Origin of the sequence: Streptacidiphilus fuscans (genome assembly GCF_015690355.1) — a bacterium.
In the GTDB taxonomy this organism is placed as follows: domain Bacteria; phylum Actinomycetota; class Actinomycetes; order Streptomycetales; family Streptomycetaceae; genus Streptacidiphilus; species Streptacidiphilus fuscans.
Window position 1 is genome coordinate 1 of the sequence record NZ_JADPRT010000010.1, and the last position, 57,671, is coordinate 57,671.

The 57,671-nt window shown below is 70.6% G+C and carries 47 protein-coding genes, 1 tRNA gene and 1 pseudogene (1 of these 49 running past the window's edge); 32 read left to right on the forward strand and 17 right to left on the reverse strand.

All coding sequences use genetic code 11. The features are described 5' to 3' along the window. The first annotated feature begins 157 nt into the window (after positions 1-157). The 3 genes from I2501_RS22890 to I2501_RS22900 all read left to right on the forward strand — a co-directional run bounded on the left by I2501_RS22890 (position 158) and on the right by I2501_RS22900 (position 3,200). A complete protein-coding gene (locus tag I2501_RS22890) occupies positions 158-1,222 on the forward strand; it encodes an agmatine deiminase family protein (RefSeq protein WP_196196054.1) in 1,065 nt (354 codons plus the stop codon). Positions 1,223-1,225: 3 nt separating this feature from the next. Further along, the gene (locus tag I2501_RS22895) at positions 1,226-1,879 is read left to right on the forward strand and encodes a TetR/AcrR family transcriptional regulator (RefSeq protein ID WP_196196055.1); all 654 of its coding nucleotides are present in this window, start codon (positions 1,226-1,228) and stop codon (positions 1,877-1,879) included. Positions 1,880-2,006: 127 nt separating this feature from the next. After that, positions 2,007-3,200: a DUF4328 domain-containing protein gene (locus I2501_RS22900; RefSeq protein WP_196196056.1), complete on the forward strand. Its 1,194-nt coding sequence runs from the start codon at positions 2,007-2,009 to the stop codon at positions 3,198-3,200. Between the two features lie 67 nt (positions 3,201-3,267). Here I2501_RS22900 and I2501_RS22905 read toward each other — a convergent pair whose 3' ends face one another. Beyond that, positions 3,268-4,914 (reverse strand): hypothetical protein, encoded by a 1,647-nt coding sequence (locus tag I2501_RS22905; protein WP_196196057.1) that lies wholly within the window; start codon positions 4,912-4,914, stop codon positions 3,268-3,270. 273 nt (positions 4,915-5,187) lie between these two features. On the opposite strand from I2501_RS22905, the gene I2501_RS22910 reads away from it, so the two are divergent. Together I2501_RS22910 and I2501_RS22915 are read left to right on the forward strand one after the other, a co-directional pair. Next, on the forward strand, positions 5,188-6,180 hold the full coding sequence (locus I2501_RS22910) for a helix-turn-helix domain-containing protein (protein WP_196196058.1): 993 nt from the start codon (positions 5,188-5,190) through the stop codon (positions 6,178-6,180). Positions 6,181-6,274: 94 nt separating this feature from the next. Then, the gene (locus I2501_RS22915) at positions 6,275-6,772 is read left to right on the forward strand and encodes a MarR family winged helix-turn-helix transcriptional regulator (protein WP_196196059.1); all 498 of its coding nucleotides are present in this window, start codon (positions 6,275-6,277) and stop codon (positions 6,770-6,772) included. Here the strand turns inward: I2501_RS22915 and I2501_RS22920 are convergent, their stop codons facing one another. Together I2501_RS22920 and I2501_RS22925 are read right to left on the reverse strand one after the other, a co-directional pair. Further along, a complete protein-coding gene (locus I2501_RS22920) occupies positions 6,773-7,249 on the reverse strand; it encodes a methylated-DNA--[protein]-cysteine S-methyltransferase (protein WP_196196060.1) in 477 nt (158 codons plus the stop codon). Beyond that, positions 7,249-8,829, reverse strand: coding sequence for a DNA-3-methyladenine glycosylase 2 family protein (locus I2501_RS22925; RefSeq protein ID WP_408022774.1), 1,581 nt, complete (start codon positions 8,827-8,829; stop codon positions 7,249-7,251). Before I2501_RS22925 ends, I2501_RS22920 begins: the two co-directional genes overlap by 1 nt. Before the next feature lie 227 nt (positions 8,830-9,056). On the opposite strand from I2501_RS22925, the gene I2501_RS22930 reads away from it, so the two are divergent. Beyond that, entirely contained in the window at positions 9,057-9,557 is a 501-nt protein-coding gene (locus tag I2501_RS22930) for a rhodanese-like domain-containing protein (RefSeq protein WP_196196061.1), read from the forward strand. Here the strand turns inward: I2501_RS22930 and rsgA are convergent. Continuing rightward, the gene (gene rsgA / locus I2501_RS22935) at positions 9,520-10,671 is read right to left on the reverse strand and encodes a ribosome small subunit-dependent GTPase A (protein ID WP_196196062.1); all 1,152 of its coding nucleotides are present in this window, start codon (positions 10,669-10,671) and stop codon (positions 9,520-9,522) included. The two genes, I2501_RS22930 and rsgA, sit on opposite strands and share 38 nt — an antisense overlap. 156 nt (positions 10,672-10,827) lie before the next feature. Next, a complete protein-coding gene (locus I2501_RS22940; protein ID WP_196196063.1) occupies positions 10,828-12,018 on the reverse strand; it encodes a YihY/virulence factor BrkB family protein in 1,191 nt (396 codons plus the stop codon). Positions 12,019-12,288: 270 nt separating this feature from the next. On the opposite strand from I2501_RS22940, the pseudogene I2501_RS40685 reads away from it, so the two are divergent. The 12 genes and pseudogenes from I2501_RS40685 to I2501_RS22995 all read left to right on the forward strand — a co-directional run. Continuing rightward, positions 12,289-12,360: pseudogene (locus I2501_RS40685) on the forward strand (putative leader peptide); the annotation flags it as partial. A 178-nt stretch (positions 12,361-12,538) separates the two neighbouring features. Then, complete coding sequence (locus tag I2501_RS22945) at positions 12,539-14,230, forward strand: nitrite/sulfite reductase (protein ID WP_196196064.1); 1,692 nt, start codon at positions 12,539-12,541, stop codon at positions 14,228-14,230. Continuing rightward, complete coding sequence (locus I2501_RS22950) at positions 14,227-14,418, forward strand: hypothetical protein (RefSeq protein WP_196196065.1); 192 nt, start codon at positions 14,227-14,229, stop codon at positions 14,416-14,418. Before I2501_RS22945 ends, I2501_RS22950 begins: the two co-directional genes overlap by 4 nt. After that, complete coding sequence (locus I2501_RS22955; RefSeq protein ID WP_196196066.1) at positions 14,402-15,130, forward strand: phosphoadenylyl-sulfate reductase; 729 nt, start codon at positions 14,402-14,404, stop codon at positions 15,128-15,130. The genes I2501_RS22950 and I2501_RS22955 overlap by 17 nt, the downstream gene beginning before the upstream one ends. A gap of 53 nt (positions 15,131-15,183) precedes the next feature. Then, positions 15,184-15,768, forward strand: coding sequence for an adenylyl-sulfate kinase (cysC, locus tag I2501_RS22960; RefSeq protein WP_196196067.1), 585 nt, complete (start codon positions 15,184-15,186; stop codon positions 15,766-15,768). Continuing rightward, positions 15,765-16,706 (forward strand): sulfate adenylyltransferase subunit CysD, encoded by a 942-nt coding sequence (gene cysD / locus I2501_RS22965; protein ID WP_196196068.1) that lies wholly within the window; start codon positions 15,765-15,767, stop codon positions 16,704-16,706. Before cysC ends, cysD begins: the two co-directional genes overlap by 4 nt. Position 16,707: 1 nt before the next feature. Next, on the forward strand, positions 16,708-18,000 hold the full coding sequence (locus I2501_RS22970; protein WP_196196069.1) for a sulfate adenylyltransferase subunit 1: 1,293 nt from the start codon (positions 16,708-16,710) through the stop codon (positions 17,998-18,000). Positions 18,001-18,224: 224 nt separating this feature from the next. Then, positions 18,225-19,367, forward strand: coding sequence for an aliphatic sulfonate ABC transporter substrate-binding protein (locus tag I2501_RS22975; RefSeq protein WP_196196070.1), 1,143 nt, complete (start codon positions 18,225-18,227; stop codon positions 19,365-19,367). A gap of 148 nt (positions 19,368-19,515) precedes the next feature. Next, positions 19,516-20,316 (forward strand): ABC transporter ATP-binding protein, encoded by an 801-nt coding sequence (locus I2501_RS22980; RefSeq protein ID WP_196196071.1) that lies wholly within the window; start codon positions 19,516-19,518, stop codon positions 20,314-20,316. Next, entirely contained in the window at positions 20,303-21,238 is a 936-nt protein-coding gene (locus I2501_RS22985) for an ABC transporter permease (protein WP_196196072.1), read from the forward strand. Before I2501_RS22980 ends, I2501_RS22985 begins: the two co-directional genes overlap by 14 nt. A gap of 4 nt (positions 21,239-21,242) precedes the next feature. Continuing rightward, positions 21,243-22,019 (forward strand): sirohydrochlorin chelatase, encoded by a 777-nt coding sequence (locus I2501_RS22990; protein WP_196196073.1) that lies wholly within the window; start codon positions 21,243-21,245, stop codon positions 22,017-22,019. 43 nt (positions 22,020-22,062) lie between these two features. Next, positions 22,063-22,473: a hypothetical protein gene (locus tag I2501_RS22995; RefSeq protein ID WP_196196074.1), complete on the forward strand. Its 411-nt coding sequence runs from the start codon at positions 22,063-22,065 to the stop codon at positions 22,471-22,473. Between the two features lie 90 nt (positions 22,474-22,563). On the opposite strand, the gene I2501_RS23000 is transcribed toward I2501_RS22995, so the two are convergent. The 4 genes from I2501_RS23000 to I2501_RS23015 form a co-directional block, all read right to left on the reverse strand. Continuing rightward, on the reverse strand, positions 22,564-24,750 hold the full coding sequence (locus I2501_RS23000; protein WP_196196075.1) for an MMPL family transporter: 2,187 nt from the start codon (positions 24,748-24,750) through the stop codon (positions 22,564-22,566). Between the two features lie 355 nt (positions 24,751-25,105). Continuing rightward, entirely contained in the window at positions 25,106-26,197 is a 1,092-nt protein-coding gene (locus I2501_RS23005) for a vWA domain-containing protein (protein ID WP_196196076.1), read from the reverse strand. 134 nt (positions 26,198-26,331) lie between these two features. Then, on the reverse strand, positions 26,332-27,063 hold the full coding sequence (locus I2501_RS23010) for an exonuclease domain-containing protein (RefSeq protein WP_196196077.1): 732 nt from the start codon (positions 27,061-27,063) through the stop codon (positions 26,332-26,334). Positions 27,064-27,192: 129 nt separating this feature from the next. Then, positions 27,193-28,449 (reverse strand): SAV2148 family HEPN domain-containing protein, encoded by a 1,257-nt coding sequence (locus tag I2501_RS23015; protein WP_196196307.1) that lies wholly within the window; start codon positions 28,447-28,449, stop codon positions 27,193-27,195. A 510-nt stretch (positions 28,450-28,959) separates the two neighbouring features. On the opposite strand from I2501_RS23015, the gene glgX reads away from it, so the two are divergent. From glgX to I2501_RS23035, 4 genes are all read left to right on the forward strand, one after another. Next, on the forward strand, positions 28,960-31,083 hold the full coding sequence (gene glgX / locus I2501_RS23020; RefSeq protein ID WP_196196078.1) for a glycogen debranching protein GlgX: 2,124 nt from the start codon (positions 28,960-28,962) through the stop codon (positions 31,081-31,083). A 125-nt stretch (positions 31,084-31,208) separates the two neighbouring features. Next, positions 31,209-33,677 (forward strand): malto-oligosyltrehalose synthase, encoded by a 2,469-nt coding sequence (treY, locus tag I2501_RS23025; protein WP_196196079.1) that lies wholly within the window; start codon positions 31,209-31,211, stop codon positions 33,675-33,677. 93 nt (positions 33,678-33,770) lie between these two features. Further along, the gene (gene treZ / locus I2501_RS23030; RefSeq protein WP_196196080.1) at positions 33,771-35,576 is read left to right on the forward strand and encodes a malto-oligosyltrehalose trehalohydrolase; all 1,806 of its coding nucleotides are present in this window, start codon (positions 33,771-33,773) and stop codon (positions 35,574-35,576) included. 4 nt (positions 35,577-35,580) lie between these two features. Beyond that, entirely contained in the window at positions 35,581-36,312 is a 732-nt protein-coding gene (locus tag I2501_RS23035) for a GNAT family N-acetyltransferase (RefSeq protein ID WP_196196081.1), read from the forward strand. 78 nt (positions 36,313-36,390) lie between these two features. Here the strand turns inward: I2501_RS23035 and coaE are convergent, their stop codons facing one another. The 3 genes from coaE to rpsA form a co-directional block, all read right to left on the reverse strand. Further along, a complete protein-coding gene (coaE, locus tag I2501_RS23040) occupies positions 36,391-36,990 on the reverse strand; it encodes a dephospho-CoA kinase (protein WP_196196082.1) in 600 nt (199 codons plus the stop codon). 72 nt (positions 36,991-37,062) lie between these two features. Further along, complete coding sequence (locus I2501_RS23045; RefSeq protein ID WP_196196083.1) at positions 37,063-39,276, reverse strand: MMPL family transporter; 2,214 nt, start codon at positions 39,274-39,276, stop codon at positions 37,063-37,065. A 238-nt stretch (positions 39,277-39,514) separates the two neighbouring features. Continuing rightward, positions 39,515-41,011 carry a 30S ribosomal protein S1 gene (gene rpsA / locus I2501_RS23050; RefSeq protein WP_196196084.1) on the reverse strand — a complete coding sequence of 499 codons (1,497 nt, stop codon included), beginning with the start codon at positions 41,009-41,011 and terminating at the stop codon, positions 39,515-39,517. A gap of 337 nt (positions 41,012-41,348) precedes the next feature. Between rpsA and I2501_RS23055 the strand changes: the two genes are divergently transcribed. Next, entirely contained in the window at positions 41,349-42,233 is an 885-nt protein-coding gene (locus I2501_RS23055) for a class I SAM-dependent methyltransferase (protein WP_196196085.1), read from the forward strand. Here I2501_RS23055 and I2501_RS23060 read toward each other — a convergent pair. The 3 genes from I2501_RS23060 to polA form a co-directional block, all read right to left on the reverse strand. Then, the gene (locus tag I2501_RS23060) at positions 42,150-43,244 is read right to left on the reverse strand and encodes a DUF3068 domain-containing protein (RefSeq protein WP_196196086.1); all 1,095 of its coding nucleotides are present in this window, start codon (positions 43,242-43,244) and stop codon (positions 42,150-42,152) included. The genes I2501_RS23055 and I2501_RS23060 overlap by 84 nt on opposite strands. A 29-nt stretch (positions 43,245-43,273) precedes the next feature. Further along, entirely contained in the window at positions 43,274-43,408 is a 135-nt protein-coding gene (locus I2501_RS23065; protein ID WP_196196087.1) for an SPW_0924 family protein, read from the reverse strand. Positions 43,409-43,608: 200 nt separating this feature from the next. After that, the gene (polA, locus tag I2501_RS23070) at positions 43,609-46,356 is read right to left on the reverse strand and encodes a DNA polymerase I (RefSeq protein WP_196196088.1); all 2,748 of its coding nucleotides are present in this window, start codon (positions 46,354-46,356) and stop codon (positions 43,609-43,611) included. A 245-nt stretch (positions 46,357-46,601) separates the two neighbouring features. Here polA and I2501_RS23075 point away from each other — a divergent pair, with 245 nt between their 5' ends. The 6 genes from I2501_RS23075 to I2501_RS23100 all read left to right on the forward strand — a co-directional run bounded on the left by I2501_RS23075 (position 46,602) and on the right by I2501_RS23100 (position 53,373). Next, positions 46,602-47,102, forward strand: a complete 501-nt coding sequence (locus tag I2501_RS23075; RefSeq protein WP_236047028.1) for a PaaI family thioesterase — start codon at positions 46,602-46,604, stop codon at positions 47,100-47,102. Positions 47,103-47,463: 361 nt separating this feature from the next. Beyond that, on the forward strand, positions 47,464-48,702 hold the full coding sequence (locus I2501_RS23080) for a branched-chain amino acid ABC transporter substrate-binding protein (protein WP_196196089.1): 1,239 nt from the start codon (positions 47,464-47,466) through the stop codon (positions 48,700-48,702). A gap of 103 nt (positions 48,703-48,805) precedes the next feature. Then, positions 48,806-49,732 carry a branched-chain amino acid ABC transporter permease gene (locus tag I2501_RS23085; protein ID WP_196196090.1) on the forward strand — a complete coding sequence of 309 codons (927 nt, stop codon included), beginning with the start codon at positions 48,806-48,808 and terminating at the stop codon, positions 49,730-49,732. 7 nt (positions 49,733-49,739) lie between these two features. Next, the gene (locus I2501_RS23090; RefSeq protein WP_236047030.1) at positions 49,740-51,719 is read left to right on the forward strand and encodes a branched-chain amino acid ABC transporter permease; all 1,980 of its coding nucleotides are present in this window, start codon (positions 49,740-49,742) and stop codon (positions 51,717-51,719) included. A gap of 5 nt (positions 51,720-51,724) precedes the next feature. Continuing rightward, positions 51,725-52,660: an ABC transporter ATP-binding protein gene (locus tag I2501_RS23095; RefSeq protein ID WP_196196091.1), complete on the forward strand. Its 936-nt coding sequence runs from the start codon at positions 51,725-51,727 to the stop codon at positions 52,658-52,660. Next, on the forward strand, positions 52,657-53,373 hold the full coding sequence (locus I2501_RS23100; RefSeq protein WP_196196092.1) for an ABC transporter ATP-binding protein: 717 nt from the start codon (positions 52,657-52,659) through the stop codon (positions 53,371-53,373). The genes I2501_RS23095 and I2501_RS23100 overlap by 4 nt, the downstream gene beginning before the upstream one ends. 90 nt (positions 53,374-53,463) lie before the next feature. Here the strand turns inward: I2501_RS23100 and I2501_RS23105 are convergent, their stop codons facing one another. Continuing rightward, positions 53,464-54,126, reverse strand: coding sequence for an ANTAR domain-containing response regulator (locus I2501_RS23105; RefSeq protein WP_328806552.1), 663 nt, complete (start codon positions 54,124-54,126; stop codon positions 53,464-53,466). 91 nt (positions 54,127-54,217) lie between these two features. Between I2501_RS23105 and I2501_RS23110 the strand changes: the two genes are divergently transcribed. The 3 genes from I2501_RS23110 (at position 54,218) to I2501_RS23120 (ending at position 57,063) form a co-directional block, all read left to right on the forward strand. Next, a tRNA-Leu gene (locus I2501_RS23110) sits at positions 54,218-54,300 on the forward strand. A gap of 103 nt (positions 54,301-54,403) precedes the next feature. Next, positions 54,404-55,177, forward strand: a complete 774-nt coding sequence (locus tag I2501_RS23115; protein ID WP_196196093.1) for an RNA polymerase sigma factor sigma-70 region 4 domain-containing protein — start codon at positions 54,404-54,406, stop codon at positions 55,175-55,177. A gap of 320 nt (positions 55,178-55,497) precedes the next feature. Then, a complete protein-coding gene (locus I2501_RS23120) occupies positions 55,498-57,063 on the forward strand; it encodes an APC family permease (RefSeq protein WP_196196311.1) in 1,566 nt (521 codons plus the stop codon). 101 nt (positions 57,064-57,164) lie between these two features. Here I2501_RS23120 and pyk read toward each other — a convergent pair whose 3' ends face one another. Next, positions 57,165-57,671, reverse strand: the final stretch of a protein-coding gene (pyk, locus tag I2501_RS23125; protein ID WP_196196094.1) for a pyruvate kinase. The gene runs 942 nt beyond the window's last position; only the last 507 of its 1,449 coding nucleotides appear in the window; its start codon lies beyond the right edge, outside the window; it ends in the stop codon at positions 57,165-57,167.

Genomic DNA, 57,671 nt, shown 5'->3' on the forward strand with positions numbered 1-57,671 from the left:
CTCCGCAACCACCGCCTCGGCACCGTCGACGTCAACCCCACCACCGGCACCGTCACCCTCGACGGAGACCCCCTCCACAGCCACCCCGCCGACAGCGTCACCCTCAGCCGCCTCTACTTCCTGTAGACCCGAGCCAGCACTTCAGGAGCCCCACCTCATGACGTCCAACCCCGCTGCGGCCGACGCCGCGCAGACGCCCGCCGCCGCCGGTTTCGCCATGCCCGCCGAGTGGGCGCCGCACGACCGCACCTGGATGGCCTTCCCCACCTCCAACGAGACCTTCGTCGGCGACGAGCTGCACCTGGCCCGTCAGGCCTGGGCGAACGTGGCCAACACGATCGTCCGCTACGAGCCGGTCACCCTCATCGTCAACACCGGTGAGACCGAGGCCGCGCGCGGCTACGTCTCCCCCGAGGTCGAGATCGTCGAGCGTCCGCTGGACGACGCGTGGATGCGCGACATCGGCCCGACCTTCCTCACCGACGGCAAGGGCACCCTCGCCGCCGCCGACTGGATCTTCAACGGCTGGGGCGCGCAGGACTGGGCCAGTTGGGAGAACGACCAGCACATCGCCGAGCACATCGTCGAGTTGACTGGCGTGCAGCGGTTCGCGTCGCGCCTGATCAACGAGGGCGGCGGCATCCACGTCGACGGCGAGGGCACCGTGCTGCTCACCGACACCGTGCAGCTGGGCGAGGGCCGCAACAGCGACTGGACGCGCGAGCAGGTCGAGGCGGAGATCCACGCGTTCCTCGGCACCACCAAGGCGATTTGGGTGCCGCGCGGTCTGACCCGCGACTACCAGCGCTTCGGCACCCGCGGCCACATCGACATCGTCGCCGCGTTCCTGCGTCCGGGCACCGTGGTCGTGCACAGCCAGCCGGACCCGGCGCACCCGGACCACGAGGTCACCAAGGAGATCGCGGCCCTGCTGCGCGCCTCGACCGACGCCAAGGGCCGTCAGCTGGAGGTCATCGAGCTGCAGGCGCCGACCGTCCTGTTCGAGGAGGACGGCGAGCCGGTCGACTACTCCTACATCAACCACTACCTGTGCAACGGCGCCGTGGTGCTCTGCGCCTTCGACGACCCGCGCGACCAGGCGGCGGCCGAGGTCTTCGCCCGGATCTTCCCGGAGCGCAAGGTCGAGCTCGTCGACGCCCGCGAGATCTTCGCCAACGGCGGCGGCATCCACTGCATCACCCAGCAGCAGCCCAAGGCCTGACGGATGGCCACACGCAGGCCGGCCAGGCCCCGGGAGGAGGTGTTCGCCGCAGCGATGACGGCGATCGCCGCCCAGGGCCTGGCCGGGTTGACCATGGCCGGGCTCGGCAAGGAGCTCGGGATGAGCGGCGGCCACCTGCTCTACTACTTCGGCAGCAAGGACCAGTTGCTGCTGGAGACGCTGCGCTGGAGCGAGGCGCAGCTCGGAGAGCGACGGAGCGCCGTGCTCGCCGAGGACGGCAACGCCGCCGAGCGCCTGCGTGACTTCTGTGCGCTCTACCTGCCGACCGGTCCCGGCGATCCGCGCTGGACGCTGTGGATCGAGGTCTGGGGCCGGTCGCAGGCGAGCGAGGAGATCCGGTCCGGTCAGGCCGAGATCGAGGCGGCCTGGCGGGCGGACCTGGTCGCGCTGCTGCGGGCGGGCACGGACGCCGGTGAGTTCCGCCCGGTCGAGCCCGACCGGTTCGCCGCGCTGCTGAGCGCGCTGCTGGACGGCTTCGGCACCTCGGTGGTCGTCGGCCTGCCCGGTTCCGGCCGCACGGAGGCCCTCGGCCACGTCGAGGCCTTCCTCCGCGACTCGCTGCTGAAGGACTCACTGCTGAACGACGCGCCGCCGAAGGACTCGCTGCGGAAGCCCGGAACTGCGGTTTCCGGCTGAGCCGTCATGATTCGTCCACGTATGGGGGCTTGACCCAAACGCATGGACGAGGCTAGCCCGCGTCCAATACCATCAGCAGCCGCCAGCCGCGCGCGCCCGAGCGCGGATCGATCCAGGGGGATCTCCCGTGCTCTGCCCCACCTGTTCCGCCGCAACGCTCGACTTCGCGGGTCGCTGCCCCAACTGCGGCTACATCGCGGGCCACACGCCCCAGTCCTACGGCGGCCACTACGCGCAGCCCACGCTCATCGCGCCGACCGCCCCCGTCGGGATCGGCATCGCGGCACAGGTGTTGATCGTGGTCAACGGGCTGCTCGCGCTGCTGTCGTTCGGGCTCAACATCTGGTCGTTCACCGTGGCCAAGTCGGCCCTGGATACCGACGGGATCAACGTCTCCGCGATCAGCGCCACCCAAGCCGCCTCGTCCGTGCTGCTCTTCCTGGCCATGTTGGCGAACCTCGCGGCAGGCGTCGTCTTCATCATCTGGTTCTTCAAGTCGGCCAGGCTGGCGGAGATCCTCGCCCCCGGGCGACAGGCGCTCAGCACCGGCTGGGCGGTCGGCGGCTGGTTCATCCCGCTCGCCTTCCTGGTGCTGCCGCGCATCGTGGCCGGCGGCATCTGGCGCGCCGCCGTCCCGCTGGAGCAGGTCCCCTCGATGCGCCGTCCACGCACCTACCTGGTGACGTGGTGGTGGCTGTCGTTCTGCGTGGCACAGGTGTTCTGGATGGAGCGGGTCACCCCGGCCATCTCGTGGGCGACCGCCGACGGCTCGCTCGCCCGCCTGGTGGTCACCTACGGGCTCACCGGGACGATCGACCTGTTCGCGATCGCGGCGACCGTGCTGGCCGTGGTGATGATCCGCAAGGTGACCTCGATGCAGCAGGTCCGCATCCTCCAGGGCCCGGGCCTCGGCCACCCCTACGCCGCGCCGATGCAGGCGCCGTACGCCGCCTACGCGGAGTCGGGCATGCCGCAAGCGGGCGCGTACGCCGCTCCGCAGTACACGCCGGTCGTCCCGGCGCAGGCCGTGGCCCCGGCTGCGGTTCCGGTTCCGGCCGCGACTCCGGCGCAGGCGCAGGCGGAACCGGCCGTGGAGCTGAAGAAGGAGCCCGCGCAGGCGGAGCCGCTGACGCAGGCGGAGCCGGTGCGTGTGGACCGTCCGACGACGCCGCTCCTCGCCGTGCCCGAGGACGCCGTGCCCAAGGACGCAACGCCGCAAGACGCCGCACCGGAGGACACGGTGGCGCAGGAAGTCGAGCCCACGGTCGACGCACCCAAGCAGGACACCGCGACCGTGATGTTCCGCAAGCCCGAGGCCTGACAGACAGTCAGATCACGTCGGTTCGTCGAGTTCGTCGAGTTCGTCGAGTTCGTCGGGTTCGACGGGTTCAGTCCTGCCAGACCGCCACGGCCGTGCGGTCCGCCGTGTGTCCCTGCGCGCGGGCCTGGAGTTGGCGGAGGAAGTCGACGCCGCTCGGCGCGTGCGGTTGCGACCAGTGCTCGGCCAGCAGCCCGGCGACCGCCGCCTCCGTGCGCAGCGGAGCGGCCAGACCCTCCGAGCAGAGCAACAGCACGTCACCGGGCTCCGGCACCACCGCGCGGAACCTGAAGCCGTCCGACTGCCGCACAGACGCGTCCTCGGCCTCCGCCTCGCCCGCCTCAAGGCGACGCCCGGCGTAGGCGTCGTACCAGGCGTCGTCCCCGAGCAGCAGCAGCGCGCCGGGGCCGGTGCCGAAACCGGCGCGGAGTCGGTTCGTCGGGTCCAGCGGTGCGATCAGCGCGTGCACCGCGCCGCCCGGGCCGAGCTCACGCGCGGCACGGGCGGTCAGTCGCTGGAGGCCGTAGCGCAGTTGCTCCTGGGCGCCCTCGCGCAGGTCCGCCAGCAGTCCCGCGCGGCTGCGTCCGACGGCCGCCGCCAGCGCCTGCGCCGCCTGCTGCGCGTTCCCCGGGCCGCCGTCCCCTGAAGCGCCGCCGCCCGGGTCGCCGGCGACCACGGCCACCAGCAGTCCGCCGACCCCCTGGCCGAACCGCGCCACCAACAGCCGGTCCGTGCGCGGCAGCCCCAGCCCACGGGCCCGCTCACCGCGGGCGCTGGCCGCACGCAGCGTCATGCTGCCGTGATGGGCCAGCTCCAGGGCCGTGTCCGGGACCACCGCGCCGAGCGCGTCCGGGTCCGCCTCGGGCAGCGAGTCCGGCTCGGGCAGCGCGGTCGTGCCCGGTCGGCTCCTCCCCCAACGCGAGGCCATCCCGTCGGGCAGCGTCGGCGTCGGGACGGTGGCACGCTCGGGCTTCTTGGCCAGCCGGATCGGCGTCGACGCCGACTGCGCTGCCGGTCGTGCCGCCGAACCGGGCGCGGGCGACGGTGGGTTGACGGGTGCCTCGGGCTCGGGAGCGGCCAGCTGGGACGGGTCGGGCTCGGAGCGCGGCAGGGGTGGCCGGGGCGGCATCACCGGCACGCTGTCGGGCTCGGCGCGCGGCGCGATCACCCGTGGATCGGGGTTCCGCGGCGGGTGCGCGTCCTCCACGTCGTGGACGGTCCCCCAGTCACGCACGTCCCGTGCGTCGTGCGCGTCGTGCGCGTCCTGCCTGTCCCGCGCGTCGTGCGAGACGTCCGGGAGATCGGGTCCTTCGGGCAGATCCGGTTGCTCCGGCACATCCGGGATGTCCGGCACGTCCCCGACGTCGGGCAGGTCGGGGATCTGCGGCACATCGGGGATCGGGGGCAGGTCCGGCGGCGCCGGGACGTCCGGTACCGGCGCGTCCTCGCCCACCTCCGGCGCGTCGGCGGCGTCGCGCGCCCCGGCGTCGGCGTAGACACCGGGATCGGCGTAGACACCGGCATCGACTTCAGCATCCGTGTCCGCGTCCGCGTCGGCCGCACCCATCGCGCCGAGCGCCGAGGCGAACCAGTCGTCGACCGACCCGACGCGGGCCGGCTGCGGCGTGTCGGCGTCGCGTGCGTAGACGGCGGCCCACCAGGCGTCCTCCGCCTGAGCCGTGGGGCTCGGCGCGCCCTGGTCGCGTCGCTCGGTCATACTGCCGCTCCCTCCGGTGCCAGAAGTGCCTCCGGGATCGAGGCCATTGTCCATGCGGGCGACCGGATCCATGCGGGAACCGACGAATCAGCCCACGTCCGGAGCAACCGAACGGAAGTATCCGGACAATCACCCGACCCGACTGACATTCCGTACTGTCATTCCGTTCGACCGCTCTTCGACTACCCCTCGACTACCGCGCACACGCCCAAAACAGGCATGATGATCACGTAGTGGCACGGGGAGGAGAGGAAGGGAAGAGGCGACCCACGCATGCTGGAACTCTTCGGGCTGAACGAGCGCGCCGAGCACGTCTACCGAGCGCTGCTGGCGCTCGGTGCGGCCACGCCGGGCACGCTCGCCGAACGGCTCGCGCTTCCGTTGCCGCTCGTGCAGAACGCGCTGGCCGGGCTGGAGTCCAACGGACTGGCCGCCGTCTCCGCCGCCCTCGGTGACCACTACGTCGCCGCGCCCCCCACCATCGCGCTCGCTCCCGCGCTGTCCCAGCGCCGCCACGAACTGCACGAGGCCGAGCGGGCGGTGGAGTCCCTGGCGGACGAGTACCGGCGTACCGGCGGCGCGGCCAACGGCGTGGCCGACCTGGTCGAGGTGGTCTCCGGCGTCTCGGCGGTCCGGCACCGCTTCGAGCAGATCCAACTCGGGGCCGCGGAGGAGCTGATGGCCCTGGTCACCGACGCCCCCGTCGCGGTGCGGCCGGAGGAGAACGTGGTCGAGTCCGTGGTGGTCGCCCGCGGGGTGACGCACCGGACCGTGCTCTCCCGGGACACGCTGGCCGAGGGCCAGGTGATGGAGCAGATGGCGCTGGCGCTCGGCCGGGGCCAACAGGTGCGCATCGCCGAGACCGTGCCCACCAAGCTGATCGTCGCGGATCGCGCCCTGGCCATGGTGCCGCTGCGCACGCTCGGCTCGCCCGGCGAACCGGCGGCGCTGCTGGTCCGCGCCCCGGGACTGCTTGAGGCGCTGATCGGACTGTTCGAACTCTGCTGGCAGCAGGCGGTTCCGGTGCGCTTCTCCTCGGACGGCCAACTGCCCGTCGACGACGAGGGCGACCAGCCGGACCAGACGGACCTGCAGATCCTCTCGCTGCTGCTGGCCGGGCTGACCGACGCCAGCGTGGCCAAGCAACTGGACCTCGGCCTGCGCACGGTGCAACGCCGGGTGCAGCGACTGATGGTGCTGACCGGCGTGACCACGCGGATGCAGCTGGGCTGGCAGGCCTACGAGAAGGGCTGGGTCGCCCGCTAGGGCCTGTGTGAGAACGCGCGTCGGATCAGCCCGGCCCGCTTGCCGGGGCACCTGACTGGCCGCTCGGACCCGGACGGCCGGTTAGGATCTCGCCATGCCAGAACCCGCCGATCCGGACGTCGTCGATCCCGGCCAGGTCCAGCGCCTCACCGACGCGGTCACCCGGCTGCGTCGCGCCCTGCGCAGCAGCATCCGCACGGAGTACCCGTGGGAGTCCCTGCCGATGGCGCAGGTCGAACTCCTGCAGACGCTGGCCATGGGGCCGTTGCGGGTGGGCGAACTGGCCGCCCGTCAACGGCTGGCGCCCAACACGGTCAGCGGGCTGGTCGGCAAGATGCTGGAGGCCGGCTTCGTCGACCGGCAGGCCGACCCGGGCGACCGGCGCACCGCGCGGATCGCGCTCACGGAGGCCGGACACCGCCAACTCGCCGACTGGCAGCGCGCCCACGAACGACGCCTGGCCACGGCACTCGCCGCGCTCACCCCGGAGGACAGCGCGGCGGTACTGGGCGCGTTGGACGGGCTGGAACGGCTGGCGACAGCGCTCGGCGAAGGCCCGGAGGGTAGCCCCGAGGGTGGCCGCCCCGAGTAGCTACTGCTCCAGTGCGAGCAGTGCCTGCTTGGCTTCGAGCCCGGCCGCGAATCCGGTCAATGACCCGTCGCTGCCCACCACTCGGTGGCACGGGCGCAGGATCAGCAACGGGTTGGCGCCGACCGCGCCCGCAACCGCGCGTACTGACGTGGGCGGCAGCCCGGCGGCAGCGGTCAACTCCTTGTAGGTGACCGTCGCGCCGTAGGGGATGTCGTCGAGCGCCTGCCAGACGCGCTGCCGGAACTCGGTGCCGACGGGCGCCAGGGGAAGATCGAACTCCTTGCGGTCACCGGCGAAGTACTCGGCCAGCTGCGCGACGGCCGTCGCCAGGCTCTCGGGGTCGGGGGTCCATGCCGGGTCGGGACGGACGTCCTTGCCCTTCTGCGTCGGGGCGTAGAGGGAGGTCAGCCGCCCCTCGTCGTCGGCGGTCAGCTGCAGCACGCCGAGCGGGGAGTCCATGGTCGTGTAGCGGGTCATCACTTCGAGGTCCCTGTCTTCGTGTTGGTGCGATTCTCGTCGCTGCGGTGCGCGTTTGCGCGGTGCGCGTTGGTGCGGTTCGCGTCGCTGCGGGGAGTCTTCGTGCGGGTCCGGGCCTCGGACTGTGCCTCGCCCGCAGCCGCCCAGAGGTGGTGGACGGCGTAGGAGCGCCACGGACGCCAGGCGTCCGGATCGGCGTCGTCCGCGTCGTCGGTACCCCCACCGGCCGCGCGCAGGCCGTGACGCACGCCGATGTCGGTCGGCAGGTAGGCGTCGGGGTCGGCGAGTGCGCGCATCCGGATGTAGCTGACCGTCCACGGGCCGATGCCCGGGAGGGCGAGCAGTGCCGCTCCTGCCTCGTCGCGGTCCACGCCCGGGTCGAGCCGGACGCTGCCGTCCGCGAGGGCCGCGCACAGTCCGCGCAGCGCGCGTTGGCGGGCCGCGGGCATCGCCAGGTCGGCCGGGTCGGCGTCGGCCAGTGCGGCCACGCTCGGGAAGAGCCTGGTCAGGCCGCCGCTCGCGGTCGGCAGCGGCACGCCGTACCGCTCGGCCAGGCGGGCCGCGAGCGTACGCGCCGCCGCGACGGTGACCTGCTGCCCGAGGACCGCGCGCACCGCCAGCTCGTGCGGGTCGACGTGGCCCGGCGAACGCAGGCCGGGACGCTTCGCGACCAGCGGCGCGAGGTGCCGGTCCGCGCCGAGCACCTCGGCGACGGCGACCGGGTCGGCGTCCAGGTCGAACAGCGCGCGCAGGCGCTGCACGCCCATGGTCAGGTCGCGCAAACTGGTCAGCTGCAGGCGGGCGTCGAGCCAGCCCTGCGGCCGGTCGGGCTCGTCCACCTCGGCGACGGCGGGGCCGCCGGGAAGCGCGAGCGTGCGCCGGTAGCTGCGGCCGTGCGGTCCGTGGGTGATCTCCTCCACCCCGGGCACCGCACGCAGCGCGAGGAAGTCGAAGATCGCCTCCGCGTCGAAGGGCTGACGGTGTGCCAGCCGCAGCGGTATCACGCCGCGCTCCGTGGTCCGGCGGCCCTGGCGTGCGCGCAGCTCCGTCGGCGTCATCGCGTAGACCTCGCGGATGGTGTCGTTGAACTGCCGCACGCTGGCGAACCCGGCCGCGAAGGCGACCTCGGTGGCCCCCAGATCGGTCGTCTGCAGCAGCAGCCGCGCGGTCTGGGCGCGCTGCGTGCGGGCCAACGCCAGCGGGCCTGCACCGAGTTCGGCGTGCAGCTCCCGGGAGAGGTGCCGCTCGCTGTAGCCGAGGCGCGCAGCGAGTCCGGCGACGCCCTCGCGGTCGACGACGCCGTCGCCGATCAGCCGCATCGCCCGGCCGACCAGGTCGGCGCGGAGGTTCCACTCCGGCGAGCCGGGGGCAACGTCGGGGCGGCAGCGGCGGCAGGCGCGGTATCCCGCGCCTTGGGCGGCGGCTGCGGTCGGGTAGAAGGTGATGTTCTCGCGTTTCGGCGTCCGGGCCGGGCAGCTGGGGCGGCAGTAGATGCCGGTGGTCCATACGGCCGTGTAGAACACGCCGTCGTGTCGGGCGTCCTTGCTGCTCACCGCCCGGTAGCAGGCCTCTTCTTCCATCATCACGTCTTCCAGTCTGCGGCATCGGCGGCGCTCGGACTGGCGGGAATCGGACACGGCAGTGGCGGGCGAACGCCGGCGGGCGAAAGCAGGCCGGCGAGGCGGTGGCGGGATCTTGATGCTCATCGGCGTTCTTGCCACTCGTCCGCGGCTGACCAGCCCGAAAGGATCAGGTCGTCGCAGCGAACGCGGCCGACAGGCCGCTGGAACAGGAGATCGATCCGACGATGACCGACATTGCCGTCCCGAACGACAGTGCCGTCCTGCGTGTCCCCGCCGCCGAGCCGGACGTCGCCGCGGCCCACTACGCCGCCCGCCTCGCCTTCGAGGCGGACGTCTCCGACGTGCACGCCGACCTGGAGGCCGGCGTGCCGGGGCTCGTCGTGGTCGACTCCCGCAGCGACGAGGCCTGGGCGCAGGGCCACCTCCCGGGGGCCCTGCACCTGCCGACCGCCCGCATCGCCGAGCTGGCGCCGACCCTGGTGGACCGCTCGTCGACGGTCGTCACCTACTGCTGGGGCCCGGGCTGCAACGGGGCGACCCGGGCTGCGTTGGCCTTCGCCCGGCTCGGCTATGCGGTCAAGGAGATGATCGGCGGCTACGAGTACTGGGTCCGCGAGGGCTTCGACACGGAGTCCGGCGCGGGTGCGACGGGCTCCGGCGAGCTGGTGCGCAACCCGGTCGACCCGCTCACCGCTCCGCAGTCGGGGATTGCCTGCGCCTGCTGACCTTCTCGCGCCGGTCACGGGCCTCCCGCGCCTCCTTGGCGAGCTTGCCGCGCTCCCGCCAGATTCGGGACAGCTCGGCCCGCGCCCGGGCGTCGGTGCGGGAGGCCATCCACCGGTTCTCGCGCAGCAGCTTGCGGTAGCTCTCCAGTCGGCGGTGACTCAGTTCACCGTCGTCCAGAGCCTGTTGGACCGCGCAGCCGGGCTCGCCAAGATGACCGCAGTCGGCGAAGCGGCAGCCCCCGGCCAGCTCGTCGATGTCGGCGAAGACCTGCTGCAACCCCGCATCGGCGTCCATCACGCCGACGCCGCGCAGACCCGGGGTGTCGATCAGCACGCCACCGCCGGGCAGCGGCAGCAGCTCGCGGGTCGTGGTGGTGTGCCGACCCTTGCCGTCGACGCCGATCGCGCGGACGTCCATCGCGTCGACGCCGGTGAGGGCGTTGGCCAGCGTCGACTTGCCGACACCGGACTGACCGAGCAGCACCGTGGTGCCGCCCAGCCGGGCGGCCAACTCGGCCGTGCCCGCGCCCGTGAGGGCGCTGACGACCAGGACGTCCACACCGGGGGCGACGCGCGCGACGTCGTCCCTGATCTGTTCGGCGTCCGGCGCGGCGTCCGCCTTGGTGAGCACGACGAGCGGCACGGCGCCGCTCTCCCAGGCGAGAGTGAGGAAGCGCTCGATCCGGCCGAGGTCGGGCTCGACGGCGAGCGAGACGGCGATCACGACGGTGCCGACATTGGCGGCCAGCACCTGGCCCTCGGAGCGCTTGGACGCACCCGAGCGGATCACCGTGCTGCGACGCGGCAGCAGGCAACGCACCAGGTCGCCGACCGCGCTCTGGCCGCGGGCGACGACGGCCCAGTCGCCGGTGCAGACGATCCGGACCGGGTCGCGCGGGGTGACCAGCGCGGTGTCGGCGCGGAGCACGCCCTCGGCGGTGATCACGTCGCACATCCCGCGGTCGACCCGGGCGACGCGGCCGGGCAGCAGTCCGGTTTCGCCGCCCACGGCAGCGTCGAACTCCGCCTGCCAGGCGTCGTCCCAGCCGTAGCGGGCGAGGGGGTGAGCCTCAGCGTCGTGCGACGCGTATGAGGCCTGAAGAATGGAGGACAAGAGAAGAAGCCCTTCGAAGGGTGAGGTCGGTGGTGAGCTGCGAAGCGTCCGCGATGGTCATCAACGTCCTCACCTCCCTGGCTTCTTGAAGTCCTCTGTGGTCTCGTCCCGACGCTAGCGACGCGCTGGGCGCGGCGCCACCGATTTAGCCGCCGATCACTCGTTCGAGTTCTGCTGGTCGTCGAAGGGCGACGGGTAGCGGCGACGCGGCGGGCTCTTGCTCTGGAGGCGGCGCTTGAGCTCGCTCGGGGGCAGGAAGTCCGCCCACCGCTCCGGGTACTCGGCCGGCGCCTCGGGTTCGCCGCCCTCCTCCGGCGGAGCGGGCGGGTAGGCGGCGCGGTTTCGGGTGGCCGTGCGTCGCGCCTCGGCGCGCCGTATCACTTCGAGGGCCGCGTCCTCGCGAGCCTGCTCGGCGGCGGCGCGGGCCTGCTCGGTCTCGCGGGTCGGCCACATCTGGTCGATGGCGGCGTTCATGGCCGCGCCGATCAGCACCGCGAGGGCGGTCACGCCGATCCAGAGCAGCACCGCGATCGGTGCGGCCAGCGAGCTGTAGACGGTCGGGCCCTCGACCGAGTGGACCAGGTAGAGCCGCAGGAAGATGCTGCAGACGAAGAAGACGATCAGCGCCACTATCGCTCCGGGCACGTCCTCCTTCCACGCCGTCCGAACCGGCACCGCAACGTGGTAGAGCGTGGTCATGAAGCAGACCGAGAGCAGGATCGCGCCCGGCCAGTAGAGCGCGTGCACCACCCCCGCCGTCGCCGGGAACCAGCGCACCAGCTGGTCCGGACCGGCGATCACCACCGGCCCGATGACCGTCCCCGCGAGCAGCGCCACCACGTAGAGGCCGAGCGAGAGCAGTCGGGTGTGCACGATCCCGCGCTGGTCCTCCAGCCCGTACATGATCGTGACCGTGTCGACGAAGACGTAGAGCGCCCGCGACCCGGACCAGAGTGCCAGCAGGAAGCCGATCGAGATCAGGTCGGGCCGCCCGCCGCTGAAGACGCTGTGGAGCAGCGGCATCACCGTCTGGTGCACGGAGCTCGGGGCCAGGAAGGTCCCGGCGATGCGGAGGATGTCCGCCTCCAGCTTGGCGATCACGCTCTGGCTCAGGTAGCCGAGCGTTCCCGCGATGGAGAGCAGCAGCGGCGGCACCGACATCAGCGTGAAGAAGGCGACCTCGGCGGCGAGCCCGGTGACCCGGTACTCGATGCAGATGGAGGTGGTGTCCTTGATCAGCTTCCAGGCGATGGCACGATAGGAGGGGCCGGAGCGTCGCCGTCCGGCACGCCGGGTGTCACGGGCCCGATGCCGCGCCTTGGGTGAGGATTCGCCTGCCGGTTGCACGTGTCCAACCTATCGGCCCGGACGCTCATGATCAGAGCGGTGCCGACGCGTACTCCGCCCGGTCCGGTGTGACGGAGGCGGCGAAAAGTCCACATGCTGGAACGATCAGTCTCGCAGATCGTCGATTAGGCACCCTCGACGACAGATCGACACCCCGGGGCCACCACGCCCCGAGTCAAATCTCAGCTTTCAGGACACCAAAGTCCACATAATGGATAGTGGTGGACGCCAGAAAGATCGGCATGCGACGCTCTTGCCATGTCTGGTGCCGGAACTGCCTTGGTAGGTCGACTTCACGTCGATCTCTGCCGCATGTCCAGCGCCATCTGTCCGGTGACCTGAACACCCCGCCGCACACCGAGGACAGCCCCCGCCCGACGATCCGCCCGCCGCAGTGCGGAAGGCGTCGGCCCCGGCCTGGTCACCGCCGCCCCCGATGCGAACCCGCAGGTGGGAGCCGCAGTGCCACGGACCGGGAGACGCCCCCATCAGGCCCGAACCACTGCCGAAGGACGCTTCCATGGCCACCACCCCCACGTCTTCGACGCCACCCAAGCGCAAGGCGACCCGTCACCGCGGTGAGGGTCAGTGGGCCGCCGGCCACTTCACGCCACTCAACGCCAACGAGCAGTTCAAGAAGGACGACGACAGTCTCAATGTGCGGACACGGATCGAGACGATCTACGCACACCGCGGCTTCGACTCCATCGACCCCTCGGACCTGCGCGGGCGGATGCGCTGGTGGGGCCTGTACACCCAGCGTCGCCAGGGCATCGACGGCGGCAAGACCGCCATCCTCGAGCCGCACGAGCTCGACGACGAGTTCTTCATGCTGCGGGTGCGCATCGACGGCGGCCGGCTGACCGTGGCGCAGCTGCGCGCGATCGGCGAGGTGTCGCAGACCTACGCGCGCGGCACGGCCGACCTGACGGACCGCCAGAACATCCAGTTCCACTGGATCCGGATCGAGGACATGCCGGAGATCTGGCGGATCCTGGAGGGCGTCGGCCTGTCGACCACGGAGGCGTGCGGCGACTGCCCGCGCGTCATCCTGGGCTCGCCGGTGGCGGGCATCGCCGCGAACGAGATCATCGACGGCACGCCCGCGCTGGAGGAGATCCACCGCCGCGTCGTCGGCAACCCCGAGTTCTCCAACCTGCCGCGCAAGTTCAAGAGCGCGATCTCGGGCTCGCCGCTGCTGGACGTGGTCCACGAGATCAACGACGTGGCCTTCGTCGGCGTCGAGCACCCCGAGCACGGCCCCGGCTTCGACCTCTGGGTCGGCGGCGGCCTCTCCACCAACCCGCGGCTCGGCGAGCGCCTGGGCGCCTGGGTGCCGCTGGACGAGGTCCCGGACGTCTTCGTCGGCGTCCTGTCGATCTTCCGCGACTACGGCTACCGCCGGCTGCGCACCCGCGCCCGGCTCAAGTTCCTGATGGCCGACTGGGGCGCCGAGAAGTTCCGCCAGGTCCTGGAGGACGAGTACCTGCACCGCGCGCTGGTCGACGGTCCGGCCCCGGCCGAGCCGGTCGGGCGCTGGCGCGACCACGTCGGCGTGCACCGGCAGAAGGACGGCAAGTTCTACGTCGGCTTCGCACCCAGCGTCGGCCGCGTGGACGGCTCGCTGCTGACCAAGGTCGCCGACCTGGCCGCCGTCCACGGCTCGGACCGGCTCCGCACCACGACCGAGCAGAAGATGATCGTGCTGGACGTGGCCGAGGACCAGGTCGACTCGCTGGTCGCCGGGCTGGAGTCGCTGGGCCTGCAGGTCAAGCCGTCCAGCTTCCGCCGCGGCACGATGGCCTGCACCGGCATCGAGTTCTGCAAGCTCGCGATCGTGGAGACCAAGGAGCGCGGCCGGACCCTGATCGAGGAGTTGGAGGCGCGGCTGCCGGAGTTCGACGAGCCGCTCACCATCAACATCAACGGCTGCCCGAACGCGTGCGCGCGGATCCAGGTCGGCGACATCGGCCTCAAGGGTCAGCTGGTCGTCGACGAGAACGGCGAGCAGGTCGAGGGCTACCAGGTGCACCTGGGGGGCGCGTTGGGCCTGGACGCCGGCTTCGGCCGCAAGGTCCGCGGCCTGAAGGTCACCAAGGACGGCCTCGCCGACTACATCGAGCGCGTCCTGCGCGGCTACCTGGCCGACCGCCACGAGGGCGAGCGGTTCGCGCAGTGGACGACGCGTGCGAGCGAGGAGCAGCTGTCATGAGTGAGCGTGCCGCGCCCTTCTACTGCCCCTACTGCGGCGACGAGGACCTGCGCCCGAGCGAGACCGGCGGGCACGGGGCCTGGGAGTGCGCCTCCTGCCGACGCGCCTTCGCCCTGAAGTTCCTGGGGCTGCTGTCCACCTCTACCGCCACCGCGACCGGGGGACGTCCAGATGACCACCGAGACTGAGCACACGCACTCCGCTTACACGCCCGAGCAGTTGGAGGCCCTGGCCACCACCGCCGCCCGGGAGCTGGAGGAGGCCTCCGCACAGGAGATCATGCGCTGGGCCGCCGAGACCTTCGGCACGCGCCTCGCGGTGACCTCCTCGATGGAGGACGCGGTCGTCGCCCACCTGGGCGGGGCCGCGCTGCCGGGCATCGACGTGGTCTTCCTGGACACGGGCTACCACTTCGCGGAGACCATCGGCACCCGCGACGCGGTCGCGGCGACGATGCCGGTCAACGTGATCACGCTGACGCCGCGTCAGACCGTGGCCGAGCAGGACGCGGAGTACGGCCCCCGGCTGCACGACCGCGACCCGGACCTCTGCTGCAAGCTGCGCAAAGTCGAGCCGCTGAACCGCGGCCTGGCCGGCTACGACGCCTGGGCCACCGGGCTGCGCCGCGACGAGTCGCCGACGCGGGCGAACACCCCGGTGGTGGCCTACGACCCGAAGCGGCAGAAGGTCAAGATCGCCCCGATCGCCCGCTGGACGCAGGACGACGTGGACGCCTACGTGGCGGAGCACGGCATCCTGCTCAACCCGCTGCTCTTCGACGGCTACGCCTCGATCGGCTGCGCGCCGGAGTCCTGCACCCGCCGGGTGCTGGAAGGCGAGGACGCCCGCTCGGGCCGCTGGTCCGGCGCCGGCAAGACCGAGTGCGGCATCCACCTCTGACCGCTCGCCCGACATCTCCGTCCTTTCGACTGACCACTCTGGAGCAGAGCTTCATGACCACCACTGTTGACGCACCGGCGGCCGGCACGGCAGCCGCCGTGCAGGCCTGCGGCGCCACCGTGTGGCTGACCGGCCTGCCCAGCGCCGGGAAGACGACGATCGCGAACGAGCTGGCCGAGCGGCTGCGGGCCGAGGGCCACCGGGTCGAGATCCTGGACGGGGACGAGATCCGCGAGTTCCTCTCGCGCGGACTCGGGTTCAACCGCGAGGACCGGGACACCAACATCCAGCGGATCGGCTTCGTCGCCGAACTGCTCGCCTCCAACGGCGTCAAGGTGCTCGCCCCGGTGATCGCCCCCTACGCGGACTCCCGCGCCGCGGTCGCCGCCCGGCACGCCGCCCAGGGCACCTCGTACCTGGAGGTCCACGTGGCCACGCCGGTCGAGGTCTGCTCCGAGCGGGACGTCAAGGGCCTGTACGCCAAGCAGGCCGCCGGTGAGATCTCCGGACTGACCGGCGTGGACGACCCCTACGAGGCGCCCGCCGCCCCCGATCTGCGGATCGAGGCGCACACCCAGACGGTGGCCGCCTCCGCCGCCGCCCTGCACGCTCTGCTGACCGAGAGGGGACTGGCGTGACCACCGCTGTTTCGCCCACTGCCGCCGCCACCCACGACTCCCCCTACGCGCTGTCCCACCTGGACGTGCTGGAGGCCGAGGCCGTCCACATCTTCCGCGAGGTGGCGGGCGAGTTCGAGAACCCGGTGATCCTCTTCTCCGGCGGCAAGGACTCGATCGTCATGCTGCACCTGGCGCTAAAGGCGTTCGCGCCGGCGTCGGTGCCGTTCGCACTGCTGCACGTGGACACCGGCCACAACTTCCCCGAGGTGCTCGACTACCGCGACCGCACGGCCGCCGAGCACGGGCTGCGCCTGCACGTGGCCTCGGTGCAGGAGTTCATCGACAACGGCCGGCTGCGCGAGCGCCCGGACGGCACCCGCAACCCGCTGCAGACCGTGCCGCTGCTGGACGCCATCGAAACGGGCCGCTTCGACGCGGTCTTCGGCGGCGGCCGTCGCGACGAGGAGAAGGCCCGCGCCAAGGAGCGCGTCTTCTCCCTGCGCGACGAGTTCGGCGCCTGGGACCCGCGCCGTCAGCGCCCGGAACTGTGGTCGCTCTACAACGGCCGCCACGCGGTCGGCGAGCACGTGCGCGTCTTCCCGCTGTCCAACTGGACCGAACTGGACGTGTGGCAGTACATCGAGCGGGAGAAGATCGAGCTTCCCGCGATCTACTACGCCCACGAGCGCGAGGTGTTCCAGCGCAACGGCATGTGGCTCTCCCCCGGCGAGTGGGGCGGCCCGAAGGACGGCGAGACCGTGGAGCGGCGTCTGGTGCGCTACCGGACGGTCGGCGACATGTCCTGCACCGGCGCCGTCGACTCCGACGCCGCCGACGTCGCGGCGGTGATCGAGGAGATTGCCGTCAGCCGTCTGACCGAGCGTGGCGCGACCCGTGCGGACGACAAGATGTCCGAGGCCGCCATGGAAGACCGCAAGCGCGAGGGGTACTTCTAGGATGACCAGCACCACTGACACCCAGGCCACCCACGAGGTGGCGGCCACCTCGCTGCTGCGCTTCGCCACCGCCGGGTCCGTGGACGACGGCAAGTCGACCCTGGTCGGCCGCCTGCTCCACGACTCCAAGTCGGTGCTGGCCGACCAGTTGGAGGCCGTCGAGCACGCCTCGCGCAAGCGCGGCCAGGAGGCCCCCGACCTGGCGCTGCTGACGGACGGCCTGCGGGCCGAGCGCGAGCAGGGCATCACCATCGACGTGGCGTACCGCTACTTCGCGACCCCCAAGCGCCGGTTCATCCTCGCCGACACGCCCGGCCACGTGCAGTACACCCGCAACATGGTGACCGGCGCGTCCACGGCCGAGCTGGCCGTGGTGCTGGTCGACGCCCGCAACGGCGTGGTCGAGCAGACCCGCCGTCACGCGGCCGTCGCCGCGCTGCTGCGCGTGCCGCACCTGGTGCTGGCCGTCAACAAGATGGACCTGGTCGACTACGCCGAGCCCGTCTTCGCCGCCATCGCCGCCGAGTTCGGCGCCTACGCGGCCTCGCTGGGGATCGAGGACGTGACCGCGATCCCGATCAGCGCGCTGGCCGGGGACAACGTCGTCGAGCCGTCCGCCACCATGGACTGGTACGGCGGCCCGACGCTGCTGGAGCACCTGGAGACCGTGCCGGTCGGCACCGACCCCAGCGAGGAGCCGGCCCGGTTCCCGGTCCAGTACGTGATCCGGCCGCAGTCCGCCGAGCACCCCGACTACCGCGGCTACGCGGGCCAGCTCGCCTCGGGCGTGCTGCGCACCGGCGACACGGTCACCGTCCTGCCCGCCGGGCTGAGCGCGACCGTGGCCGGGATCGACGTGCTCGGTGCTCCGAGCGACGTCGCCTGGGCGCCGCAGTCGGTGACGGTGCGTCTGGCCGAGGACATCGACATCTCGCGCGGCGACGTGATCGCCGCGGGCCCGGCGCCGGAGCCGACCCAGGACGTGGTCGCCACGGTGGCCCACCTCAACGAGCGTCCACTGCGCGTCGGGGACCGGGTGCTGCTCAAGCACACCACCCGAACCGTCCGCGCGATCGTCAAGGACATCCCCTACGCGATCGCCGTCGACACCCTGGAGCAGGTCCCCAGCCCGGGCAGCCTGGACGTGAACGACCTGGGCCGCGTGGTGCTGCGCACCGCCGAGCCCATCGCCCTGGACGACTACCGCAGCAACCGCCGCACCGGCTCGTTCCTGCTGATCGACCAGGCCGACGGCACGACCCTCACCGCCGGTATGGCCGGAGAGGCGTTCTGACCCGATGAAGGGATTCCCCACGATGGGCGGCGAGGCGTTCTCCCGCATGGCGAAGGAAGGCGGCCGCGTCGGCAGCGGCGTGCTCGGGGCCGGCTGCGGCGCCCTCGGGCCGTGTCGACCGGCGGGTCGCTGACACGGGGCCCTCGCCCCGTCGTCGTAGCCCGCCGCACGTGCCCCGCGTTCCTTCCAGCCGAACCATCGTCACCCTCGTGAGGACCCCTCCCATGTCGAAGCTTCGCTCGCTCTCCCCCCGCACCGCCCGCATCAGACGTGCCGTCATAGCCGGCGTCGCCGTTGTCGCCGCATCCGGACTGCTGAGCGCGTGCGGCTACGGCTCCCAGGCCGCCTCGAACTCCAGCGGGGGCTCGGTCGTTCCCTCCTCCGGCAGTTCCGGTCCGGCGCTGTCGGCGTCGACCGTGCGGATCGGCTACTTCGCCAACCTGACCCACGCCACTCCCCTGATCGGGATCCAGGACGGGCAGTTCGCCAAGAACCTGGGCGGGACGAAGATCTCCACGCAGATCTTCAACGCCGGGCCGAGCGAGATCGAGGCGCTCAACTCCGGTGCCATCGACATCGCCTGGGTCGGGCCCGCACCCGCGATCAACGGCTACGTGAAGTCGAACGGCGCCGCGCTGAAGATCATCTCCGGTGCCACCTCCGGCGGTGCGGAGCTGGTCGTCAACCCGGCCACGATCAAGACCGTGGCCGACCTCAAGGGCAAGAAGATCGCCACCCCGCAGGCCGGCAACACCCAGGACGTCGCGCTGTTCAACTACCTGGCGAGCAAGGGCTACAAGGAGAACCCGAAGACCGGCGCGGGCGACGTCTCGGTCATCCGCACCGACAACTCGACCACCCCCTCCGCGTACACCTCCGGCCAGATCGACGGCGCGTGGGTTCCCGAGCCCACCGCATCCAAGCTGGTCGCCGAGGGCGCGAAGATCCTCATCGACGAGCGGACGCTGTGGCCCCAGGGCCAGTTCGTCTCCACCAACGTGGTGGTCTCGCAGACCTTCCTGAAGGCCCACCCGGACGTGGTCAAGGCCGTCCTCAAGGCCTCGGTGGACACCAACGCCTGGATCCTGGCCAACCCGGCCAAGGCTCAGCAGGAGGCCAACACCGCGCTGACCGCGCTCACCGGCAAGGGCTTGAGCGCCAAGGTACTGAAGGCCGCCTGGAGCGAGATGACCGTCACCGACGACCCGCTGGCCTCCTCGCTCACCACCGAGGCCCAGCACGCGGTCACCGCGGGCTTCATCACCCAGCCGAACCTGTCCGGCATCTACGACCTGACCCTGCTCAACCAGGTCCTCACCGCCGAGGGCAAGCCCGCCGTCTCCGCCGCCGGGCTCGGCGCCCAGTAGGGGCGCGCACCATGCTCCGGGAGTCGCCCCGCACCGCGTCGATGCCCAGTCAAGGCGGCGCGGGGCGGCTCTCGGCCCGACGGACCGCACAACCCCAGCTCCCCGAACCGCAGCTCCCGAACCGCAGCACGAACCAGGAGGTGACCGCATGACCGCCCTGCTGACCCCGTCCTCCACGGAGGGCCAGGCCACCCCCGTGGTCGACACCGCCGTCCGGCTCGACCACGTCACCAAGTCCTTCGGCCGCGCCGCCGCGGCCCATGTCGTCCTGGACGACATCAGCCTGAACGTCGCCCCCGGCGAGTTCGTCTGCCTCCTCGGAGCCTCCGGCTGCGGCAAGTCCACCCTCCTCAACCTCGTCGCCGACCTCGACCAGCCCACCAGCGGCACCATCGAGGTCCCCGCCGGGCGCGCCGCCCTGATGTTCCAGGAGCACGCGCTCTTCCCCTGGCTGACGGCCGGTCAGAACATCGAGCTCGCCCTGCGCCTGCGCGGCGTCCCCCGCGCGGAGCGTCGCCCCGAGGCCCAGCGGCTGCTGGAGCTGGTCCGCCTGGGCGGCGCCCACGCCAAGCGCATCCACGAACTCTCCGGCGGTATGCGCCAGCGCGTCGCCATGGCCCGTGCCCTGGCCCAGGACGCCAAGGTCCTGCTCATGGACGAGCCCTTCGCCGCACTCGACGCGATCACCCGCGACGTCCTGCACGAGGAACTCGTCCAGATCTGGGAGGCCACCGGGATCTCCGTCCTCTTCGTCACCCACAACGTGCGCGAGGCCGTCCGCCTCGCCCAGCGCGTCGTGCTCCTCTCCTCCCGTCCCGGACGCATCGCCCAGGAGTGGGCGATCGACCTGCCCCAGCCGCGCCGTATCGAGTCGTCCGGTGTGGCCGACCTCGCGGTGGAGATCACTGAGAAGCTCCGAGGGGAGATCCGCCGCCATGTCCAGCACTGACCTCAAGCCCGCCACCGAGCAGGACTCAACGGCCACCGCCACCGCCACCGCCGCCTCCGCCGCGACCGACGTCGCCGACCTGGGCGCCGGACTCGACGCCCTGGAGACCCAGACCGCGCAGCGCACCAGCGTCCGCGAGGTGCTGCTGGGCAAGGTGCTGCCCCCGGTCGTCGCCATCGTCCTCGTCCTGCTGCTGTGGCAGGGCGCCTACGCGGCCCACCTCAAGCGCCCCGACCTGCTGCCCAGCCCCCTGGACGTGTGGAACAGCCTCCACCAGCAGTGGCTGCAGGGCACCATCCTCTCGACGATCTGGACCTCGCTCTCGCGCGGGATCCTCGGCTTCCTCGTCTCCGTCGTCATCGGCACGCCCATCGGCCTGCTCGTCGCCCGGGTCAAGCCGGTCCGCGCCGCCATCGGCCCGATCCTCTCCGGCCTACAGTCGATCCCCTCGGTGGCCTGGGTGCCCGCCTCGGTCATCTGGTTCGGCCTCAGCAACGCCACCATCTACGCCGTCGTCCTGCTCGGCGCCGTCCCCTCGATCGCCAACGGCCTCGTCGCCGGCGTCGACCAGGTGCAGCCGCTGTACCTGCGCGCCGGGCGCACCCTCGGGGCCACCGGACTGCGCGGCATCTGGCACGTGCTGCTGCCCGCCGCCCTGCCCGGCTACGTCGCCGGGCTCAAGCAGGGCTGGGCCTTCTCCTGGCGCTCCCTCATGGCGGCCGAGCTGATCGCCAGCTCCCCCGCCCTCGGCCTGGGCCTCGGCGCCCAGCTCGAATTCGCCCGCGAGAACCTCGACATGCCCGGCGTTCTCGCCACCATCATTCTGATCCTTGTCGTCGGCATCGGCATCGAAATGCTCGTCTTCAACCCGATCGAGCGACGCGTCCTCCGCTCCCGCGGTCTGCTGACCGCCCGGAGGTGACCTGATGGACGCCCGCCTGCCCCGCCTGCTCCTGCTCGCCCACGGCAGCCGCGACCCGCGGCACGCGGCGACGATGACCGCCCTCGCCGACCGGGCGCGCGCACTGCGCCCGGACCTCACCGTGCGGGTCGGCTACCTCGACCACTGCGCGCCGCGAATCCCGCGCGCGTTGGAGCAGTTGGCGCAGGCGGACGAGGCACCGGTGGTCGCGGTGCCACTGCTGCTGGCCCGGGCGTACCACGCCAAGACCGACATCCCCGGAGTGCTGCGCGGGGCAGCCGCCAGGCTGCCCCGGCTGACCGTCCATCAGGCCGACGTCCTGGGACCGTCCCCACTGCTGCTGCGCGCCCTGGAACGCCGCCTGGCCGAGGCCGGCGTGCGTCCCGCCGCCGACACCGGCGTCATCCTCGCTGCGGCCGGCTCCTCCGACCCGGCCGCCAACGCCGCCACTCGCGCGCTGGCCGCCGCCTGGCAGCGCAGCGCGGGCTGGGGCGGCGTCGCCGTGGCCCACGCCTCCGCCGCTCCCCCGCACCTGGCCGACGCGGCCGAGGCGCTCCGCGCCCAAGGCCTGCGTCATCTCGCCGTGGCGCCCTACCTGCTGGCCCCCGGCCTGCTCCCCGACCGCATCACCGCCCAGGCCGCGACGGCGGGCATCACCGCCGTCGCAGCCCCGCTCGGCGCGTCCCCCGACCTTGCCGAGCTTGTGGTCCAACGCTACGACGAGGCACTGACAACGGCCGCGCTCGCCTCGGGCGACCGCGCTCTGCCGCTCGGAGCCTGACCGCCCCCCAGCGGCGTGCCCCAGCCCCTCTACAGTGGGCGGCATGCCATGGGGGGAACGCCCGCGCTGGGCGCGGTGGGTGTCGGTCATCTGGATTGTCGGCTTCGTCGAGGGCACGGGCGCGCATCTCCTCGACCTGATCAGCGGTGGGCTGCACGCCTACCACGCCTGGCCCCTGCCCAGTCAGGTGCTCTTCCACGCCCTGCTGGTCGTCGACCTGCTCGTCGCCGTTCTGGTGGCACGCGGCCTCCCGTCCGGGCCACCACTCGGCGCAGCGGTCATGGTCACGGACCTGACCGCCAACTATCAGGGCAACTGGTCCGGCCTGCTGCACGAACCGCTCGCCTATGTCGGAGTGACCGGCCTGCTCCCGATGACCCTGTTCGGCCTCTTCGTCGTCGGCACGGCCCTTCCGCTCGGCCGAGCCTTCCGCGGGATCGTGCGCCCGGTATGACGCAGGAGGGGCCGCAGCCCTGCCCGGCTGCGGCCCCTCCTGCTGCTCTGTGACTCGGCGTCGGCCGATGTCAGCCCATGGCGGGCGACATCAACGGCGACTCGGGTCCAGCTCGGTGACATTGTCGCTGTCACCGCTGGTGACAGTCGAGCCCGCCACGATCCGGCTCTCGCCCTTGGCCTTGCGGCGGTCGGCGTGACCGGGCCACCAGGCCGCGTGGCCGACGAGCGCGGTCAGCGACGGCGTGAAGAACATCGCCATCACGAACGCCGCGATCACGATACCGATGCTGATGGAGAATCCCATCTCCGCGAAGAGCGAGTTTCCGGCCAACATCATCGAGGCGAAGGTGCCGGCGAGGATCGCTCCGGCCGCGGCGACCGTCGGACCGGCGTGGCGGAGCGCCTGAGCGGCCGCCTCGCGCGGTTCGCGACCCTCGCGGGCCTCCTCACGGAGCCGGGAGATCATCAGGATGTTGTAGTCGGTACCGATCGCGACCACGAACAGATAGATGAAGACCGGCAGCATGAACATCAGGCCGCCCTGGTTGTCCAGGTGCTGGAAGACCAGCACCGTCGAACCGAGGGTCGCGGCGAAGCCGAGGCCGACCGAGGCCATCAGGTACCACGGCGCCACGACGCTGCGCAGCATCAGGCCCAGGATCAGCATGATCAGCACGGCCGCCGTCGGGAAGACCACCGAGTAGTCGCGGTCGATCGCCTTCTGGATGTCCGCGTAGATCGCGGTGGTGCCGCCGACCAGGACCTTGGTGCCCGGCGGGGTGTCCGCGTGGGCCGTGTCGCGGAGCTGGCCCACCGTGGAGATGGCCGTGCTGCTCTGCGGGTCGCTGCTCAGCACGACGCTGATGTCCGCGGTGGTGCCGTTCGGGTTGTACTTGGCCGGGGCGACCTGGCCGACGCCGGAGACCGAGGTGAGCTTCTCGCCCAGCCCGGCGACCGCGCCCTTGTCCAGCGGACTGCCGTTGGTGCTGGTGACGAAGACGTCGGTGGGCGTGGCCGCACCGGCGCTGTACGCCGTGGTGATGGTGTTCTGGACGACCATCGACTCCTCGGTCTTCGGCATGGAGCCGGAGCTGAAGTCGAAGCTCGCCGAGTAACCCGTGGAGATCACGGCCAGACCGATCATGATCACGCCGGAGACGGCGGCGACCAGCGCCGGGCGGCGCTTGACGGTGTTGCCGATCGCGGCGTAGCGCGAGCTGGTCGGCTCGACCTTCCACTTCTTGGACGGGCCGAGGAGCACCCGCGGCGGGATCCAGGAGAAGACCGCCGGGATCAGGGTCAGACCGGCGAGCAGCGTGACCGCGACGGAGATCGCCAGCGCCGGACCCATCTGCTTGAGGAAGGAGATGGAGGAGAGGCAGAGCGCGAGGAAGGCGATGATGACGGTGCCGGCGGCGGAGGCGATCGCCTCGCCGACGCGGGCCACCGCGGTGATCATGGCTTCCTTGTGGTCGTCACCGGCTCGCAGTCGTTCTCGGTACCGGAACATCAGGAACAGGATGTAGTCGGTACCGACACCGAAGAGCACGACGATGAGGATGCCTGTCACCGACGAGTTCGAGGTGAGGTTCAGCAGCTTGGTGATGTCCGCGATCAGACCGTTGGCCGCGGTCAGCACCACGCCGATCAGGACGATCGGCATGATCGCCATCAGCGGCGCTCGGAATATCAGCAGCATCGCGATGATGATGATGCCGAAGGTGCCGAAACTGATGATGGCCTGACCGGTCTTCGACGAGTTCGACTGGTCGAGGACCTGCGCCGCCGTACCGCCGACCTTGGCGTTCAGGTCGCTGCCCGCGGTCAGCTGCTTGACGTCTGCGCGCAGCGCCGTGGCCGCGTCGGACATCTTCGTCTGGTCGGAGGTGTTGGTGCCGAGGTTGACCATCGCGAGGCCGTACTTGCCGTCCTTGGAGAACGGCATGCCGATGACGCCCTGGTTGAGCGGGATGTCGGTCTTGGCGGACAGCTCCTTGTTGATCTCGACGACCTGGGCCTTGTCCGCAGCGGTCAGCTGACCGCCGTCGGTGCGCTGGTAGAGGATCTCCGCGCCCGGCGTGAACTGGTGCGGGAAGGCACTCTGCTGCAGCTCCATCGCCTGGATGGACTCGTAGCTCTTGGGCAGGAAGCTGCTCTCGTCACTGTTGGACTGAAGGGCCGGCGCGGAGGCCGCGATCGCGATCGCAGCCACCACCCAGGCGATCAGCGTCCAGAATGGGTGTCGGACGACCGTGCGTCCGATCCGGTGAAACATGTCGATTGCCCCTCCACGGCATGGATCACCGCCACCCCCGGGTGAGGACGCGGGCAGCGCGATCTGGCCGCCCCTACTTGTCGGGCGGCAGGTAAGTATCTGGGTGGCATCCTAAGAAACCTACTAGCCGGGCGGCAAGTCGGGACGGAAGTCCCCGGTCCCCCTCACAGCTCTCTTAGGTCTGCCGACCTCATCTTGCCTGGCCGGAACAGCCTTCTACCTCGTCCCCCGGGTGGATCCGCCTCCTGCTCAGGGTGGAGATGCAGCCGTGAACCGCCCCCGAGAAGACTCGGGGCCGGTTCACGCACCCGCACGTCGTGGGCCGCTCCCGGAGCGGCCCAACGGTGCCTCCCGCCTACAGCAGGACGAGAAGCTTGGTGCCGGACACCAGCTTTCGGTTGACCGAGGTCGACTGGACGAACACGGTGTACGCCGGGTTCTCGCCCGGCTTCACCGTGACCTCCGACACCGGCAGACCGAGAAGCCGCCGGGCCGCCGGGCCCGAGAACACCCTGCCGGTCATCCGACCGGTGGCCGGGTCCTTCTCCGCCACGGCGAGCTGCTTGTTGCCCTGGATCTTCTCGCGCTTGGACAGCTCGTAGAAGGCGCGACCGGTCGTGTACGTGTGCCCGGCACGCGTGACGAAGTCGCGGATCGGCATCTGCTCGTCGACCGGGATCAGGATGTACTTGCCGGTGTCCAGCGCGTCGAGATTGGCGTTCACCTCGGCGGTGCTCAGCTCCTTGCCCATGGCGAAGAGGTTCCTGGTACCGCGCACACCCTGCTCGCGACCCCGCAGGAAGCTCGTGGCAGCCGTCTTGACGGTGCCTATCGCCTCCTCGACGCCCTTGCTGGAGTCCGCGTCCCAGATCGCGATGTTGCCCGCCGGGAAGCCGTACCCCTGAGCGGTGCGCTTGGCCAGCGAGTTGGGGACCAGGATCGCCGAGGTCCAGTGGTCGGGCAGCTCGTCCATCGCACCCCGGATCCGGCCCAGCCAGGAACCGAGGACGGCGTTCCCCTCGCCGCCTGCCATGCGGATGTGCATCTGGCCCACCTCCGACCAGCCGGAGGCGTTCTCCTCGCCGTCGGTGACGACGACCTGGAGGAAGGAGTGCTCCCCGTAGCCCTCCCAGATGTTCTTCAGGTCGTCGACGGACTTCACGGCCGCCTCGATCAACGCCGTCGCGCCGTTGTCGACCTGGTAGAGGCCACGGAGGGACGGCAGGTGCTTGACGTCCATGTCCCAGACCAGGTTCTGCACCTCGTGGTCGAAGGCGTAGAGGCTGATCCGGGTCTCGTGGCCGAGCCGGTCGGACTCCTCGTGCAGCCCCTTGACGAACTCGTCCACCACGCGGACCAACTGTGCCTCGTGCTGACGCATCGAACCGGACTTGTCCACCACGAGGGAGACGTGGTTGACCTTGTGCTTGATCCTGTTCGTGGACATACCCCACCCCTTTGCCGGCATTGCCACCATTGCCCAACGCTCGGTCGACGCCTTCCGGCGTCCCCCTCCAACGTTGACTCCACCCTATGCGGGAGCACTGACAATTCGGCTCTGAGCTGGGGCTTTACGGTGGGTCAGACCGGCTGCCGCAGCGGCCAGACGCCGTCGACGACAGCCTCTGGGTCCTTGGACCGGCGCAGCCAGGACTGCAGGCCCTCCGCCCAGTCCGCGTGCCAGCGGATCTGTGCGAGGTGCAGCTCGGCCGGGTCGACCGCGCCGACCTGGTCCGGGTACCGCTCGGCCAGAGCCAGCGCCACGCGGACGGCCGCCAGCGCGTCGCTGCCCGCCTCGTGCGCCTCGGCCAGCTCGACGCCGTAGAGCGCGCAGGCGTTCTCCAGCGAACGCGAACCCTTGCGGTACTTGTCCACCGCCCGGTCCACCGTGAGCGGGTCGAGCACCGGCCCGACCCCGCCACCATCAGGGACACCACCAACGCCGAGCTGACGCTCCAGCGAGGGCAGGTCGTACCGGCGCAGCTCGGCGGCGAGCAGGCTCAGGTCGAACGGCGCGTTGTAGACAACGACAGGGACACCCTGCCGCCAGTACGTGACGAGTGCGGCCGCCACCTCGGCGACCACGTCTATCGCGGGACGTCCCTCGGCGACCGCGCGCTCGGTGGTGATGCCGTGCACGGCCGTGGCCTCGGCGGGGATGGCGATGCCCGGGTCGGCCAACCACGCACGCCGCCGGACAGGTTCGCCGGCCTTGGCCTCGATCAGCGCGGCGGAGACGATCCGGGACCGGCCGGGCTCGGTGCCGGTGGTCTCCAGATCGAAGCCGACCAGGGTGTCGTGCATCCAACTCATCAGGCGCGTCCTCTCGTCCCTTTGCCGGACCATCATCCCGTGCGGCACTGACAAGCCCGCCACCAGGTCGGGAGGTCGGTCAGGCCAGGGGCTGAGAAGCAGACATGGGACAAGGACGAGGGAGCGAAGTCAGGAGACGGGCCGCGAGTCCGCCCAGACTCCCTCGAACTCCTCCTGGTAGATCTGGAACAGGCCCGGCTCCGGGGGGCGACCCGGCATCAGCGGCGCGGACGTGCCGCCGCGCAGCACCAGCACCGGCGACTCCATCCCGCGCGAGCGCCGCAGGTACGGCTGCACCACGCCCAGCCCGTCCGGGCCGTCGCCGTCCACCAGGTACGCCGAGGCGCGCGGCATCTCGTCGTAGACGCGGATCTCGAACGCGCCCGCGTCCCGCAGTCGGGCCCGCACCCGGCGCACATGCATGATGTTCATCTCCACCGCCTTGCCCAACTCGCCACGCCCAAGGCCGAGTTCGCGCTCGCGACGACGCAGGGAGCTACTGGCGGGGTTGAGGAAGAGCAGCCGCACCCGGCAGCCGGAGTCGGCCAGGGCGACGAGTCGCCGACCGGTGAAGTTCTGGCAGAGCATGCTGAGGCCGATGCCGATGGCGTCCAGCCGCCGCGCGCCCGCCAGCAGGTCCTCGACCGGCAGGTCACGCTGGAGCCGGACCCGGTCCGCGTGGACGCCGATGACGTCGGCGTAGCGGTCGCCGACCAACTCCTCGACGGCGTCCACCGGGGCGCGCAGCGCCAGCGAGGCGGCGCCCTCGTGGACGCTGCCGTCGAGCAGGAGCAGCAGCCGGGCGGCGGCGCGCTCGGCCTGGGCCAGCACGTTCTCGGAGAGCGTGCGGTTGCGCGACACGACGTGCCGGGCCACCTCGAGCTCGTCCAGGGCGACCTCTATCTCGCGCCGGTCGTTCAGGAAGGGCTCGAAGCAGGGCCAGTGCTGGATCATCAGCTCACGCAACTGCGGCAGGGTGAGGAAGATCACGAGCGCGTCGTCGTCCGGGTCGAGCAGGTAGCCCTTGCGCCGGCTGACCTCGCGGACCGCGCCGGCCCGCTGGACCCACTCCTCGCCCGCCGGTCCGGCCGCGGCGATGACCCAGTCGTCGCCGTGCGCGGGTTCGTAGACCGGGCGCAGCACCTCGGAGACCACCGAACGCAGCCGCTGCTCGACCAGGTTGAGCCAGACATAGGCGCGACCGGCGCGACGGACCCGGACCCTGGCCTCCTCCCAGGCCGTCCCGGGCCAGGCCAACGACGGCTCCAGCGAGCCCGGTTGGTGCGGAACGGTGCGGCCGAGGCCGGTCCGGGCGACTCGTTCGACGCCGGTGGGGGCGTCGCCCCGCGCCGCGCTCCCCGGGGAACCCCCGTCGGGGACCACCATTCCGGAGCTCACCGTCCGTCCCTCATCCACGTCATCCCTCTTGGCCCGCTCGGCCGTTGGGGCGTGCGGTGCGGCGGCTCGCCCAGTCGGCCGCCCACACCGTACCGCGCCGGGCGGCCCGATGCGGACCGTCCGCGCGGGTCCGGACGATCAGCTGACGATCAAGGGTACTTCGCCTCCCCGGGCAGGTGCAGCAGTTCGACACGGGGCAGTTCGGCGCGTCGACGGAACGTTCCTCCGCCCGTGCCCTCCCCCGAGCGGTCACCGCTGGGCCACCCGGACGTAAGCATCCGAACAACCGACGGACAGTCTCAAGGCAACAGTGGGACACAGACACTCGTTCGGGCGAAGAACCGGCAAGTCGGTCATGGGAACCCGTGTGCTACGCCACGATGCACTGGGACATGACGACGAGTCGGGGCGGGCATCACCCCGGGAGGGCCTCGATTCCGGGGCGCTCCGGGGTGTGCGCCGAGCCCCGCTCCGAGCGGACAGGATTGGTTGAGGACCATGCAAGTCTGGCCGGGCCAGCCGTACCCCCTGGGCGCCACCTACGACGGCGCGGGGACCAACTTCGCTGTCTTCTCCGAGGCGGCGGAGCGGATCGAGTTGTGCCTGCTCGGCGACGACGGCTCCGAGACCTCGGTCGAGCTTCGCGAGACCGACGCGTTCGTGCGCCACGCCTTCCTGCCCGGCGTGCAGCCGGGCCAGCGCTACGGCTTCCGCGTGCACGGGCCGTACGACCCCTCGCGCGGGGTCCGCTGCAACAGCGCCAAGCTGCTGCTCGACCCCTACGCCAAGGCGATGAGCGGCCGGGTCGACTGGGACGAGTCCGTCTACGGCTACCACTTCGGCTCCCCGGACCGCCGCAACGACCTCGACTCCGCCCCGCACACCATGACCTCGGTGGTGGTGAATCCGTACTTCGACTGGGGCAACGACCGTCCGCCGCGCACGGACTACCACCGCACGGTCATCTACGAGGCCCACGTGAAGGGGCTCACCGAGCTGCATCCCGGCATCCCGGACGACATCCGGGGCACCTACGCGGGCATCGCACACCCCGCCGTGATCGAGCACCTGGTCAAGCTCGGCATCACCGCCATCGAGCTGATGCCGGTGCACCAGTACGTCGACGACCACCGGCTCAGCGACATGGGCCTGTCCAACTACTGGGGCTACAACACCATCGGCTTCTTCGCCCCGCACGGCTCCTACTCCTCGCTCGGCGACCGCGGCCAGCAGGTCCAGGAGTTCAAGTCGATGGTCAAGTCGCTGCACGCGGCGGGCATCGAGGTCATCCTCGACGTGGTCTACAACCACACCGCCGAGGGCAACCACCTCGGCCCCACCCTCTCCCTCCGCGGGCTGGACAACCCCTCCTACTACCGCCTGGCCGAGGACCGCCGGTACTACGAGGACACCACCGGCACGGGCAACAGCCTGCTGATGCGCAGTCCGCACGTGCTGCAGCTGATCATGGATTCGCTGCGCTACTGGGTCACCGAGATGCACGTCGACGGCTTCCGCTTCGACCTGGCGGCCACCCTGGCCCGCCAGTTCCACGAGGTGGACCGGCTCTCCTCCTTCTTCGACCTGGTCCAGCAGGACCCGATCGTCTCCCAGGCCAAGCTGATCGCCGAGCCGTGGGACCTCGGCGAGGGCGGCTACCAGGTGGGCGGCTTCCCGCCGTTGTGGACCGAGTGGAACGGTCAGTACCGGGACACCGTGCGCGACCTCTGGCGCGGCGAGAACGCCACGCTGGCCGAGTTCGGCTCCCGGCTGACCGGCTCCTCGGACCTCTACCAGGACGACGGCCGCCGTCCCATCGCCAGCATCAACTTCGTGACCTGCCACGACGGTTTCACCCTGCGCGACCTGGTCTCCTACAACCAGAAGCACAACGCGGCCAACGGCGAGGACAACCGCGACGGCGAGTCCTTCAACCGCTCCTGGAACTGCGGCGTCGAGGGCGAGACGGACGACCCGACGGTGCTCGGCCTGCGCTCCCGGCAGCAGCGCAACTTCATCGCCACACTGCTGCTCAGCCAGGGCGTCCCGATGCTGCTGCACGGCGACGAGTTCGGCCGCACCCAGGGCGGCAACAACAACGCCTACTGCCAGGACAACGAGATCTCCTGGGTGCGCTGGCCGCGGCTGGACGAGGAGAGCCCGGCCGGTCAACTGCTGGAGTTCACACGGCACATGGTCTGGCTCCGGCGCGACCACCCGGTCTTCCGACGACGACGGTTCTTCCACGGCCGCCCGGTCTCCGGCACCCACGACGAGCTCACCGACATCGCCTGGTTCACCAACGAGGGCGAGGAGATGACCGCCAGGGACTGGCGTGCCTCCTTCGCCAAGTCGCTGACGGTCTTCCTCAACGGCAACGCCATCTCGGAGCCCGACCGGCGCGGCGGCCGGATCACGGACGACTCATTCCTGCTGCTCTTCAACGCCAGCCCGCAGCCGCTGGAGTTCGTCGTGCCGCTCAACCACGGCCAGGAGTGGCAGCTGGTGGTGGACACCTCGCTGCCGTGGACGATCGCCCCGGGCACGGGCGCCAAGGTACGGGCGGGCGAGACACTCCGGCTGACCGACCGGTCGATGATGGTGCTCCAGCGTCCCGCCTGAACGGCCTGGCTGCCCCGGCGTGAGCGCCGGCGAGGATACGGCGGGGGCACGGCGGCCGCATGTCGGTTCGACCGATTGCCCCCTCCGGGTCGTGACCTCGGTCGGCGTGGGGTAGGCGTGTGGGTATGACTCCTGCCGCACGCCGGGTCCCGACGGCCAGCTACCGTCTGCAGCTCCAGCCCGGCTTCGGCTTCGCGCAGGCCGCGGCCGCGGTGCCGTACCTGGCGGACCTCGGCGTCTCGCACCTCCACCTGTCGCCGATCCTGCGGGCGGTACCGGGGTCGCGGCACGGCTACGACGTTGTCGACCACTCCGCCGTCAGCGCAGACCACGGCGGCGAGGCGGGGCTGCGGGCGCTGGCCGCGACGGCGCACGAGCACGGCCTCGGCCTGCTCGCCGACATCGTGCCCAACCACATGGCCGTGCCCACCCCACTCCACCTCAACCGGCCGCTCTGGCACACGCTGCGCGAGGGCCCGGAGTCGCCGTGGGCGCGCTGGTTCGACATCGACTGGGACGCCCAGCAGGACCGCGTACTGCTGCCCTTCCTCGGCGACCGACTGGGGGCCGTCCTGGCAGCAGGAGAACTCAAGGTCGAAGCGGCGGACGACGCAGGCGGCAGCGCGGGCGGCCCAGGCGACCCGGGCAGCGCAGGAAGCCCCGGCGGCGAGCCGGTGCTCCGGTACGGCGACCAGGTGTTCCCCCTCCGCCCCGGCACGGAGCACCTCCCGCTACCGGAACTGCTGCGCCGCCAGTGGTACCGGCCCGCGTGGTGGCGGCTGGGCCGGACCGAGCTCAACTACCGCCGGTTCTTCACGGTCAGCGAGCTGATAGCCGTCCGCGTCGAGCTGCCCGAGGTCTTCGACGCCACGCACGAGCTGCTGCTCCGGCTCCACGGCGAGGGCGTGCTGGACGGCTTCCGGGTGGACCACCCGGACGGGCTGGCCGACCCGCGTGGCTATCTGCGCCGCCTGCGGGACGCGTCCGGCGGGGCGCATGTCGTGGTCGAGAAGATCCTGACCGGCGACGAGACGCTGCCCGGTGACTGGCCGTGCGCCGGCACCACCGGCTACGACGCGCTGCGGCAGATCGACGGCGTGCTGACGGACGGCGCCGGTGTGGTCCGGGCGCTGCGGCCTCCGGCCGAGGTCGCCGCCGGAGCAGCGCAGCGCGGCAAGACCGAACTGGTCGCGCCGCAGGGTGAACTGGACGCGGAGGTGGCCCGGTTGGTCCGCGAGGTCGCCGCCGCCTGCGCCGACGAGCCGGATCTGCCCGACCAGCCGGGCCAGCCGGACCGGCCCGACGGGTCCGACCACCCGTCCTGGGCCGTCCGCCAGGCACTGGCGGGGCTGCTGACCGCCTTCCCCCGCTACCGGCCCTACCCGGTCCCGGGCGAACCACTGCCCGAGGCCGACGCGCAGGCGCTGCTGTCCCCGCCGGACGACGTGTTGCTCCCCGCCCCCTACGCCGCGACCGCCCGACTGATACGCGAGCTGCTGCTGGACCCCGACTCCCCCGCCTCGCTGCGTGCCCGGTTCGGCCAGACCTCGTCCGCCGTCGCAGCCAAGGGCGTCGAGGACACCGCCTACTACCGGCACCACCCGCTGCTCTCACTCAACGAGGTCGGCGGCGAACCCGCCCGACCCGGCGTCACCCCCGAGCAGTTCCACGCCTTCTGCGCGCGGATCGCCCGGGACTGGCCGCACACCATGACGGCGCTCTCCACCCACGACACCAAGCGCAGCGCCGACGCCCGCGCCCGGCTCGCGGTCCTCGCCGAGCTGCCGGAGGAGTGGGTGACGGAGCGCGCGGCCTGGTCCGCGCTGGCCCCCGACGGCGGTCTGCCCCACGACCGCGACGCCGAGGACCTGCTCTGGCAGACCGCCTTCGCCGCCTGGCCCATCGACGGCGACCGGCTCACCGAGGTGATGCTCAAGTCGGTCCGCGAGGCCAAGCTCCACACCACCTGGACCGACCCCGACCCGGCCTACGAGCGCGCCGTCGCCGCGCTCGCCGGCTCGGTTCCGGAGACTCCCGCGCTGGCGGCGCGGATCGAGGCCTTCGTCGCGCGTACCGCGCCCTACGCCCGGGTCAACACCCTGGGCGCGGCCCTGCTCCACCTCACCATGCCCGGCGCGCCCGACCTCTACCAGGGCAGCGAGTTCCCGCTGTACACCCTGGTCGATCCGGACAACCGCGACGTGGTCGACTTCCCCGCCACGCCGGACGCGCACCCGCACCGGCATCCGCACGGCCTGGCCGCCGAGAAGGCCGACCTCACCCGCACCGCCCTGCATGCGCACAAGCACCTGGACCTTCATTCCGCCCCGGGAGCCCCGTACACGCCGTGGCAGACGCCGAGCCCGCACGCCCTCGCGTTCCTGCGCGGCGACGCGACGTTGACCGTGGTGACCCGCCTCCCGCACGGGCTGGAACGGTCCGGCGGTTGGGGCCGCCAGACACTCCCCCTGCCGCCCGGGACCTGGACCGAGGCGCTCACCGCCCGGACGGGCTTCTGGGGTGCGGTGGCCCTGGCGGACCTGCTGGCCGAACTCCCGGTGGCGCTGCTGGTCCGGACGGACCCCCCGGCCTGAAGCGGCACCCGGCGCCGGTCCGCGCTGGCCGTATGGCGGAAGGCGCGCGGGTGCAGGCATGCGCCCTGGACAGGCGCGGGTAGGAGATCACGTATGCCGTCCGAACCTGAAGCTGTCGCGGTCCCGCAGCCCCTCGTCACCCGCCCGCACCGCTTCGCCGTCTGGGCGCCCGAGGCACAGCGGGTCGAGGTCGTCGTCGATGACGCGTCGCACGGGATGCGCCCGGATCCGGGGCGGACCGGGTGGTGGCGGGCGGATGTGCCCACCGATCCCACGGCTGGACGCTACGGCTTCCGTCTCGACGGCGGGCCGGTCCTGCCCGACCCGCGCTCGCCGCGTCAGCCCGACGGACCGGACGGGCTGTCACAACTCGTCGACCACGCGGCGTTCCGGTGGCAGCATCCGTGGACCGGACGCGGTCTGCCCGGTGCGGTCCTCTACGAGCTGCACGTCGGCACATTCACCCCGGAGCGGACCTTCGACGCCGCCGCCGAGCGGCTCGGCCATCTTGCCGACCTCGGGGTGACCCATGTCGAGCTGATGCCGGTCTGCCCCTTTCCCGGACGGAACGGCTGGGGCTACGACGGCGTCGCGCCCTGGGCCGTCCACGAGCCCTACGGCGGGCCGGAGGGAATGAAGCGTTTTGTCGACACCGCTCATTCCCATGGTCTCGGCGTGGTGCTGGACGTGGTGCACAACCACCTGGGACCGTCCGGCAACCATCTGCCCGCCTACGGCCCCTACTTCACCGACCGTCACCAGACGCCGTGGGGCTCGGCGGTCAACCTGGACGCGCCCGGCTCGGACGAGGTGCGGGCGTATCTCATCGGCAGCGCCCTGAGCTGGCTGCGCGAGTACCGGCTCGACGGCCTCCGGCTGGACGCCGTGCACGCCCTGGTCGACACCCGGGCGCTGCCGTTCCTGGAGGAACTGGCGGCAGCCGTCGACGAGCTGTCGCAACAGGTGGGCCGACCGCTCTTCCTGGTCGGCGAGTCCGACCTCAACGATCCCCGGTTGGTCACCGCGCGAGCCGCCGGCGGCACCGGACTCGACGCCCAGTGGAGCGACGACTTCCACCACGCCCTGCACGCCGCGCTGACCGGCGAGAGCCAGGGCTACTACGCGGACTTCGCCGCGCGTCCGCTGGCTGCCCTCGCCAAGACCCTGACCGGCGGCTTCTTCCACGACGGCAGCTGGTCGAACTTCCGGGGCCGCTCCCACGGCCGCCCGCTCGACCCGGCCCGGACGCCGCTGCACCGCCTGCTCGGCTACACCCAGACCCACGACCAGGTCGGCAACCGCGCCCAGGGCGACCGGCTCGCCGCCTCCCTCCCGCCCGAGCGGCTGGCGGCCGGTGCGGCGCTGGCACTGCTGTCGCCGTTCACCCCGATGCTCTTCATGGGCGAGGAGTGGGGTGCGCGCACCCCCTGGCAGTACTTCACCGACCATCAGGACCGCGCTCTGGCGCAGGCGGTGCGCGAGGGGCGCCGGCGTGAGTTCGCCGGGCACGGCTGGAGGCCGGAGCAGATCCCGGACCCGCAGGCCGCGTCGACGGTCCGCGCCTCCACCCTCGACTGGGACGAGCCGCAGCGCGGACACCACGCCGAGTTGCTGGACTGGTACCGCCTGCTGCTGCGACTGCGCCCGCTGGCCTCCGGCGAGGCTCCGCAGGTGCGGTTCGACGAGGACGAGGGGTGGCTGACGATGTGTCGGGGGCCTCTCACTCTCGGCGTCAACCTGTCCGACCAGGCGCGCGAGCTGCCGCTGACGGACGGCACGCCGCTGGCTGCCTTCCCGGCCGGAACACGGCCCTCACCTGCGGTTCCGGCCGGCGCGACGGTGGTTTTCCACAGGCGGGCGAAAGGTGTTGGACTCGCCTCCCGGCCTTCGCAAGGATGAGCGCATGACGACCGACGGCAGCAGCACTCCAGAGGTGACGCATGGTCAGCAGGCGTATCCGGCACGCCCGGGAGCGGACGACGTCGCCGCCCATGCCGACGCCCACGACGCGCCGCGCACCGACCGCCCGGCGGAGGTGATCGCGCTCGGCAACGGCCTGGAGCTGCGCCGACGACGCCCCGCCCAGGCCGCCGCGCTCAACGTGGCCATCCTGGCCAACCTCGACCATCTGCGTCCGTGGGTACCCTGGGCCGATCCGGCGCCCACCCCTGCGGACACGATGGCCAACTGCGAGCACGCCGTCGCCCAGTGGGAGACCGACACCGGCTACTCCTACGTCATCCAGCCGAGCGGGGATCCGGACACGGTCGTCGGCGGCTGCGGGCTGCACGCCCGGGTCGGTGCGGGAGCGCTGGAGATCGGCTACTGGGTCGCCCGGGCGTTCACCGGCCAGGGCGTGGCGACGACGCTGACCCGGAGGCTCACTGAGGAGGCGCTGACGCTGCCCGGCATCTCCCGGGTCGAGATACACGTGGACGAGGCCAACGCCGCGAGCTCGGCCGTGCCGCGCAAGCTGGGCTACCGGCTGGAGCGTGTCCGTGAGCGTACGCCCCAGTCCGCGGCCCAGTCGGGCCGGGTCGAGGTGTGGGCCCTGGGCGCTCCCGCTCCGACCGGGCTCGCCGACGGCGCCTTCCCGGCCACAACGGCGCAGTCGCTCGGGCTGCTCGGCCTCTGAGTCTCAGCCGACCGGTCGCAGGCAGTCCCGGTCAGCCCCGGTCAGTCCCGGGCGGTCACGGGCGGTCACGGGCGGTCCCTACGCGGCGGTATGCCCCTGGAGCTTCTGCCAGACGTCCGCGACCTGGGCGTCCAGCCGCTCCATCGGGCCGTCGTTGTCGATGACCAGGTCGGCGACGGCGAGCCGGGCCTCGCGGGTGGCCTGGGCAGCCATCCGGGCGCGGGCGTCCGTCTCGGTCATGCCGCGCACCTCGACCAGGCGGTGCAGCCGCGTCTCGTCGGCGGCGTCCACGACCACGACCACGTCGTAGAAAGGAGCCAGCCCGTTCTCCGCGAGCAGCGGCACGTCGTGGACGACGACGGCGTCCGGCCCGGCGGCGGCCTCCAGCTCGGCGGAGCGACGGCCGACCAGGGGGTGGACGACGGCGTTGAGCGCGGCGAGCCGGTCGGGGTCGGCGAAGACGATCGCCCCTAGCTTGGGGCGGTCCAGGGTGCCCTCGGCGGTGAGGATCTCGGGCCCGAACTCGGCGACGACGGCGGCCAGTCCGGGCGTGCCCGGTTCCACAACCTCGCGCGCGATCAGATCCGCGTCCACCACGACCGCGCCCAGCGCGGCCAGCCGGCGGGACACCTCGCTCTTGCCGGCGCCGATACCGCCGGTCAGCCCAACCTTCACCATGGACAGCAACCTATCGGCACGTGTCCGCGCCGCACCATCCCGCTGGTCAGCCCCGCCTGTCGTCGGTGGGGCTCACGCCGCAGGGCGCGGGGGCCGTCCCACCAGGGCCGGTGGGACCACGGCCTCGGCCACCGCTGCGGCCACCGCGCCCGCTCCGACGCCGCCCCGCTGCACCGGCAGCGCGCCCGAGGCGACCGGCAGCGGCGGGAGCGTGGCGTGCTCCTTGAAGCCGAACCGGGCGTACAGGCGGCGCAGCAGCGGTGGGGCCCACCAGTTGCCCTTGCCGAAGAGCGACATGGTGGCGGGCACCAGCAGCATCCGGACCAGGGTCGCGTCCACCAGCACGGCCACGGCCAGGGCCAGGCCGATCTCCTTGATGTCGAGCATCCGCCCGCTGGAGAAGCCGAGGAAGACGATCACCATCAGCGCCGCCGCCGAGGTGATGATCCGCCCGCTGCGCTGGACGCCGAGTTCGACCGCGCTGGAGCAGCTCTTTCCCTCGTCGTGCAGTTCCTTGATCCGGGAGAGGAGGAAGACCTCGTAGTCCATCGACAGACCGAAGGAGAAGACGAAGACAAGGACCGGGATCCACGCCTCCAGCCCGCCGGTCGGCGTGAAGCCGAGCAGACCGCTGAACCAGCCGTCCTGGAAGACCAGCGTCATCACGCCGAGCGCCGCGCCGAGCGAGAGGAGGTTCATCACCAGCGCCTTGATCGGCACCACCACGGACCCGGTCATCAGGAAGAGCAGCAGGAAGGTGGCCGCCACGATCAGACCGAGCGCCCACGGGCCGCGGGTGTCGATCTCGTGGTGGAAGTCGACCACGTCGGCCGCGTTGCCGGTCACCCAGGTCTGCATGCCGCCCCGGTCGGCGCGCAGCTCCTGGACCACGTGCTGCGCGGTCGCGCCCTGCGACGAGCCGTCGACGTGGACGCCGACCGCCGCCCAGCCGGGGCCGGACTCGTCGACCTGCGCCGAGCGCACGTCGGGCAGGGTGGCGACCTTGGCCGCGTAGTCCTTGGCGAGGGCCGGGTCGGCCTTCATGAAGACCGTGACGTCCGGGTCGGCCAACTGGGGGTACTGGGCGGTGACGGCGTCGGCCACGGCCCGGCTGGAGAAGCTGGTGGGGAGCGCCTGGGTGCTGAGGCTCTGGGCGTGGGCGCTGAAGAACGGCGCGGCGCAGGCGATCAGCACCGCTGAGGTGGCCAGCGCCACCGGCAGCGCCTTGCGCTGCACCAGGCGGACGATCATGGCGAACCGGCCGTCGTCACTGACACCGCGCTTGGGCGGCTTGATCTTCTTGCCCGCGAAGCCGAGCAGCGCGGGGACCAGGGTCAGCCCGGACAGGACGGTGATCACGACCACGCTGACGCCGGCCGCCGCCACCGCCCGGAAGATCGGGCTGGTCAGCACGAAGAGGCCCGAGAGCGCGACGGTCACCGTCAGCGCGGAGAAGGCGATCGTGCGCCCGGCCGTCGCGCTGGTGCGCTCGACGGCCGCCTCGATGGTCGCGCCCTTGCTGCGCTCCTCCCGGAACCGGTTGACCATCAGCAGCGCGTAGTCGATGGAGAGGCCCAGGCCCAGCACCGTGGTGATCGGCAGCACGCTGGTGTCCATCGGCATGATCTGGCTGAAGCCCAGCAAGGCCAGCAGCGCTCCGGCGACGGAGCCGATCGCGCCCAGCAGCGGCAGGCCGGCGGCGATGAAGCCACCGAAGATCAACACCATCACCGCCAGGGTGACCGGCAGCGCGATGATCTCGCCGCTCTCGGTGTCCGACTTGGTCTGCTGCTGCACCTGCTGCTGGAGCACCTGGTTGCCGCCGAGCTTGACCGTGGTCCCCGACTCGGTCCCGATGGCCTGCAGCCGCTCCGAGGCCTTGGTGACCGCGTTCGGGTTGCTCAGCTGGACGCTCAGGATCTGCGAGGAGCCGTCCTGCGCCCGGACGTCGCTGACCTGGGCGACCCCGGGCAGCGCACGCAGATCGTGCTCGGCGGAGGCGACGGCGGCATGCACGCCCGCGTCGGCGGGCGATTTGCCGGAGATGAGCGCCTGGAGCGCGTCGCTGCTGGTGCCTCCCGCCTGGGACAGCATCGCGGCACCGGTCGCGGACTCGGAGCCCGCCGCCTTGGCGGACGGCGCGGCGGCGTTGAAGACCTTCGTACCGAAGACCAGACCCAGAACCACCAACACGGCCCAGGCGAGCGCCACCCAACGACGGTGACGGAAGCTGAACCGGCCCACTGCGGCGAAGGGGCCGCCGCAGCGCTTGGAGGTCTGGTGCATAAGGAGGCCTTGCTTCCGGTCCGGGGCAACTCTGTCCACGGTGACCGAGTTGCCCCATGATCGGTAGGGGCTTCCGGTATGGGCTCCGCCATAGTCATCAGCTCCGGATAAGCCGAAGACTAAGAACGACCATGAAACGCCGGGAAACACAGAAAAGAACCCCCGCCCGAGTGATCGGGCGGGGGTTCTTCAGGCCTCTAGAGACCCTATGACCTCATCGGTCCTCAGTGGCAGAGCCTCAGCTCTGGCCACCCGCGAGCTTCTCGCGGAGGGCGGCGAGGGCCTCGTCGGTCGCCAGGGCGCCCGAGGTCTCGTCGCTGCTGGAGGAGTACGAGCCACCGGAGACGGCACCGCCGGTCTCGACAGCCGCACCCTCGCCCGCGGCCGCAGCCTCGGCGTCGGCCTCGCGGCTCTTGATGACCTGCGCCTGGTGCTGCTCGAAGCGCTGCTGCGCCTCGGCGTACTGGCGCTCCCACTCCTCGCGCTGCTTCTCGTAGCCGGGCAGCCAGTCGTTGGCCTCCGGGTCGAAGCCCTCGGGGTAGATGTAGTTGCCCTGGTCGTCGTAGGACGCGGCCATGCCGTACAGGGTCGGGTCGAACTCGACCGACGCCGGGTCGGCACCGAAGGACTCGTTGGCCTGCTTCAGCGAGAGGCTGATGCGACGACGCTCGAGGTCGATGTCGATGACCTTGACGAAGATCTCGTCGCCGACCTGGACGACCTGCTCCGGGATCTCGACGTGGCGCTCGGCCAGCTCGGAGATGTGGACCAGGCCCTCGATGCCCTCGTCCACGCGGACGAACGCACCGAACGGAACCAGCTTGGTGACCTTACCCGGGACGACCTGACCGATCTGGTGGGTCCGGGCGAACTGCTGCCATGGGTCCTCCTGGGTCGCCTTCAGCGACAGGGAGACACGCTCGCGGTCCATGTCGACGTCGAGGACCTCGACGGTGACCTCCTGGCCGACCTCGACAACCTCGGACGGGTGGTCGATGTGCTTCCAGGACAGCTCGGAGACGTGAACCAGGCCGTCGACGCCACCCAGGTCCACGAAGGCACCGAAGTTGACGATCGAGGAGACGACGCCGGAGCGCACCTGACCCTTCTGCAGGGTGGTGAGGAAGGTCTGGCGGACCTCGCTCTGGGTCTGCTCCAGCCAGGCACGGCGGGACAGGACCACGTTGTTGCGGTTCTTGTCCAGCTCGATGATCTTGGCCTCGAGCTCCTTGCCGACGTACGGCTGGAGGTCGCGGACACGACGCATCTCGACGAGCGAGGCGGGGAGGAAGCCACGGAGGCCGATGTCGAGGATGAGACCACCCTTGACGACCTCGATGACGGTACCGGTGACGATGCCGTCCTCGTCCTTGATCTTCTCGATCGTGCCCCAGGCGCGCTCGTACTGGGCGCGCTTCTTGGACAGGATCAGACGACCCTCCTTGTCCTCCTTCTGGAGGACCAGGGCCTCGATGCTGTCACCGACGGCGACGACCTCGTGCGGGTCGACGTCGTGCTTGATGGACAGCTCGCGGGACGGGATGACGCCCTCGGTCTTGTAACCGATGTCGAGGAGCACCTCGTCACGGTCAACCTTCACGATGGTGCCTTCGACGATGTCACCATCGTTGAAGTACTTGATGGTCTCATCGATCGCGGCGAGGAAGGCCTCGGCGTCGCCGATGTCGTTGACCGCAACCTGGGGAGTGGTGGGGGCCTCGGTGCTGCTCGTCATTAGGAAAGGGGCTCCGGTACGGACATGAAGTCGTAGGTACTACCACGCCGGGACCCGTGTCGCTCTACCAAGGACACCCAACTGAACTCTCGTCACGTACTTGCGTACGCAAAGACATGTGGGGTCTTCAACAGATGCGAGCGCGACCTGCTCCGTCCGAGGCGCGCAGGCCCGCAGCGCAACTTGTAGCATACGGGGACAGCCGTGGACGGTCAATGCGGATACCGCACCGTGGGAAAGGGCCCGGACGGAGTGATGTCTATCGCTCGAACGGGACCATTCGCAAGACCCACGGCGGCCTCGCTTGCTACGGCACACAGATTACGCTATCGCCGACATGATCGATGACACTTTCGCCGACGACGCCCACCACACCGCCCATCACGCCGCCGCAGGCAGCGGCGCCGACGACGATGCCGAGGCGGTCCGCCGCGACTCGGACGGCGTCGAGAGCAGCCGGGCCAACCGCGGCTGGTGGGACCGCAACGCCGACGAGTACCAGGTCGAGCACGGCGGGTTCCTCGGCGACGCGCGCTTCACCTGGTGCCCCGAGGGCCTGGACGAAGCCGACGCGCACCTGCTCGGCGACCCGGCACAACTGAGCGGACGGCGGGTGCTGGAGATCGGCGCCGGCGCCGCCCAGTGCTCTCGCTGGCTGGCCGCCCGGGGCGCGTTGCCGGTCGCGCTCGACCTCTCCTTCCGGCAGCTGCAGCACTCGCTGCGGATCGACGAGCAGCTCGGCCTGCCCCCGGTGCCGCTGGTCCAGGCGGACGCGAGCGTGCTCCCCTTCGCGGACGGCTCCTTCGACCTGGCCTGCTCGGCCTACGGGGCGGTGCCCTTCGCCGCCGACACCGCACAGCTCATGCGCGAGGTGCACCGGGTGGTGCGGCCCGGCGGACGCTGGGTGTTCTCGGTGACCCATCCGATCCGCTGGGCTTTCCCGGACGAGCCCGGCCCGGAGGGGCTGACGGCGGTGTCCTCGTACTTCGACCGGACCCCCTACGTCGAGCAGGACGAGGACGGGAACGCCGTCTACGTCGAGCACCACCGGACCCTCGGCGACCGGGTGCGCGAGCTGACGGCGGCCGGTTTCCGCCTGGTCGACCTGGTCGAGCCGGAGTGGCCGGAGGGGCTGACCTCAGAGTGGGGCGGGTGGAGCCCCCTGCGCGGACGGCACATCCCGGGGACCGCGATCTTCGTCTGCGTCCGCGACGACGCCTGAGGACGCACCCGCGCCCCCACCCCCGCCCGCACCTGTTCCCGCTCCCGTTCCCACTCCGCCCGAAGCGCGTCGGCGTCGGTCGCGGCCCTCGACCACGAAGGCGAGGGCCAGCAGCACGAGGCCGAGCAGCGGCAGGCCCCAGGGCAGGTAGGTGCTGAGCATGAGCACCAGCGTCCGCTCGTTCTTCACCAACGTCAGCGTGGCGGCCTGGTAGTCGGGGCGGATCTTCACGTCGCCCTGGAAGATCGTCACCGGCGCGTGGTGGGCCGAGGCGGGGAAGCGCAGCTGCTCGTCGTGGATCTCCTCGCCGTTGACCGGCGCCCCGGTGACCGGGTCGACCCAGAACTTGCGGACCGTGGTGTACCAGCGCTGGTAGCCGAGGGCGGCGATCTGCGCGGGCGTGATCGCCACGTTGGCCGGCATGGTCTTGGGGAAAGGGACCTGCGTCCACGGAATCGTCTGTTCGAAGTAGTAGACGGTCAGCCCGCCGACGTTCTCGGTCCCCTTGTAGTGGATCGGCGCGGAGGTCCGGGTCTGCTCGTCGAAGTACTGGTAGTCGTGCGGCTGGGTGTTGAACGGGAACTTGTACTCGACGCCGACCCTGCTGACGGCGTTGCCGTCGACGCTCTCGCCGCAGCAGTGCACCGGGTCCTGGGTGTGCGCGTCGAAGGTGTAGACCTCGGGGATGACGGAGAGGCGTTTGCCGTCATTGCCGAGGATGTAGGACAGGGTGTCCCAGACCACCACGCTCTTACCCGTGCGCTGCTTCTCGGCCTGGGCCGCGGCGGCGTCGCCCTTGAGGGTCTGGATGATGGTCACGGTCTGGTGCGGCACCGAGGTCAGCGTCGCGTAGTCGATCAGCGTCGCGTCCTTCGCCTGCAGCACCACGACCTGGTACTGGTTGTCGGGTACGGCGACGACGCGCGGATAGACCCAGACTTTCATCATCACGCCGAGGACCGAGACGAAGGCCGCCAGCGCGACGAGCAGCAGGCCGATACGGTGCCGCATCCTGGAACCACTCCTTCGCCGTCGGGCCGTCAGGGGTGCGCCGGAGCGCTGGACATCAGCGGCTTGGCCGTGGTCGGGCCGTTCTGGTCGGCCAACGGCACGGCGAGGAAGGCCACCACCAACGCGAGCACGGCTCCCACCACCGCCGCGATCAGCGCACGCATGCCCCGCTCCCTCCGCCGCTGTCCCGGGGTACTCCGGACAGGAGCGCACCGTAGCGCCGCACGCGGGAAATGAGAACAGGTTCTACCGGACCGACGCAGCACAGCGCGGCAGGACCGGCCTCACATTGGTTGCCTGCCGCACTGTTTGACGTGGCGTCAGCTGTGCGTGTTCAGATGCGCATGTCTCAGCTGTCCGCGCCTCAGTGGCCCGCGTCCTCCCAGTTCGCGCCCGCGCCGACGGAGACGTCCAGCGGAGCGCGGAGCGGGTACGCGCCGGCCATCTCGCGGCGGACCAGCTCCTCGACGCGCTGCCGCTCGCCGGGGGCGACCTCGAGCACGATTTCGTCGTGGACCTGAAGCAGCATCCGCGAGGCCAGCTCCGCCTCGCGCATCGCGGCGTCGACCTTGAGCATGGCGATCTTGACGATGTCCGCCGCCGAGCCCTGGATCGGGGCGTTGAGCGCCATCCGCTCGGCCATCTCGCGGCGCTGGCGGTTGTCGCTGGTGAGGTCCGGCAGGTAGCGGCGGCGGCCGAGCAGGGTCTCGGTGTAGCCGGTGCCGCGGGCCTCCTCGACGACGCGCTGCAGGTAGTCGCGGACGCCGCCGAAGCGCTCGAAGTAGGTGTCCATCAGGCGGCGCGCCTCAGCGGTCTCGATGTCGAGCTGCTGGGAGAGGCCGAAGGCCGAGAGACCGTACGCCAGGCCGTAGGACATCGCCTTGACCTTGCGGCGCATCTCCGCGTCGACCGAGCCGGGCTCGACGTCGAAGACGTAGGAGCCGACCGTGGTGTGCAGGTCCTCGCCGGAGGCGAAGGCGGCCAACAGGCCCTCGTCCTCGGAGAGATGGGCCATCACCCGGAGCTCGATCTGGCTGTAGTCGGCCGTCAGCAGCGTCTCGTAGCCCTCGCCGACCACGAAGGCGCGGCGAATCATCCGGCCCTCCTCGGTGCGGACTGGGATGTTCTGCAGGTTCGGGTCCGTCGACGACAGTCTGCCCGTCGCGGCGACCATCTGGTTGAAGGTGGTGTGGATCCGGCCGTCCGCAGCGACGGTCTTGATGAGGCCCTCGACGGTGCTGCGCAGCCGCGTCTGGTCGCGGTGGCGCAGCAGGATGACGGGCAGCTCGTGCTCGGTCTGGCCGGCCAGCCAGGTGAGCGCGTCGGCGTCAGTGGTCCAACCCGTCTTGATCTTCTTGGTCTTGGGCAGACCCAACTCGTTGAAGAGGATCTCCTGGAGCTGCTTGGGCGAGCCGAGGTTGAACTCGTGGCCCACCGCGTGGTGGGCCTCCTTGACCGCCTGCTGGACGGCCGCGCCGAACTGGATCTCCAGCTGGCCCAGCCACTCGCGGTCGGCGGCGATGCCGACGCGCTCCATCCGGGCCAGCAGCTCGGCGACGGGCAGTTCGAGGTCGCGCATCAGGGCCAGGGCGTTGTCCTTGGCCAGGCGGGTCTCGAAGAGCTCGGCGAGGTCGAGCACCGTGCGGGCCTGGACCATCAGCAACTCCGCTGCGGCGGCGGCCTGGTCGTCCTCGGAGGCCTCGTCGCCGAAGGCCAGCTGGCCGCTGTCGGCCGCGGCGCTGGAGCCGAGCGTGCGGCCCAGGTACTCCTCGGCGAGGACGTCGAGGCCGAAAGTGCGCCGGCCGGGCTTCTCCAGGTAGGCGGCCAGGGCGCTGTCCCCCTCGATGCCCTCGATGTGCCAGCCGTGTTCGGCGAAGGCGCGCTGGACCTGCTTGGCGACGTGCAGCGCCTTGGGCCGGGTGGCGTCGGCGAGCCAGGCGGCGAAGGCCTGCTCGTCGGCCTCGGCGAGCGAGGTCGGGTCCAGCCAGGCGGCCGGGCCGTCGGGGACGGCGAGGCCGACGGCGGTGACGTGGCCCTCTCCCAACGACCAGGTGTAGTCGGCGGCGAGGCCGACCCGGCCCTCGGCGGCGTGCTCGGCCAGCCAGGCGGCGACCGAGCCGGGCTCGGTGAGCAGCGTGCCGTGGATGTCGACGCCGGGACCGGAGACCGAGGCGGCCTCGGCCGCGTCCGTGCCCGCGCCCGGGTCGGCGGCGAAGAGCCGGTCGCGCAGCTGCTGGTTGCGGAACTCCAGGGTGTCGAGCAGCAGCGTCGTGGCCGGGACGTCGTAGGGCTGCCGGGCCAGGTCGCCGACGGCAAGCGGCAGCTCGACGTCGCGGATCAGCTCGGTGAGCTCGCGGTTGAGCTTGACGTCGTCGAGACCGGCGCGCAGCTTCTCGCCGATCTTGCCCTTGACCTCCTCGGCGTGGGCGACCAGTTCGGCGAAGGAGCCGTACAGGTTGATCCACTTGGCGGCGGTCTTCTCGCCGACGCCGGGGATGCCCGGGAGGTTGTCCGACGGGTCGCCGCGCAGCGCGGCGAGGTCCGGGTACTGGGCGGGGGTGACGCCGTACTTCTCGAAGACCTTCTCGGGGGTGTACCGGGTGAACTCGGAGACGCCCTTTGTCGGGTAGAGGACGGTGACGTTGTCGTTGACGAGCTGGAGCGAATCGCGGTCGCCGGTGAGGATCAGCACCTCGTAGCCCTCGGCCCCGGCGGCGGTGGCCAGGGTGGCGATGATGTCGTCGGCCTCGTACTCGGGCGAGCGCAGATGCGGCACCTTCATCGCGTCGAGCAGCTCGGAGACCAGCTCGACCTGGCCGCGGAAGCCCTCCGGCGAGGCGGAGCGGTTGGCCTTGTACTCGGGGTAGATGCCGGCCCGGAAGGTCTTGCGGGAGACGTCGAAGGCCACCGCGAAGTGGGTGGGCGCCTCGTCGCGCAGGATGTTGGCCAGCATCGACGTGAAGCCGTAGACCGCGTTGGTCGACTGGCCCGTAACGGTCGAGAAGTTCTCCTCGGGCAGGGCGTAGAAGGCGCGGTACGCCATGGAGTGGCCGTCCATGAGCAGCAGCCGGCCCTTGCTGCCGCTGCCCGTGCCCGTCGTACTGCCTGCCATTGACTGCCACCCGCCACTCTGCCGACTGCTGTGCTTACGGGACGAAATCCTATGGCCCGCCACCGACAGTCGGCACGGAGCGACAGGCCCGCGCGGCCACGCGGCCCGCACCGCCGCAGGCCCACGCCGCCATGGCCGCCCCGGCGTCGTACGATCGCACCGGATCACCCGGACCGCACAGCAACCCCGAGCGTCCGGGCACGGCATCCGCACGACAGCGGCACGACGACGGCGTCAGGAGCAACATGTCCGACCAGACCCCCGCGAGCACCGGCACCCACGCCACCCCCGAGAGCGGCGAGCCCGGCATCAAGCTCAACGTGCCGCAGGACGTGCTCGACCACTTCGCCAAGCTGGGCGTCACCGCCGACACCTTCTCCGGTGGGCACCTCGGCGAGAAGATGGGGATCCGGATCGTCGAGGCGTCGCCGGAGCGCGTCGTCGGCACCATGCCCGTCGAGGGCAACCAGCAGCCGTACGGCCTGCTGCACGGCGGCGCGTCCGCCGCGCTCGCCGAGACCATCGGCTCGGTCGGCGCGATGCTGCACGCGGGCCCGGGACGCTACGCCGTCGGCGTCGACCTCAACGCCACCCACCACCGCTCGGCCACCTCCGGACTGGTCACCGGCGTGGCGACAGCGGTCTTCCGCGGCCGGACCGCGGCCACCTACGAGATCGCCATCACGGACGACCAGGGCCGCCGGATCACCAGCTGCCGTCTCACCTGCATGCTGCGCGACATCTGACCACATCCGGCCATCTGACTACACGTCAGACCAGGACGCTCCTCTCGACCGAGAGGGGCGTCCTTGTTTTTGACGGTCACTCAACTCACACTCGACCCGCACCCGCCCGCCCCTCTCATACGGGCCCCAAAATCCTTACGGGATATGACTTTTCGCAATCCAGGGGCAATAAGGGACCCCACAGCACGAACCGCGGAGTCTCAAATCTTGCTCAGGTGATAACAACAGGATCACATCGCTTTCGTACTGCTCCCTGCCGGGTAGGACGGCGTCCTAAAGTCGCCGCCAGTCACCGCGCCGTCGGTACGTCAGGTCGGGGCCTTCGCGCGGTTCGACCCTCGCAACAGAGGAAAGGACTCACGTGCGTAACCGTTCTCTGCTCGCCCTCACCGCCATCGCGGCCACCGGCGCGCTCACCCTCACCGCCTGCGGATCCCGCGCCGGCTCCGGTTCCACCAGCGGCTCCAGCAGCTCCTCGGGGACCACCGTCACCATCGGGGTCGACGCCCCGCTGACCGGTCCCCTGTCCGCACTGGGTCTCGGCATCAAGGACTCGGTGGACCTCGCCGTCAACACGGCCAACAAGAACAACGAGGTCCCGGGCGTCACCTTCAAGATCGAGGCGGAGGACGACAAGGCCTCGCCGCAGCAGGGGCAGCAGAACGCCACCACCCTGGTCGCCGACAACACCGTCGCCGGCGTCGTCGGCCCGCTCAACTCCGGTGTGGCCGTGTCGATGCAGAAGATCTTCGACGAGGCCAACCTGGTCGAGGTCTCCCCGGCCAACACCAACCCGTCGCTGACCCAGGGTCCGAACTGGCAGAGCGGCCAGAAGGCGCGCCAGTTCAAGTCCTACTTCCGGACCGCCACCACCGACGCGATCCAGGGCCCGTTCGCCGCCGAGTTCGCCTACAGCACCCTGGCCAAGAAGAAGGTCTTCCTGGTCGACAACAAGCTGACCTACGGCGTCGGCCTGGCCGGCACCTTCAAGGACGAGTTCACCAAGCTCGGCGGCACCGTCGTCGGGCAGGACCACGTCACCAGCGGCGCGAGCGACTACTCCTCCACCGTGACCGCGATCAAGTCCTCCGGCGCCGACTTCGTCTACTTCGGCGGCGAGTACCCCGACGGCGCCCCGCTGAGCAAGCAGCTCAAGGCGGCCGGCGACAACATCCCGGTCATCGGCGGCGACGGCCTGTACGACCCGACCTACATCAAGCTGGCCGGCGCCGCGGCCAACGGCGACTACGCCACCTCCGTCGGCGCGCCGGTGGAGTCGCTGCCGTCCGCCACCCAGTTCGTCGCCAACTACAAGGCCGCGGGCTACGCCGACCCGTACGCCGCGTACGGCGGCTACTCGTACGACTCCGCCTGGGCGATCATCGAGGCCGTCAAGGCCGTGGTGAACAACAACAGCGGCAAGCTGCCGTCCAACCCGCGCCAGGCGATCGAGGCGGCCATGTCCTCGGTCAGCTTCGCCGGTGTCACCGGCCAGGTCTCCTTCGACCAGTACGGCGACGCCACCAACAAGCAGCTGACCGTCTACGGCGTCAAGAACGGCCAGTGGACCACCGTCAAGACCGGCACCTTCGCCGGCTGACGGCTGAACCTCCGCACCACCTCGTAAGGCCTGCCAGGCGGGGGCGCAGCACCGTTGCGCCCCCGCCTGTTCCATATCCACAGCAAAGCAACGGAGGCCTGCGGTGCACGAGTTGCCGCAAAACCTGGCCAACGGCCTGTTCCTCGGGGCCATGTACGGGCTTATCGCCGTCGGCTACACGATGGTCTACGGCATCATCCAACTGATCAACTTCGCCCACGGCGAGATCTTCATGACCGGCGCCTTCGGCGCGCTGGCCGTCTGGTCGCAGCTCAAGTCGGACATATCCATATGGCTGGCGCTGCCCCTGATGATTCTGGGAGGCGTGGTCACCTCCACCCTCGTCGCCGTACTCGCCGAGCGCTTCGCCTACCGGCCGTTGCGCAACGCACCCCGTCTGGCACCGCTCATCACCGCGATCGGCCTCTCGATCTTCCTGCAACAGCTGGTGTGGAGCTTCCCCGGCAACACCTCGGCCCGGCCGTTCCCCTCGCTGCCGGGCGGGCCGTACCACCTCGGCTCGATCACCTTCCAGCCCGCCGACATCTTCGTCCTGGTCGTCGCGGCGCTCTCCACGCTCTTCCTGGCCTACTTCGTCCGCTCCACCCGGACCGGACGCGCCATGCAGGCCACCTCCCAGGACCCGGACACCGCACGGCTGATGGGCATCGACACCGACAAGGTGATCGTCATCGCCTTCGTCCTCGGCGCCGTCTTCGCCGCCCTGGCCGGCGTCTCCAGCGGTCTGCGCTACGGCCAGATCGAGTTCAACATGGGCTTCCTCAACGGGCTCTTCGCCTTCACCGCCGCCGTCCTCGGCGGCATCGGGAACATCTACGGCGCGCTGCTCGGCGGCGTGGTGCTGGGCCTCGCCCAGACGCTGACCGCCGCCTACGTGCAGTACATCCCGGGCATGAGCCAGTTCGGCAGCCAGGACTGGTCCAACGTGTGGGCCTTCGTCATCCTCATCCTCGTCCTGATGTTCCGGCCCCAGGGCCTGCTGGGCGAGCGCGTCGCGGACAGGGCGTGAGCGCACCATGACCGATACCCAGACCATCCCCGCCTCCCCCGCCGAGCCCTCCGGCACCGCCCCGGACACCGGACGGGCCGGGCTCCGCCCCGCGATCCCCATGCCCCAGGCCCTCGCCCACGGGCTCACCATCGGCGGCGGCGTACTCACCGCCGTCTCCGCCTACCTCTCCTGGACCTACAGTTCGCAGTTCCCCGGCGACCTCACCGTCAGCGGCTACCCCGGCGGACTGCAGTGGCTCACCTTCACCGCCGGGCTGCTCACCGCCGTCTTCGGGGTCCTCGCGGCGCTGCCCCGGCACCGGTTCCGCCCGCTGCCACCCGGCAACACCGCCGGAGCGGCGCTCCTCTCGGCCGTGGGCGGACTCGCCGTCACCTGGTTCACCCTGATCGCCATCGCCGTCGAACTGAACGGACTGGTCAACCTCACCACCGGCGGCTGGGTCGCGGGCGTCGCCAGCCTGCTCGCCCTGCTCGGCGGCCTGGGACTGACCCGCTCGGCCACCTCCACACGCTGCGCCCCGACCCGGCAGGAGTGGCTGCAGACCCTCTACGCGGGCGGCGGCCTGCTCGTCCTCGGCCTGCTGCTCAAGGCCGCGGGCAGCGGCGCGGCCGGGCTCACCATGGCCGGCGGCGGCCTGGTCGTCATCGTCCGCCTGGTCACCGTGGTAACCCGATACGTCGGCCCCACACCGGAGTTGGGCAAGGGCAAGATCCTGCCGCGCTGGGCCGACATCCTGCTGATCGTCCTCGTGCTCGCCGTCGGCCTGGAGATCTTCGCCTACGGCGTCGACACGCCCTACTGGCAGCTCTTCGTCGGCTTCCTCACCGTGCTCTGCTTCGGCCTCTGGGCCGTCTCCCAGGCCGGACTGGTCCGGCGCATCGGCGAGGTCTTCGACCGCAACCGCGCCCTGGCCGCCGTCGGCGGCTTCGTGGCGGCCGGCGCGTTCGTCTTCGTCCAGCAGAGCGACGCCGACGCCACCCTCGGCGTCAACCTGCTGATCTTCGCCGCCACCGCCCTCGGCCTCAACGTCGTCGTCGGCCTGGCCGGACTGCTCGACCTCGGGTACGTCGCCTTCCTCGGGGTCGGCGCCTACGCCGCAGCGCTGGTCTCCGGCGCGGTCACCTCGTCCGTCCACGTCACCTTCCCGTTCTGGGCGGCGGCGCTGACCGGTGCGGCGGTCTCCGGCTTCTTCGGCGTCCTGCTCGGAGCGCCGACGCTGCGCGTCCGCGGCGACTACCTCGCCATCGTGACGCTCGGCTTCGGAGAGATCTTCCGGATCGTGGTGTCCAACCTCGACGGCGTCTCCGGCCCCAACGTCACCGGCGGCCCCAACGGCATCGTCAACATCCCCGACCTGAGCATCTTCGGCTTCAACCTCGGCAACCCGCACACCATCCTGGGCGCTACCATCGGCCGGTTCGCCAACTACTTCCTGCTGATGCTGATCATCATGGCCGTCATCATGCTGGTCTTCAGCCGCGCCGCCGACTCCAGGATCGGCCGCGCCTGGGTCGCCATCCGCGAGGACGAGACCGCCGCAACGGCCATGGGAATCAACGGATTCCGCTTCAAGCTGCTGGCCTTCGCCCTCGGCGCGACCCTGGCCGGACTCGCCGGAACCGTGATGGCCCACGTCAACTTCTCCGTGGTGCCCGACCCGTTCGTCTTCTCCGGACCAGTACCGCCCAACTCCGCGTTCCTGCTCGCCGCCGTCGTCATCGGCGGCATGGGCACCGTCTCCGGCCCGATCGTCGGCGCGACGCTCTTCTACCTGCTCCAGGCCAAGCTGGCCTTCCTGCAGAGCAACGAGCTGCTGATCTTCGGCGTGGCGCTCATCGTCTTCATGCGCCTGCGCCCGGAGGGCATCATCGCCAGCCGCCGTCGCCAACTGGAGTTCCACGAGGCCGCGGAGACCGCCGGCGGCGCCGGCACCGGCGCCACAGGATCCGGTGGATCCGCCGAACTCAGCACCGCAGGGGCGTGAACAGCATGACCACCGACACCATCACCCCGGACCCCGGCAGCCCCGAAGGCCCCGCCACGCCCGCCACCGGCACGCCGCTGCTGGAGGCCACCGACGTCGTCATGCGCTTCGGCGGCCTCACCGCCGTCGGCGGCGTCGACCTCACCGTCAACACCGGCGAGATCATCGGCCTGATCGGCCCCAACGGCGCCGGCAAGACCACCTTCTTCAACTGCCTCACCGGCCTCTACGTCCCGACGGAGGGTCAGGTCCGGTACCAGGGAAAGGTCCTGCCGCCGACCCCGTACAAGGTCACCCAGGCCGGAATGGCCCGCACCTTCCAGAACATCCGCCTGTTCCACAACATGACGGTGCTGGAGAACGTCCTCGTCGGCCGCCACACGCGAACCAAGGAGGGCATCATCTCGGCCGTCCTCCGCGGCCCGCGCTACCGCCGCGAGGAAGCCGAATCCCGCGCCAAGGCACTGGAGTTGCTGGAGTTCGTCGGCCTGGCCGGCAAACGCGACCACCTCGCCCGCAACCTGCCCTACGGCGAGCAGCGCAAGCTGGAGATCGCCCGCGCCATGGCCAGCGACCCCGGCCTGCTGCTCCTCGACGAGCCCACCGCCGGCATGAACCCCCAGGAGACCCGCGCCACCGAGGAGTTGGTCTTCGCCATCCGCGACCGCGGCATCGCCGTGCTGGTCATCGAGCACGACATGCGGTTCATCTTCAACCTGTGCGACCGCGTCGCCGTCCTGGTCCAGGGGACCAAACTGGTGGAGGGGGACGCGCAGACCGTCCAAAGCGACGAACGTGTCATCGCGGCGTACCTCGGCACGCCGTACGAGCCGGAGGCGGCGGAGGCAGCGGCGGCGGCAGAGGCCGCGGAACCACACGTGGAAAGCACGGAGAGCACCGACAGCACGGAGAGCTCGGAGAGCACGGAGGAGGACCAGTGACCGCGCTGCTCGAGGTCGAGGACCTCCGCGTCGCCTACGGCAAGATCGAGGCGGTGAAGGGCATCTCCTTCAGCATCGAGGCCGGGCAGGTCGTCTCACTGATCGGCACCAACGGCGCCGGCAAGAGCACCACGCTGCGCACCATCTCCGGGCTGCTCAAGCCCGTCAGCGGCCAGGTCCGCTTCGAGGGCAGACGGATCGACGGCACCCCGGCCAACAAGATCGTCGGAATGGGCCTCGCCCACTCACCCGAGGGCAGACGCATCTTCGCCCGGATGACGATCGAGGAGAACCTGCTGCTCGGCGCGTTCCTGAGACGCGACCAGGCCGGCATCCAGGCGGACATGGACCGCGCCTACGAACGCTTCCCGATCCTCGGCGAACGCCGGAAGCAGGCGGCCGGCACGCTCTCCGGCGGCGAGCAGCAGATGCTGGCCATGGGCCGCGCGCTCATGTCCCAGCCGAAGCTGCTGATGCTCGACGAACCCAGCATGGGCCTCTCGCCGATCATGATGCAGAAGATCATGTCCACCATCGCCGAACTGCGCGACCAGGGCACAACCATCCTGCTCGTCGAGCAGAACGCCCAAGCCGCGCTCTCCCTCGCCGACCACGGCCACGTGATGGAGGTCGGCCGGATCTCCCTCTCGGGCACCGGCCAGGACCTCCTCACCGACGAGTCGGTCCGCAAGGCCTACCTCGGCGAGGACTGAGCCACCTTCATCTCCGCACAACGACGGAGGGGCGGCCCGCTCCTGCGGGACGCCCCTCCGTCGTCTTCGTCTCTTTCGTCGTCTTCTCGCCTACTCCTGCTCGGCACCCTGCTCAGCGGGCTCCGACGTCTTCTTCTTCGCGTCCTGGGCCGCGCCCTCCTCGATGACGGCCTCGGCGACGGCCTTCATCGTCATCCGGCGGTCCATCGAGGTCTTCTGGATCCAGCGGAACGCGGCCGGCTCGGTCAGCCCGAACTTGGTCTGCAGCACGCTCTTGGCCCGGTCGACCAGCTTGCGGGTCTCCAGACGCTGGTTCAGGTCCTCGATCTCCAGCTCCAGCGCGCGCATCTCGCTGTAGCGGGACACCGCCATCTCGATCGCCGGGACCAGGTCGGACTTGTTGAACGGCTTGACGATGTAGGCCATCGCCCCGGCGTCCCGCGCCCGGTCGACCAGCTCGCGCTGGGAGAACGCGGTCAGCATCAGCGTGGGCGCGATGTGCTCGTTGTGGATCTGCTCGGCGGCGGAGAGACCGTCCAGGACGGGCATCTTCACGTCAAGGATCACCAGGTCCGGCCGCAGCTCCTGCGCGAGCTTCACCGCGGTCTCGCCGTCACCGGCCTCGCCGACGACCGTGTAGCCCTCCTCTTCGAGCATCTCCTTGAGATCGAGGCGGATCAGTGCTTCGTCCTCCGCGATGACGACGCGGGTCGTCGTGGGGACGTGGTCCTGCTGCTCGTCGGCGGCGGTCACGATGCTCCTCGTAGCTCAGGGACTTACCAGCAGAAGACTACCTAGCTGCATCGTCAACGGTGCACACGGTATGGTGCTCATGCACACCGACGCCGGGTTGGTGGAATGGCATACACGGATGTCTCAAACACATCTGCCTGAGAGGGCTTGCGGGTTCGAATCCCGCACCCGGCACCCTGATTCTCCTAGTATTCCCAGGTCTGGCCAACTCCGCTCGATCCAGCGAACCTGACCTGTTCCCCTGCGGCGCGACGACCCCCAGCCTCAGTGTGCAGGCATGCGGTACGACCTCGACACGCGCAACCGCGCACTCACCCTGCTCCGCGACGGCGTGTCCAACGCGGAGGTGTCCCGACGTCTGGGCATCCCCTCAGGCACCGTGGCCTGGTGGCTCCATCGCGACCGCGCCCGGAACGGCGGTCTGCCCGGGGCGCACCGATCCACCTGCCACACCTGCCACGGCGATCCCCTGGACCGCACCGCCTACGGCTACCTCCTGGGCCTCTACCTGGGCGACGGGCACATCTTCCAGTCGGGGAAGCACCGTGTTCCCAACCTGACCATCGCCTGCTGCGAGGACTGGCCGGGACTCATCGACGCCGCCGAGGACGCGGTGCGCCGCGTCTTCCCGCATAACTCACCCTGCCGGGTACGGCGCGTGGGGTGCACCTACGTGAAGGTCTACTCCAAGCATCTCGACTGCCACTTCCCCCAGCACGGCCCCGGCAAGAAGCACACCCGCCACATCCAGCTCGCGCCGTGGCAGAGGGAGATCGTCGACGAGCACCCTTGGGAGCTGATCCGGGGTCTCGTGCACTCCGACGGGTGTCGAATCACGAACTGGACCACGCGACGCGGCAAGCGCTACGAGTACCCGCGTTACTTCTTCACCAACGTCTCCGACGACATCCGGCGTATCTATACGGATGCCCTTGACAGGGTAGGCATAGCCTGGAAAGAGACGCGGCGCGGTTCGACCCCTTACAACATCTCGGTCGCCCGCCGAGAGTCCGTCCAGGTTATGGACGTGCATGTCGGACCGAAGTTCTGACGATTCCCAAGCGATCCGGGCCATGCTCTTGGCTTTCCAAGGCGTTACCGCCGGTTCATGCGGCGTACGGAGGTGCGCATGAGCGATGCTCAATTCTTCCTCAATAATCTTGACCCCTCTGAGCTGGGGTAAAGATTGCCCATGCAGGCATCTATTCAGTAACGACGTCTATGCATGGTGAAAAACCAGCCCTTAATGTGGGGCAACTCTCAAGCATCTGCTCCCCCACCGAGAGGCCCTGCATGAGCACCACGTCCCAAGTCCAGGCACCCACCACGGAAGGCCGATCCCTCAAGCGTGAGGTCGGTCTGATCGGATTGATGTGGGCGTCCGTAGGTTCGATTATCGGATCTGGATGGCTGTACGGCGCCAAGAACGCCGTGATCATGGCCGGCCCGGCCGCCACCGTCTCATGGATCATCGGTGCCGTTGCGATCGTGCTCCTAGCACTGGTCCACGCGGAACTCGGTGGCATGTTCCCGGTCGCGGGCGGCACCGCCCGGTACCCGCACTACACCTTCGGCGGCCTTGCCGGGATGTCGTTCGGCTGGTTCTCCTGGCTCCAGGCGGCCACGGTCGCGCCGATCGAAGTCGAAGCCATGATCGGCTACGCGGGCAGCATCCCTCACTTCACGTGGGCAGCCACCCTCCAGAACGCCAACGGCACGCTCACCACCACCGGCTTCTTCGTCGCCATGATTCTGATGGCGGTCTTCGTCGCGATCAACTTCCTCGGCGTGAAGGTGCTCGCCCACACGAACAGCGCCGCGACCTGGTGGAAGATCGCTGTCCCGCTGTTCACGATCTTCGTCGTCGCGCTGACGCACTTCCACGGAGGCAACTTCACCTCGCACGGCTTCATGCCGTACGGCTCGAAGGGTGTCCTCGCCGCGATCAGCACCTCCGGCATCATCTTCGCCCTGCTCGGCTTCGAGCAGGCGATCCAGCTGGCCGGTGAGAGCAAGAACCCGAAGCGGGACATCCCGCGCGCCGTCCTCGGCTCTGTCACCATCGGTGCCGGCATCTACCTGCTGCTGCAGGTCGCCTACATCGGCGCGCTGCCGGGTGCCTCCTTCGCCCACGGCTGGGCTGACCTGGCCTACAAGGGCATCTCCGGTCCCTGGGCGGGTCTCGCCTCGCTGGTCGGACTCGGCTGGCTCGCGTGGATCCTCTACATCGACGCCGTCATCTCCCCTGCCGGTACCGGCTTGATCTACACCACCTCGACCTCGCGCATCTCCTACGGTCTGAGCCGCAACGGCTACGCGCCGAAGCTGTTCGAGAAGACTGAGCGTCAGGGCGTGCCGTGGTTCGGTCTGATCATCTCCTTCGTGATCGGCGTCGTCTGCTTCCTGCCCTTCCCGAGCTGGCAGCAGTTGGTCTCCTTCATCACCTCCGCCTCCGTGCTGATGTACGCGGGTGCCCCGTTGGCCTACGGCGCCCTGCGCAAGCAGCTGCCGAACCGTGAGCGCCCGTACCGCCTGCCGTTCGGTCAGGTCATCTCGCCGCTCTCGTTCGTCATCGCCAGCCTGATCATCTACTGGTCCGGCTGGAGCACCCTGTGGCGACTCGGCATCGCGATCGTCATCGGCTACGTGCTGATGGGCGCGTACGCCTGGTACGCCTCAGCCAAGGACTTCGACTACGCGCCGAAGATGGACTGGAAGTCGGCACAGTGGCTGCCGGTCTACCTGATCGGCATCGGCATCGTCTCGTGGCAGGGTCAGTTCGGCGGCACCGGCAACATCCCGCTCTGGGTCGACATGGGGATCATCGCGGTGATCTCGCTCGCGGTCTACTACTGGGCGATCGCGACCTCGCTGAAGACCGCCGAGATCGAGCGGAACATCGCGGACGTCGAGGTCGTCGACGAGGGCGGTCACTGATCCTCGTCATCGGTCCCTGACGGGACGTCCTGAACGAGCCGAGCCCGGCCGGAGCAATGTCGCTCCGGCCGGGCTCTCTCGTGTGCGGACGCGGAGGAGCGTCAGCGGTTCTTGGGCGGGATCGGCAGATCGTCCTGGCCGACGTGGTGGACGCGGACGAGGTTGGTGGAGCCGGAGAGACCGGGCGGGGAGCCGGCGGTGATGACGACGATGTCGCCGACCTCGCAGCGGCCGATGGCCAGTAGCGCGGCGTCGACCTGGTCGATCATCTCGTCGGTGGTCTCCACGAACGGGCCGAGGAACGTCTCCACGCCCCAGGTCAGGGCGAGGCGGCTGCGCACCGAGGGCTCGTAGGTGAAGGCGAGGACCGGGATCGGCGAGCGGTAGCGGGAGAGCCGCCGCGCGGTGTCGCCGGACTGGGTGAACGCCACCAGGTACTTGGCGTGCAGGAAGTCCCCGATCTCGGCCGCCGCTCGGGCGACCGCGCCGCCCTGGGTGCGCGGCTTGTTGGAGCCGGTCAGCGGCGGCAGCCCGGCGGAGAGGACGTCCTCCTCGGCCGCCTCGACGATGCGGCCCATGGTGCGGACCGTCTCGACGGGGTACTTGCC

Coding starts and splice junctions, on each gene's coding strand:
- I2501_RS22890 (WP_196196054.1), top strand. CDS start 158: ATGACGTCCAACCCCGCTGCGGCCGACGCCGCGCAGACGCCCGCCGCC.
- I2501_RS22895 (WP_196196055.1), top strand. CDS start 1,226: ATGGCCACACGCAGGCCGGCCAGGCCCCGGGAGGAGGTGTTCGCCGCA.
- I2501_RS22905 (WP_196196057.1), bottom strand. CDS start 4,914: ATGACCGAGCGACGCGACCAGGGCGCGCCGAGCCCCACGGCTCAGGCG.
- I2501_RS22910 (WP_196196058.1), top strand. CDS start 5,188: ATGCTGGAACTCTTCGGGCTGAACGAGCGCGCCGAGCACGTCTACCGA.
- I2501_RS22915 (WP_196196059.1), top strand. CDS start 6,275: ATGCCAGAACCCGCCGATCCGGACGTCGTCGATCCCGGCCAGGTCCAG.
- I2501_RS22920 (WP_196196060.1), bottom strand. CDS start 7,249: ATGACCCGCTACACGACCATGGACTCCCCGCTCGGCGTGCTGCAGCTG.
- I2501_RS22925 (WP_408022774.1), bottom strand. CDS start 8,829: ATGGAAGAAGAGGCCTGCTACCGGGCGGTGAGCAGCAAGGACGCCCGA.
- I2501_RS22930 (WP_196196061.1), top strand. CDS start 9,057: ATGACCGACATTGCCGTCCCGAACGACAGTGCCGTCCTGCGTGTCCCC.
- I2501_RS22945 (WP_196196064.1), top strand. CDS start 12,539: ATGGCCACCACCCCCACGTCTTCGACGCCACCCAAGCGCAAGGCGACC.
- I2501_RS22950 (WP_196196065.1), top strand. CDS start 14,227: ATGAGTGAGCGTGCCGCGCCCTTCTACTGCCCCTACTGCGGCGACGAG.
- I2501_RS22955 (WP_196196066.1), top strand. CDS start 14,402: ATGACCACCGAGACTGAGCACACGCACTCCGCTTACACGCCCGAGCAG.
- cysC (WP_196196067.1), top strand. CDS start 15,184: ATGACCACCACTGTTGACGCACCGGCGGCCGGCACGGCAGCCGCCGTG.
- I2501_RS22970 (WP_196196069.1), top strand. CDS start 16,708: ATGACCAGCACCACTGACACCCAGGCCACCCACGAGGTGGCGGCCACC.
- I2501_RS22975 (WP_196196070.1), top strand. CDS start 18,225: ATGTCGAAGCTTCGCTCGCTCTCCCCCCGCACCGCCCGCATCAGACGT.
- I2501_RS22980 (WP_196196071.1), top strand. CDS start 19,516: ATGACCGCCCTGCTGACCCCGTCCTCCACGGAGGGCCAGGCCACCCCC.
- I2501_RS22985 (WP_196196072.1), top strand. CDS start 20,303: ATGTCCAGCACTGACCTCAAGCCCGCCACCGAGCAGGACTCAACGGCC.
- I2501_RS22990 (WP_196196073.1), top strand. CDS start 21,243: ATGGACGCCCGCCTGCCCCGCCTGCTCCTGCTCGCCCACGGCAGCCGC.
- I2501_RS22995 (WP_196196074.1), top strand. CDS start 22,063: ATGCCATGGGGGGAACGCCCGCGCTGGGCGCGGTGGGTGTCGGTCATC.
- I2501_RS23000 (WP_196196075.1), bottom strand. CDS start 24,750: ATGTTTCACCGGATCGGACGCACGGTCGTCCGACACCCATTCTGGACG.
- I2501_RS23005 (WP_196196076.1), bottom strand. CDS start 26,197: ATGTCCACGAACAGGATCAAGCACAAGGTCAACCACGTCTCCCTCGTG.
- I2501_RS23010 (WP_196196077.1), bottom strand. CDS start 27,063: ATGAGTTGGATGCACGACACCCTGGTCGGCTTCGATCTGGAGACCACC.
- I2501_RS23015 (WP_196196307.1), bottom strand. CDS start 28,449: ATGGTGGTCCCCGACGGGGGTTCCCCGGGGAGCGCGGCGCGGGGCGAC.
- glgX (WP_196196078.1), top strand. CDS start 28,960: ATGCAAGTCTGGCCGGGCCAGCCGTACCCCCTGGGCGCCACCTACGAC.
- treY (WP_196196079.1), top strand. CDS start 31,209: ATGACTCCTGCCGCACGCCGGGTCCCGACGGCCAGCTACCGTCTGCAG.
- treZ (WP_196196080.1), top strand. CDS start 33,771: ATGCCGTCCGAACCTGAAGCTGTCGCGGTCCCGCAGCCCCTCGTCACC.
- I2501_RS23035 (WP_196196081.1), top strand. CDS start 35,581: ATGACGACCGACGGCAGCAGCACTCCAGAGGTGACGCATGGTCAGCAG.
- coaE (WP_196196082.1), bottom strand. CDS start 36,990: ATGGTGAAGGTTGGGCTGACCGGCGGTATCGGCGCCGGCAAGAGCGAG.
- I2501_RS23045 (WP_196196083.1), bottom strand. CDS start 39,276: ATGCACCAGACCTCCAAGCGCTGCGGCGGCCCCTTCGCCGCAGTGGGC.
- rpsA (WP_196196084.1), bottom strand. CDS start 41,011: ATGACGAGCAGCACCGAGGCCCCCACCACTCCCCAGGTTGCGGTCAAC.
- I2501_RS23055 (WP_196196085.1), top strand. CDS start 41,349: ATGATCGATGACACTTTCGCCGACGACGCCCACCACACCGCCCATCAC.
- I2501_RS23060 (WP_196196086.1), bottom strand. CDS start 43,244: ATGCGGCACCGTATCGGCCTGCTGCTCGTCGCGCTGGCGGCCTTCGTC.
- I2501_RS23065 (WP_196196087.1), bottom strand. CDS start 43,408: ATGCGTGCGCTGATCGCGGCGGTGGTGGGAGCCGTGCTCGCGTTGGTG.
- polA (WP_196196088.1), bottom strand. CDS start 46,356: ATGGCAGGCAGTACGACGGGCACGGGCAGCGGCAGCAAGGGCCGGCTG.
- I2501_RS23075 (WP_236047028.1), top strand. CDS start 46,602: ATGTCCGACCAGACCCCCGCGAGCACCGGCACCCACGCCACCCCCGAG.
- I2501_RS23090 (WP_236047030.1), top strand. CDS start 49,740: ATGACCGATACCCAGACCATCCCCGCCTCCCCCGCCGAGCCCTCCGGC.
- I2501_RS23095 (WP_196196091.1), top strand. CDS start 51,725: ATGACCACCGACACCATCACCCCGGACCCCGGCAGCCCCGAAGGCCCC.
- I2501_RS23115 (WP_196196093.1), top strand. CDS start 54,404: ATGCGGTACGACCTCGACACGCGCAACCGCGCACTCACCCTGCTCCGC.
- I2501_RS23120 (WP_196196311.1), top strand. CDS start 55,498: ATGTGGGCGTCCGTAGGTTCGATTATCGGATCTGGATGGCTGTACGGC.